This is a genomic window from Ideonella sp., assembly GCF_044358605.1.
In the GTDB taxonomy this organism is placed as follows: domain Bacteria; phylum Pseudomonadota; class Gammaproteobacteria; order Burkholderiales; family Burkholderiaceae_C; genus Ideonella.
This window is the reverse complement of record NZ_JBIKNQ010000006.1, coordinates 1-55,471: the sequence shown is the minus strand read 5'-3', so window position 1 is coordinate 55,471 and position 55,471 is coordinate 1. Positions and strand designations below refer to the sequence as shown.

Below are 55,471 nucleotides of genomic sequence, written 5' to 3'. Positions count from 1 at the left end.
CGAAGCTTGGGGGCGGGAGATGCTGGTGGCTTTGGGGGCCGACGCTGCGGCCTCATAGCCACAAGCGATAGGGCCAGAAGGCCTCGCCCGAGAGCACGCCCTGGCGCAGGGCCTCGGGGCTGAAACCGGTGATGCGCCGCGTGACCCGGCAGAAGTGCGCTTGGTCGGTGTAGCCCGCCGCTACCGCCAGTTCGGCCCAATTGACATCGCCCCTCAAGTGGGCCGCCGCCACATCAAAAAACGCTTGCTCTGAGCGGCCCATCACTTGCAGGTCACGCAGGGGCTGCCCGGCCCACTGCTTGATGCGCCGCTCCAACTGCCGCAGGCTGCGCCCGCTGTTGGAGGTGGCCGCACGCTGCGCCAGGTGGGCCACCCAGTCGCTCACGCGGTGCATGGCCGGCAATGCAGCAGGGCGGCAGGCCTGCCACAGGGGGTCCAAAGCGGCTTCGAGCGCCTGCAGGCGCGTCGCGTCATCCGGGGCCGCCAAAACCTGGCCGTGCAGCACGGCCCAGGCCGATGGCAAGGCTTGATGCGCATCCACAAATTGGTCGGTCAGGTCTGCGGGGGCCAGGCCCGTCAAAGCCTGCAGGGCCTCGGGCATCAGCACCACCGTCAAGCTGTGCACCGGGCCAGGGTTCCAACTGGTGCCCGGCCGCGTCTGCGGGCCACCCAGCACCCAGCGCGAGGGCAAATCCTGGGGCGTGGCGGCCTCGGGCGAACGGGGCGGCGTGTCGTCGCCCCCCAGCAAGGTGAGGGCCTCGCCCTCTATCCACCAGGTCAGGCTACACAGGGGCGAGGCCGGAAAGTGGTTCAGGCGCTGAGCGGGCTGCAGCGTGTGGCCCACCGTATTGCGAACCATATAAGCCCAGACACAAGAAGCCAAGGCCGGCGCAGGCCGCCACAACACGCCCGACGGCAACAAACCCGCAGGCGTGGCGAAAACAGAGTGGCAAGGCGAAGCCATGGCCGGGGAGTGTAGGGCGCGAAGCCGCACCACCGACCGTTTGTCGGAATCGTTCAATACCTGCTGGCCCCGCTGAGGCATGCTGACGCCCATGGACACCACACAACGCCCAGCCCTGGGGCCCCAGCCCGCCGCCCTGCCCCCCCGGCCCGCGCAGCCGCTGGGGCGGCTTCGACCTGCTGCTGGCCATGCGTCGCGACTACCTGGGCCTGATGGACCGCCTGCACCGCGAGCATGGCGACATCAGCCTGATGAAGATCGGTAACGAACAGGCCTATGACCTGATGTCCCCCGAGCTGGTGCGCGAGGCCCTGATCAACCAGGCCGAGCACCTGGTGCGCTGGCAGCGCGGTGTCGAAGTGCTTGCCGAGGGACTGGGCCAAAACGTGCTGACCACCGAAGGCGCGCTGTGGCAGCGCCAGCGCCGCATGCTGATGCCCGCCTTTACCCCCAAGCGCGTGGCGGGCTACGCGGCCCTGATGACCCAGGCCGGCCACCACAGCCTGGACGCCCTGGCCAGCGCCCCGGCCCGCGAGCACGCCATGGACGCGTTGTGGAACCGCATGACCATTGAGGTGATCTTGCGCACCCTGTTTGGTGAGGCCCGCCCCGGCGAAGCCGACACCGCCATGCAAGCCACTGAAGTACTGTCGGCCACCGCCTTCAAAGAAATGTTCTGGCCCATCACCCTGCCCGACTGGCTGCCCCTGCCGGGCAAAGCCGCCAAGCGTGCCGCGCTGCGCAGCCTGCGCCAGCTCATTAACGACCGCATTGAGGAGCGGCTGGCGCAACCCGCCCAAGCCGACGCCACACCCACCGACCTGCTGAGCCAACTGCTGGCCCTGCGCGACGAAGACGGCCAGGCCCTGTCACGCCAAGAAGTGTTTGACCAATGCATGGTGACCTTTCAGGCGGGGCATGAGACCTCGTCCACTGCCCTGCTGTGGTGGAGCGCCCTGATGGCCCGCCACCCTGAAGCCCAAGCCCAGGCCCGCACTGAAGTGCGCGCCCTGCTGGGCGCCTGGGGCCACCCAAGCGGCACCCGCGACCCCGTGGCCGACGACCTGCCCCAACTGCCCTGGCTGACCGCCACGCTGAAAGAAGCGATGCGGCTGTACCCGCCCGTGGCCGCCCTGATGACCCGCCGCACCACCGCGCCCATCACCCTGGGCGGCTGGGCCATCCCCCAAGGCGCCATGCTGCGCATCACCCCCTGGGTGCTGCACCGCGACCCGCGCAGCTTCCCCGAGCCCCAGGCCTTCCGCCCCGAGCGCTTCATGGCCCCCAATGAAGCCCCACCCAAAGGCGCTTACATCCCCTTAGGCCTAGGCCCCCGCGTCTGCCTGGGCCAGCACTTTGCGATGCTGGAGATGACCCTGCTGGCCGCCATGATGCTGCAGCGCTTTGAGCTGCGCTGGCCCGACGGCGCGGCCGAGCCGGTGCCGCAGATGCATGTGACGTTGCGGCCGAAGGGGGGGATGAGGGTGGGGGTGGTCAGCGCTTGAGGCGGCAAACCCCTTGCGAAAGGGACGAAGCGTGGGACGTAAACTTGATTCGACCAAAAGTCGTCATCATGACCATTCTTCATCTTGCCTATGCACCAATTTGACCCCCAACAAGCCCTGAGTCACGCTCAAAAGGCGGCGCAATGGGCCGGTGTGCGTTACTCGCGCGAAGTCACCCAATCACGAGCCATTCGTAACGACAGCCCCGACAGCAACGACACCCGCTGCGAAGAGGGTGCGATGTGCGAAGTCTTGGTGGACGGCCACTTTGGCTATGCCGCGACCGCTGACTTGCGCCCGGAAGGCTTGAAGCGCGCCTTTGACCAAGCCATTGCGACCACGCGCGCCATGGCCCCCTACAAAGTGCATGCCTTCACCGAGGCTCAGCGCGCCGCCGTGCAAGGCAGCTACATCAGCCCGGCGCAAAGCCGTCTCTCCCAAGTCCCCTTGGCTCAGGTCACGCAATGCCTGCAGCAGGCGTCGCGCGCCATGGCGGTGAGCGACAAGGTCGTCAGTCGCAGTGCCCATGCCACGCTGGTGCAGACCCAGATCGACTACTACGCCAGCAATGGCACGCAGACGAGTCAACAATTCGACATGGTGGACATCACCTTGGCTGCCACTGCTGCCGAGGGCGTGCAGTCGCAAACCCGAAGCTGGAGCCACACCGGCCAATTCGGTGGCGAGGTGTTCGATGCGGCGGTGTTTGCGCAGCAAGGCCAGCGTGTGGCCGAAGAGGCGCTGGCCTTGTTGGCTGCGCCCAACTGCCCGACCGGCACGATGGACTTGATCCTGATGCCCGACCAAATGATGTTGCAGATTCACGAGTCCATCGGCCACCCGCTGGAGTTGGATCGCATCTTGGGCGATGAGCGCAACTATGCCGGCTGGAGCTTTGTGCAGCCCAGCGACTTTGGGCAACTGCGTTATGGCTCTGAGCTGATGAATGTGACCTTCGACCCCACCACAGCACACGCCTTGGCCAGCTATGCTTTTGACGACGGCGGCAACCCTGCCAAGCGCGAATTCCTGATCGAAGGCGGCATCCTGCGCCGCGGCCTGGGGTCGGTCGAGTCTCAAGTCCGTTCCGGCCTGCCCGGTGTGGCCAACTTCCGCTCGGCAGCATGGAACCGCGCCCCCATCGACCGGATGGCCAATATCAACCTAGAGCCAGGCACCTCAGACCTGCAAGCCATGATCGCCTCGGTCGAGAACGGGATCCTGATGGCCACCAACCGCTCCTGGTCCATCGACGACTACCGCAACAAGTTCCAGTTCGGCTGTGAGTACGGCCGCATCATCCGCAACGGCCAGCTCGGTGAGGTGGTTCGCAACCCCAACTACCGAGGCATCACGGTCGATTTCTGGCGGCGCTTGGCCGCCGTGGGCCAGCACAGCGAAGTCTTCGGCACCCTGTTTTGTGGCAAGGGAGAACCCAGCCAAGTCATCCGCGTCGGACATGCGTCGCCGCCCTGCTTGTTCAGGGGCGTGGAAGTTTTCGGAGGCCAAGCATGAGCACGACGCACGATTTTCTGGACACCGTGCGTGGCCATTTCGACGCCCTCTGCGATCAGGTGCTGGGCCAGCTTCAAGGCGACGAGGCCGCGACGCTGAACCTCAGCGCCGAAGAGTCTTTGTTTGTGCGCATCAACAACAATCAAGTGCGCCAGGCCACCCAGGTCGAGCAGATGTCCTTGGCCCTTGAGCTCCAAGGGCAGGGGCGCAGCACCCAGGCCTCACGCACGCTGTCTGGCCATTGGCCCACCGACGCTGAGAACATGGCACATCTCTTGGCGCAGTGTCGTCAAGAGCTGCTGGTGCTGCCCGCTGACCCCCACCAGGTGCCCATCGACAACCACGGCAGCAGCGACGAAAGCTTCCGGGCCAATTTGTTGGCCGCGTCCGATGTGGTGGCCGCGATCTTGGCCCCCGCCCAAGGCTGCGACATGGCGGGTTTGTATGCCAGTGGCTCCATCGTGCGCGCCAACCGCAACTCAAAGGGCCAGCGGCACTGGTTTGCCACGCAAAACTTCTTCTTGGACTACTCGCTCTACAACGGTGCACGCGCCGTCAAGGGCAGCTATGCCGCCAGCCAGTGGGACGCCGAGCAATGGGCCGCCAACCTCGCGCACAGCCAAGGCCTGCTGGCCTTGATGGACAAGCCCTTGCAGAGCGTGGCCCCTGGCCAGTACCGCACCTACTTGGCGCCACGCGCCCTTAGCGATCTGGTCGGGATGATGGGCTGGCATGCCCTCAGTGCTTTGGCTTGGAAACAGGGGCTCAGCCCGTTCAAGAAATTGGCAGAGGGCGAGGTGCAACTCTCGCCCCTGCTGAACATCACCGAGAACTTCAACCTCGGCCTCACACCGCGCTTCAACGACCAAGGCGAAGTGTCGGCCCCACAACTGCCGCTGATTGCCCAGGGCCGACTGGCCTCGCTGCTCGTCAACGCCCGCACGGCCAAAGAGTTTGGCCTCCAGCCTAACGGCGCCAATGAGGGGGAATCGCCACGTGCCTTGGATGTCGCGCCCGGAACGCTGGCGGAAGCCGACGTCTTGAGTGCGCTGGGCACGGGCCTGTATGTGTCCAACCTGCATTACCTGAACTGGAGCGACCCGGTCTCTGCCCGCGTCACCGGCATGACGCGCTATGCCTGCTTCTGGGTCGAAAACGGCGCCATCGTCGGCCCCATCAAAGACATGCGCTGGGACGAAAGCTTGTTCGACGCGCTCGGCCCCAAGCTGATCGCGCTGACCAGCCACACCGCCATCGACCCCGCCGTAGACACCTATGACCAGCGGGCCTTGGGTGGCTCACGCACGCCTGGGGCGTTGATTGAGGGGTTCACGTTTACGCTGTGAGCGAGCCCTTGCGCCAGCGCTTGAGGCTTGGGCTGCCGCTGCTGGCCGCGATGGAGCTGCATCGCTTTGATCTGCGCTGGCCCGAAGGCGCGGCCGAGCCGGTGCCGGAATGCTCGTGTGCTTGAGACCGAAGGGGAAGGTGGGGTTGGGGCGTGTTGAAGGGCAGAGATGAACAGGGCTTTACGTGACGGATATGCAGCGGATGCTGCGACTCGTAGTGCCTAACTCGACGCACCAAAGTTGTTGCTGACCGCTAGAGCGGTTGAACTATGGAATGAGATCCGTTTGCTTGTCGCGAAGGGCCACGGTGCTAGATTCCATGAGGTGCTTCTTGGCGGGCTGGGAGACAGCTCACGACAGGGTTCGAAATCGCGAGATCGGGATGACCATCAAGCGATAATGCTCTCGCACACCAACTTCAACGATTCCAAGCGACCCCGTGGCTAGCTCCGAACAGCTCAAGGCTCTCATCAAGTCGCACATCAGTCGCGATGATGGACATTTCTTGTCTATCGCGATGCAGGTCGCCGCCCATGAGGCCAAGCTGGGTCACGGCAAACTGGCAGAGGAACTGCGCCAGATGATCGATGCTGCCAAGAGCCGCATCGGCCAGGACGCGACCGGCAAGCTCGTTGCCATTGGCAGTGTTACCAAGCCTCGCGTGGAACTAGCGAACCTGCTGACGTTGAGCCACCCAGCGAACCGGCTAGGGGACATGGTCCTCGACGAAGTGACTTCAAACCAGCTTCAGCGGGTGGTCAAGGAGCAGCGGCAACTGGCGCGGATCAAAGAGCATGGGCTCTCACCGCGCCGTAAGCTGTTGCTGGTGGGTCCGCCGGGTACAGGCAAGACCATGACCGCCTCAGCCCTGGCCGGCGAACTTGGTATCCCACTCTTCGTGGTTCAACTCGATTCCCTGATTACCAAGTTCATGGGCGAAACCGCCGCGAAACTGCGGCAGGTTTTCGACGCGATAACCGATATCCGAGGGGTTTACTTCTTCGACGAGTTTGACGCCATCGGGTCACAGCGGGGACAAACCAACGACGTGGGCGAGATTCGTCGTGTCCTGAATAGCTTCCTCCAGATGATCGAACACGATCAGTCGAACAGCTTGATCATCGCGGCAACCAACCACTCCGAAGTTCTCGACTACGCGCTGTTCAGGCGATTCGACGATGTGGTGGAATACCATCTACCTACGTCCGAACAGGCGCTGGCACTGATTCGCTCTCGTCTCGGCCAATTCGTTCCCAAGCCATTCAAGAAGGATGGTTTGGTTGAGCAAGCCGAGGGCTTGAGCTACGCAGAGATATGTCGCGCTGTAGACGCTTCCATCAAGGATGCGATCATGCATGACCAGACGAAAGTGCAACGAGCTGAGCTGGGGCGTGCATTAGAGGAACGCCGCCTCATCAATGCGAAGCTCGCAAAAAACAGGATGCACGCGCTAAACCATGCCGGATCAAATACCCGATAAGCAACCGCATTTCGTACTGCAAAACACGTCCGAGGCAAAGCCATTCACGGCCCACTCGCCAAAGGGTGGCAAGAAAGTGGCGCTGCCGCAGCTCGATCGAGCACAACATGGCGCAACCCTGCGCAGCCAACTGCTGGCTTTGCAGCCGTTGGCCGATGCGGCACGTCAACGCCAGGAGGAGATCGGCCTCGAATCCGGCCTCGGCCTCCAAATCCAGTTTCTATCTAGACCGGACGCCGACTTGGCGTTCGAGCGCCTGGCTGCGGAAGGCAAAGGCAAGGGCATTGAGTTGCTCAGCGTACAAGAGCGCGACAACAAGGCCGTGCTCGCCAACGTGTTCGTGCCCGACGGTCAGCTTCAGCACTTCGAACGCCTGGTCACGGAGTATCTCGAAGAGAAGACAGACCGCAACGGCAACGCCAGAGACAACAAGAAGCTACTGAACACCATCGGCAGCATCCGGGCGGCTGCCATCCAGGGCCTGTGGACTGACACGCCCGACTTGCTGCCCGCAAATCCTGAAGAGGCGTTCTGGTGGGAAGTTTGGGTGCGGCGCGGCAGGGATACTGGCGTGTCTGCCGTCGATGACTTCCGTCGTTTGGCAGCGATGTCGCATTGCCAAGTCAGTGACGCAGTGGTCGATTTCCCCGAGCGATCTGTGGTGGTCATGTACGGATCGCAGCAGCAGCTTTCCCAGTCTGTGATGGCGCTCAACTGCGTGGCCGAACTGCGGCGGGCCAAAGACACCGCAGAGTTCTTTGTTGGCATGGGCACCGCCGAGCAGCAACAGTGGAGTGCCGACCTGATGGCCCGACTTCAGCCGCCGGGTGCGGGGGACGAGGTCCCGCGCGTCTGCCTGCTCGACTCTGGCGTCAATCGCGGCCATCCGCTGCTACAGCCGTTTATTGATCCCGCGGACCTGCACACCGTCAATGCTGCTTGGGGAACGGACGACATCGCGAACCATGGCACCGGACTGGCGGGCTTGGTAGGCTACGGTGACCTGCATGCCGCGCTGGCATCGGCCGGCCCGATCGCTGTCTCTCATCGTATTGAGTCCGTCAAGCTGACGCCAAACCAAGGCTCAAACGTGGGTGACGACAAACACCACGCGCGCCTATTCCTGGACGGTGTCACCACACCTGAAGCGGGGTTCGGTCAAAGAAAGCGCGTCTTCTCATCCGCCGTGACGGCGTCCGACTACCGGGATTTCGGCCGCCCATCGGCATGGTCATCAACCGTCGATTCGCTGGCGTCCGACGACATTGGCGAGGGCGCCTTTCCTCGCCTCTTTGTGCTGTCGGCGGGGAACACGAATGACCCAGCACACTGGGCCCAGTACCCCAACAGCTTGTCACTCAACCTGATCCACGACCCCGGTCAGTCCTGGAACGCGTTGACGGTCGGCGCCTTCACCGAGAAGACCGCCATCACCGAGGCAGGAGCCCAGCACTTCAGCCCAGTCGCGGCGAGCGGAGCGCTGAGCCCGTTCACGTCAAGCTCGTTCGGATGGGATGAGCGCGCCTGGCCGCTTAAGCCCGATGTTGTGCTCGAAGGCGGTAACGCCGCCAACGACGGCGTGAACACTGACACCTTCGCCAGCCTCGAATTGCTCACCACGAACAATCGCCCTCTGACCCGGGTCTTCTGGACCACCAATGCCACTAGCGCCGCATCGGCACTGTGCTCGCGAATGGCGGCCCAGATCATGGCGGCCTACCCGGCGCTGCGGCCGGAGACGGTCCGCGCCTTGATCGTGAACTCGGCGGAGTGGACCGAGCCGATGCTGCAGATGTACCCGCCGAACGGCACCCGGCGCAACAAGCAGGAATACGCCAGGTTGATTCGCCACTGCGGCTGGGGTGTACCCAGCCTGGAGCGAGCACTGTGGAGCGTCGGCAACTCGTTGTCTTTGGTAGTGGAAGACGAGGTGCACCCGTACAAGAAGGAAGGGAGTGTCATCAAGTCGCGAGACATGAACTTCCACGCTCTGCCTTGGCCCAAAGAGCAATTGGAGGCACTGCAGAACACGCAGGTCGAGATGCGTGTGACGCTGTCGTACTTCGTCGAGCCCAATCCCTCTGCCCGTGGCAGTTCGTCCAAGTACCACTACCCATCGCACCGCCTGCGCTTTGCTGTCCGTCGGCCGCTAGAGACGGTCGAAGACTTTCAGGCGCGCATCAATGCCGCCGTGATCCGCGAAGAGGCCGGACGCGCTACGCCGTCGGCCGACTCCAACTGGGTCCTGGGCGACAACTTTCGACATCGCGGTTCACTGCACCAAGACATCTGGCGCGGCAACGCAGCCGACCTCGCTAGCCGGGGCTTCATATCGGTCTACCCTTCGAACGGATGGTGGCGCACTCGTCCCGCGCAAGATCGGTATGACCTGCCGGCCAAATACAGCCTGATCATTACCATTCGCGCGCCGGAAACGGTCGTGGACCTCTACACCCCAATCGCACAGCAGGTGACGGCACAGGTTGTCGTGCCAGTCGTTGTGAACGTCTAGACCAACTGCGAGAGCGCGTGGCCCGCACGCTAACGCGGTGACACCGCCAAACGGACCTTCATGCTCTTCCGTTTTCAGCCTAGAGCAGCCCCTCACTTTGCCTAGCTACCCCCTCCCACCCACTCCCCCCACCACTCAATGCACGCCCGCAGCTTAGGCAGCCGCTGCCGCTCGGGCCGCATCACCGCATAGACGGGCACGCGCTGGGGGTCGATCTGCTCGGGCAGCAGGTGCACCAGCGCGCCGCTGGCCAGGTGGGGGCGGGCTACGGGCTCGGCCAGGCGGGCCAGGCCCACGCCGTGCAGCACCAGGGCCAGGGTGGCGGCGCTGTTGTCGCTGCGGGTGCGGCCTTGCACGGGCCATTCGCCGCCGCCTGCGGCTTGGGCAATGGGCCAGCGGTTGAGGCTGGGGCTGACGCTGCTGGCGATGAGGTGGTGCTGGTGCAGATCGTCCAGGCTTTGGGGCGTGCCGTGACGCGCTAGATAAGCGGGGCTGGCGCACAGCAGGCGGCCGTAGCCGCCAATGGGGCGTGCCACCAGGCCGTCTTGCAGCACCTCGCCGGTGCGGATGGCGATGTCGATGCCGTCGCGGGCCATGTCGGCCAGGCGGTCGTCGGCGCTGATGTCCACCTTCAGGCCGGGGTAGCGCTCGTACAGGCCGGGCAGGCTGGGGGCCAGCACGGCCTCGGCCAGGGCGGGGCTCACGGCCACGCGCACCCAGCCGCTGGGGCCGGCCAAGCGCCCGCTCAAGTCGGCCTGTAGCACCTCGGCACTGCCCAAGATGCTGCGGGCATGCTGGGCCACCGTGTCGCCCTCGTCGGTGAGCGACAGGCCGTGGGTGCTGCGGTGCATCAGGCGCACGCCGCATTGGGCTTCCAGCCGCACCAGGGCGCGGCTGACTTGGCTGACAGGCCATTGGCGCTCGCGCGCCGCCGCCGAGAGCGAGCCCAAGGCCTGCACGCGCAGGAACAGGGCTAGGTCGTCGAGTTGCAGGTTCATGGCCTGATTGTGGGCGGCCACCGGCTTGTTTTGCAATATCTGCAAAACAGATTGGCTTTTGGATGGGTTTCGCGGGTTTGCTTACCTGCCTACAGTTCAAGCAACGCCCCAGCCCCTGCCGCTGTGGGCGCCAAACCGGAGACCCGCACCATGCACACCCCACCCGCCCTGGACGAGCACACCCGCCACCTGCTGCACGCCCAAGCTCGCACCGAGGCCCTGCGCCTGCGGCAGCAAGCCTTGAACGACGCGGGGGACGCGCTGTGGCATGCCGCCACACACGCCGCACAGCGCGCCGCAGCCCGGCTGCAAGCCCGCTTGCGCGCCCACACCAAGCTGCGCAGCCGCCTGAACTTGGGTTGAGGAGAGGCTCGCCATGCCGACCTTGCACTTGCAACTCTGCCCACCCCAGCCACCCGCCACGCTGCGCGCCTTGGGCCAAGCGCTGACGCAGATCAGCACCACGGTGCTGCACAAACGCAGCGCCGTCACAGCCCTGCATATTCAGCAAGCCGAGCCCAGCCACTGGGCGCTAGGCGGTGCGGCGCCTGAGGCGCCCATGGCGCTGCTGGAGATCCGCATCAGCCAGGGCAGCAACAGCGCTGAGGAGAATGCCGCGTTTGTGGCCCAGGCCTATGCCGCGCTGCAGGCCCACCTGGGCGCGCATACGCCGCTGGCCGAGGCCAGCTATGTGACGGTGCTGGAGGTGCCTGCTGAGAATTGGGGCTATGGCGGGCTGACCCAGGCACAACGACGAAAAACAGGCCCGCCTCAGACCGCTACAGGCACATAATGAAGCCTCCACCGACTAAGTCGCCATCGCGGCGTCAGACATGCCACTTTCAGTATTCGGGTTCATTGTTAAAGGTCCGGGCTACAAGGCCGACGCCCACAACGCGCAGCTGTCTTCGGGCCTGTTCACGACCTTCGTTGTTGGGGTTGCAGACTTTGCGGCGGCACAGTTGGCGGCCCAAGCGCTCGTCACCAATGGGGTGCAACTGATCGAGCTGTGTGGGGGCTTCACGGAGAGTGAGGCTGCGCAGATGCGCCAGCACATTGGGCCCAATGTGCCGATTGGGGTGGTGGTCTACAGCCCAGCGCAAGCCACAGCATTGGCAAACCTGTTTGCTTCATCTTGAAGAGCGGACAGGCTCTGTCTGCGGCCACAGTGGCAGCAGGGCGTGGGCACCGTGTGAAGACGTTTCCCTTCTTTCTCTTCAAGGTCTGATTCACCGCAGCCTCTTCCCATCGTCCACCCCACCCATGCCATGGCCTGGGTCGAGATCCCCGTGCAAGACCTGGCCTGCGCGGCGCAAGGCGCTCTGACCACGCATGGCCGTGCGGCCGACTCAACGTCGATCAACCTTCAGGGCCGCCACGGCCATCATCAAAGCGGGGTTGACGGACCCAGGGCACCAGGCGGCAGCGGTGGTCACCACATCCACCACCTGCGCCATGGGCTTGAACACCACGCTGTCTGGCGCAATGCGTTTGAGGGTGGCGGGCACCAAGGCGATGCCCTGCCCGCAGCCGACCGAAGCGACCTGTGTCGCGACGCTGCGCACCTCATGAAGAATGCGTGGTGAAAAGCCGCTGGCCTGGCACAGCGCGATGATGCGATCGAAGTACACCGGGCTGACGCGGCGGCTGAACATCACGAAGGCTTCTTCAGCCAAGTCGGCCAAGTCGATGCGCCGGCGCCGGGCCAAGCGGTGCTGCGCAGGCAGTGCCACTTGCAGCCGGTCTTGGGCCATGGTCTGGGTCTGGATGCCCTCGCCCAACTCGCCCTCTAGGCGCGCAAAGGCCAGGTCGACATCGCCAGCCAGCAGGGCGGGCACGGCGTCAGCACTGTCGATCTCGCGCACCGACAGCGTCAGCCTGGGGAACTGCTGGCGCAGGCGCTGCAGATAGGCGGGCAACACCTCCAGCATGGCCGATGAGATGGCGCCAATGGTCAGCATGCCGGTCTGGCCCGCCGTGGCCTCGCGCACGGCCAGCTCCATCTGCTCCATCTGCTGCACAAACTTGCGCACCGCCGGCACGATGGCCAGGCCCACCGGCGTCAATTGCGCTCCTCGGCGCGAACGCACGAACAGTTGCACCTTCAAGGCCTGCTCCAGCACTTGGATCTGCTCTGTCAAGGGCGGCTGCGACATGCCAAGCCGCTTGGCCGCGCGGCCAAAGTGCTGCTCCTCGGCAACGGCCAGAAACAGATAGAGATGTCGCATGAGGCGGAAATTGATCATGGCGTATCCATAGGTTTGGCGTATCAATAGCTTACTGAAATCGGAATTTACAGAATGTTGGCGGGCATCGACAGTGGTGACCTCAACCACAGCCCAAATCGCCGCGATAACGCCATGCCTGAATCCTTGCTTGCTCGCCTGGGCCGCCTAGACACCACCACCGTCTCAGACGCGCTCGACTTTCTCTCTCTGCCGGGTGCCACGGTGGGCTTGCGGCCTTTGTGGGCCTGCCCCCGCATCGTGGGCCGGGCCAGCACGGTTCAGTTAGGGCCTAAGCAGGGCAGCGCACCCACGGTGCATCTCATCTCGCCGGTGATTGCGGCCATTCATAGCGACGACCGCGTTCTGGTGATTGCTGGCGGCATCGACGGCATTTCCTGCTGGGGAGACATCTTGGCCAATGCGGCCAAGGTACGCGGAATTCGCGGCACGGTGATTGACGGCTTCAGCCGCGATATTGAGGCCAATGAGGAGATCGCCTATCCGGTCTACGGCCGTGGTGCCACGATGATCAGCGCCCGCAACCGCGTGGTGCAACGCGATGCCGGCTGCCCCATCCAGGTGGCGGGCGTGACGGTGTCAGAGGGCGACTACGTCATCGCCGACCAATGTGGCACGGTGTTTGTGGCTGCCTCGCGCATCGAAGAGGTCTTGGCTTTGGCCGAGCGGATCGCCCGTCGTCAGGAGGGCATGGTGCAAGCCGTGCGCGCTGGGCGCTCTGTCGAGGACGTGATGCACGACAAGGAGTTTGACGCCATCCAAACGGGAGCCGCACGATGAGCCCAGCCGACAAAGAACTGGTCGCCCTTTTTCAGGGCTTGGACACGCCGGGGGTGTCGGACGCCATGGACAAGCTGGGCATTCCGGGCCAGTGCTGGGGGCTTGCCCCGCTGGACAACTACCGGGGCACGGTGGTGGGCCCCGCCTTTACCGTGCGCTATGTGAGCTGCGGACAACCGGCGGGCACGGTCGGGGATTTCATCGACGAGGTGGCCGCAGGTGATGTGGTGGTGATCGACAACGGCGGCCGGACCGACTGCACCGTGTGGGGCGACATCATGACCCAGTACGCTGGCTTGCGCGGCATTGCGGCCACGGTGATTGACGGCGTCTGCCGCGATGTGGCCAAGGCCCTTGGGGACGGCTACCCGCTGTTCACTCGCGGCCGCTACATGCGCACCGGCAAAGACCGTGTGGAGGTGGCTGAAGTGAACGGGCCGGTGTCCATCGGCACAGCCCGGGTGGTCGCTCGCGACATCGTCGTGGCCGACGCCAGCGGCGTGGTGGTGGTGCCCAGAGCGCGTGCCCACGAGGTGGCAGACGTAGCCCACCGCATTGAAGCCGCCGAATCGCGCATCCGCGGCTTGATCGCCACGGGCATGACGCTGGCGGAGGCACGCGCCCAGACGGGCTACCACCAACTGCAAACGAGGGACGCATGAGCCAAGTCGACACCCACCAGCGCGCCCTCGCCTTGGGCACCTCCACCCTCTATGAGGCCTCGGGCCTGCCGTGTGCCATCGACCCCGCCATTCGCCCCATCTGGGTGGGCGCTGCGGTCGCTGGCCCGGCCTACCCGGTGCGCTGCTCGCCCGGAGACAACCTGGCCATTCACTTGGCGGTAGAGCGCGCGCCGCGCGGCAGTGTGCTCATCGTCACCACCGATGACTTTGTGGCAGGCTACTGGGGCGAGGTGATGACGGTGGCCGCCGAGGCCGCTGGCCTCACAGGCTTGGTGATAGACGGCGGCGTGCGGGATGTGGCGGCCATGACGCGCCGCAGGTTCCCGGTGTTCTCGCGGGGGATCTCGGTGCGCGGCACTATCAAAGCCAGCGCACCGGGGGTCGGACAAACGATCCGAATGACAGGTGTTGAAGTCGCTCTGGGCGATCTGGTGGTGGCCGATGACGACGGTGTGGTGGTGCTGCCCGCGGCCGAGGCAGCTCGGGTACTTGCGGCAGGCGAGGCCAGAGCGGCCAAAGAGGCGGAGTTCATGCGTCGCCTGGCTGCGGGTGCCAGCACGGTGGACTTGCTGGGCTTGTCCCATTGGCGGGAGCGCGCATGACAGACCTGCCCATGCGCTTGAATGCCCACTTGGCGGCCGCGCAGCCCTCGGCCACCTACCGCATGATTGACCGCGTGGCCGAGCGCAAGGCCGCAGGCGTGGCGGTCATCTCGCTCAGCGCGGGTGAGCCCGACTTCGACACGCCTGTGCATGTGCGTGAGGCCGCCATTGCGGCCATCCACGCAGGCCACACCCGCTATACCCAAGTGGCGGGGTTGCGGCCACTGCGTGAGGCCATCGCGGCCAAGTTTGCGCGAGAGAACGGCCTGCCCACGCGCTGGCAGGACACCATCGTCTGCAGTGGCGGCAAGCAAGTCATTTACAACGCGCTGGCGGCCACCCTGAACCCTGGGGACGAAGTGATCGTGCCCGCACCCTTCTGGGTCAGCTACCCCGAGATGGTTGCTTTGTGCGGCGCGCGAGCAGTGACCGTGCCCTGTACCGAGGCCTCTGGCTTCAAGCTGACGCCTGAGGCGCTGAGCAACGCGATCACGCCGCGCACACGGTGGCTGATCCTCAATTCACCGTCCAACCCCACAGGGGCGGTGTACTCGCGGGCCGAGCTGCAAGCGCTGGCCGAGGTGCTGCTCAGGCATCCGCATGTGCTGCTGTTGTCTGACGACATTTATGAGCATCTGACCTTTGACGGTGAGTGCTTTGTGACCATGGCCCAAGTTGAGCCACGGTTGGCCGAACGCACCCTGACGATGAACGGTGTGTCAAAGGCCTATGCGATGACCGGCTGGCGGATCGGTTACGCCACCGGCCCCCAGTGGCTGCTGCAAGCCATGGAGAAACTGCAAGGGCAGCAGACCTCAGGGGCGAGCAGCATTTCCCAGCACGCCGCGCTGGCCGCGCTCAAGGGCCCGCAGGGCTTCGTCAGCGAGGTTCGGCAGGTCTTCCAGCGGCGTCGCGACTTGGTGGTTGAGCGCCTGAACCGTGGCTTCGGCCTGCGCTGCGCACGACCCGCCGGCGCCTTCTACGCCTTTGCCTCGTGCGAGGGCTTGATCGGACGCAGCAGTGCTGGGGGCCGTCTCTTGCGCACCGACGAGGATGTGGCCCTGGCGCTGTTGGATGAGGCTCAGGTGGCGGTGATGCAAGGCAGCGCTTTCGGCCTAGGGCCGTACCTGCGCATCGCCTACGCTATTGACGATGCGTCGCTCGCCCGAGCCTGCGACGCGATCCAGACGTTTTGTGAGGGAAGCACACCATGACCGGATTCGACGGCCATCGCGTGATTCTGGCTTTGCCATGCCAAAGATGTTCATGCATGGCGAGCAGAACCAGCGCTTGAGCTACTTGCCACTGCTGCGCCGCGAAGGGGTTCAGGTGGAAGAGGTACCGCTGTGCGGCTGCATGAGCCGAAGCGCGGCAACTGACACGGCAGGTCAGCCCTACTGACACCACGGTGTCAGCAGAGGGTGGGCACCATGTGAAGACGTTTTCTTCTTCACGTTCAATTCACCGGAGCCCTTTCTCATGACCCACCCCACCCACGCCATTGCCTGGTTCGAGATCCCCGTGCAAGACCTGGCCCGCGCCCAGGCGTTTTATGAGGCCGTGACCGGCCACGCCATGCGGCGCGAGGCCATGGGCCCATCGCAAGGTGCGGTGTTTGCCTATGACTACCCGCAGGGCGTGGGAGGCGCTCTGATGTGTGGGCCCACGGCCCCGGCGCCGGCCAGCGGCGGCACGCTGGTGTACCTGGACGCCAGCCCCTCGCTGGACGCGGCCTTGGCCCGGGCCGTGTCCGCCGGGGGCCAGGTGGCGCTGCCGCGTCAAGCCTTGCCGCCGGGCATGGGCTTCTTTGCGCACATCACCGATCTGGATGGCAACCGCGTGGGCTTGCACGCACTAGACTGAGCATCAGGCCGTGAATAGTCGCTCGGCTATCCACGCCCCTCTTCCTTGCCCATGCGCCGCGCCGACCGCCTGTTCCAACTCGTCCAAATCATCCGCGGGCGGCGCCTGACCACGGCGGCGTTTTTGGCGCAGCGGCTGGAGGTGTCCGAGCGCACCATTTACCGCGATGTGGCCGACCTGCAAGCCCAAGGTGTGCCGCTGGAGGGCGAGGCGGGTGTGGGCTATCGGCTGGGTGCGGGGTTTGACTTGCCACCACTGTTGTTCACCGCTGAAGAGGCGATGGCCTTGGTGGCCTCGGTGCGGTTGGCCCAGCCTTGGTTGGACCCGGCCTTGGCCCGCGCGGCCGAGCTGGCCTTGGGGCGGGTGATGTCGGTGCTGCCCAGCAGCACGCGGGCCGCCGCCCAGGCCCTGCCGCTGTTTGCGCCGCCCGTGGCATCGGCCAGCCTGAACCCAACGCAACAGCAAGGCTTGCAGCAGTGGCGCGAGGCCACGCAAGCGCGCCAGCGGGTGAGCCTGCAGTACCGCGATGCTGAAGCCCAAGCCAGCCAGCGCAGCGTGCGGCCCTTGGGCTGCTTTTATTGGGGCGGGCGCTGGACGCTGGCGGCCTGGTGCGAGCTGCGCCAGGACTTTCGCAGCTTCAGGCTGGACAGGCTGGTGGCCGTGGAGGTGCAAGCCCTGCCGCAGGGCCGCTTTGCCGACGAGACCGGCCGCACCCTGGCCGACTACCTGCGCAGCCGGGCACCGGCGGAGGTGGTGGCGCAATGGCAGCAGCAGGCCTGACAAGGCCCGCGTTGGCCAGGCGCGCTGCCGTTCAGTAAGCCCAGAGCACAGGCTTGCCCAAGCGCACCCAGCCTTCGTAGTGGTGGCCAAAGGCCTTGTCGACTTGGTTGCGCTTGACCTTGAAGGTGGGGGTGATGAGGTCGTTGGCCACGGTCCAGGGCTCGGTCATCAGCACCACGCAGTCGAGTTGCTCGTGCGGGTCAAGGCGGGCATTGAGTGTCTTCAGGAAGGCCGCCATCGCGGTCTCCAATTCAGCGCGGCCCTCGGCTTGGGCGGCCTTGCGCGCGGCCTCGGGGTTGAGCATGGCCAAGGCCAGAGGCTGGCCCATATTGGCGCCCACCACGCAGCAGGCCTCCACCGCCCCTTGGGTCATGAGCTTGTCTTCAATGGGCGCCGGGGCGATGTACTTGCCCTTGCTGGACTTGAACAAGTCTTTGATACGGCCGGTGATGCTGAGGTTGCCCTCGGCATCAAATTGGCCTTGGTCGCCCGTCTTGAGCCAGCCGTCGTCGGTGAAGGTTTCGCGGGTTTGCTCTGGCGACTTGTAATAGCCCAGCATCACGCCGGGGTGGCGCATTTGGATCTCACCGCTGGCCATGTCGATGCGAGTCTCCACACCGGCATGGTTGGGGCCGACGGTGCCGGGGCGCGGCTGACCCGGGATGGTGCATTGGCTCAGGCCGCAGTTTTCCGTCATGCCGTAGACCTCCATCACCTCCAGGCCCAGCTTGGCATACCAGCGCAGCAGGTCAGGCGGCATGGGGGCCGCACCGCCAGCAGCGAATTCGCATTGATCCAAGCCCAGGGCCTTTTGGATCTTGCGGCGCACCAGCCAACCCACCAGGGGCAGGCCCAGGAGTTTGTCGAGCTTGGCCGGTGGCATCTTGGCGTGCACCCCCTGCTGGAACTTGACCCACAAGCGCGGCACCGAGAAGAAGGTGGTGGGGCGGGCGCGCTGCAGGTCGGCCGCGAAGGTCTCTAAGCTTTCGGCAAACCACACCCGCATGCCGGTGGCCAACTGGCCGTGCTCCACCAGCACGCGCTCGGCCACGTGTGAGAGCGGCAGGTAGCTGAGCATGCGGGTGTCTTGGCGCATGGGCACGCGCTTGAGGCCCGAGGCCACCGACCACGCAAAGGTGCCGAAGCTGTGCATCACGCCCTTGGGGGTGCCGGTGGTTCCCGAGGTGTACATCAGGGTGCACAGCTCATCCCCCGGGCGCACCGGGTTGCCACCCAGGGGCGCGGTGCTGGCGGAAATGTCTTCCCAGCGCAGGCCGGGCGCGCCTTCGGGGCTCAGGGGCATGCGCACGCAGGGCATGCCTTGCGGGATGCCCGAGCGCATGTCGGCAAAGCCGTCGAGCTTGCCCACGAACAGGGCGCGAGACTCGGAGTGCGCCAAGATCTGCGAAATGGTGTCGGCCGCCAAAGTGGGGTAGAGCGGCACCGAGACATAACCCGCCATCCAGATGGCCCAGTCGGCCATCAGCCACCAGGCAGTGTTCTTGGACAAGATGGCCACCTTGGCGCCGGGCTCAAAACCCTGGGCTTGCAGCCACGCGGCCATGCGGCGGGTTTCTTCAAGGGCTTCACGCCAGGTGAAGTCGCGCACCACACCGCCACCCACGGGTTGGCTGAAGGCAATGTGCTGGGGCGAGTGTTGCTCCCAGTGATACAGGCGCTCCAGGGCCAAATGGCTGGCAGGGACCTGGGTATCGGTGGCGGGGTTGAAGCTGCTCATGTTTGGCAAAGAAGTTAGGGGTCCAACGAATCTACGGCGCAGAGCCTACCGACTCACCGCAGGCACAGGCATCGGCGTCTACCCTTGGAGTTTGTCAGTTCCACACGCAGTCACGGCTTGGCTTCAACGCAAGAAGGCGTCGTAGCCGGTCTTGCAAATGAGGGCGCCCACCACCACGATGAACACCCCGCGCACAAAGCCCGCCCCGTGCTTGAGCGCCAGGCGCGTGCCCAGCAGGCTGCCTGCCACATTGGCCACAGCCAGCACGGCGGCCATGTGCCACCAGATGTGGCCCTTCCAGGCAAACAGGCCGATGGCAGCGGCATTGGTGGCCATGTTCAGCAGCTTGGCGCTGGCCGAGGCATGCAAAAAGTCGTAGCCCAGCAGGCGCACAAACAAGAAGACGAAAAAGCTGCCGGTGCCCGGGCCAAAGAAGCCGTCGTAAAAACCAATGCTCAGGCCCATGCCAGTGGCCAGCCAAGCTTCTTGGCGGCCTTCAAAGCGGGGCGCGTGCTCGCGGCCTAGCTCTTTCTTGGCCAGGGTGTAGATCAGAATCGCCAGCAGGATCAGGGGCAAGGCCTTGCGCAGGCCCTCGGCGCTGATGAGCGTGAGCACCCAGGCCCCGGCAAAGCTGCCCACCAGGGCGGCAGCCACCGCAGGCGCCAAAGCCCCCCAGCGCAGGCTGACGCGACGGGCATATTGGCTGGCCGCCCAGGCCGTGCCCCAGATGGCGGCACCCTTGTTGGTGCCCGAGAGCGTGGCGGGCGCCGCCGTGGGAAAGGTGGCAAACAGCGCGGGCAAGAGCACCAGCCCGCCGCCGCCCACAATGGCATCCACAAAGCCAGCCAGGGCGGAGGCCGCCGTGACGATGATCCACTCCAACATTGCTGCGTCCAGACGGTTTGCGCCAAAGCCGACGATGGTAGCACCCCAAAGACAAAGGGCACCAGCGGTGACTGGTGCCCTTGCTTTGCGTTGCGTCGTGACTGCCTTGACCCGGATGAGGGCCGCAGCCTGGCTCGATGAGTTCTGGTTATCGGCCCGACAGTTTGTCTCCTCGGACCCCCATCAACGCGGCACCCCGTGAGGGTGCATCGCTGAGAGTGAGCGCACTGTAAGGGGGCGCGGGCGCGCCTCACATCAGTGCTAACCCCGGGCGACGGGTGTTTGCAACATCCACTCGGCGGCCTTCTCGGCCAACATCAGCACCGGTGAATTGGTGTTTCCACTGGTGATCAGCGGCATCACGCTGGCGTCGGCAATGCGCAAGCCCGCCACGCCCCGGAAGCGCAACTGCGCATCGACCACCGCCGTGGGGTCGTCGTCGCGGCCCATCTTGCAGGTGCCCACCGGGTGAAAGATGGTGGTGCCGATGTCCCCGGCCAAACGCGCCAAGTCTTCGTCGCTTTGAAACTGCACGCCGGGCTTGATCTCTTGGGGCTGATAGCGGGCCAGCGCGCTTTGGTTGACGATGCGGCGGGTCAGGCGCAGCGAGTCCGCCGCCACTTGCCGGTCTTCAGGCGTGGAGAGGTAGTTGGGGCGGATGGCGGGCGCGGCTTTCGGGTCTGCCGAAGCAATATCCACCCGGCCGCGCGAGGTGGGGTTGAGGTTGCAGACGCTGGCCGTGAAGGCATTGAAGCGGTGCAGCGGCTCGCCAAAGGCGTCCAGCGACAGGGGTTGGACGTGGTACTGCACATTGGGGTGCGCCTGCTCGGGAGAGGAGCGGGTGAAGGCCCCCAACTGCGAGGGCGCCATGCTCAAGGGGCCGCTGCGCTTGAGGACGTACTCCAAGCCCATCATCGCCTTACCCCACAGCGAATGCGCCATGGTGTTCAGCGTCTTGACGCCACTGACCTGATAGACCGAGCGGATCTGCAGGTGATCTTGCAAGTTAGCACCCACTGACGGCAAATCTCTTTGCACGGCAATGCCGAGGCTTTGCAGGGTCTCAGCCGGGCCTAGGCCTGAACGCTGCAAGATGGCTGGCGTGCCGATGGCGCCGGCGGTCAGCACGATCTCGGTGGTGCAGCGGGCTTGCACGGGCTCGCCGCCCTGCTCGGGAATGATCTCCACGCCCACCGCCCGCAGCGCGCCTTGCGCGTCCGGCTCCAGCAGCAGGCGGTGAACGGTGGCGCCCAGCCAGATCTGCAAATTAGGGCGCGGAAAGGCCGGCCGCAAGAAGGCCCTGGCGCTGTTCCAGCGAAAGCCGCTGCGTTGGTTGACCTCGAAGTAGCCCACGCCTTCATTGCTGCCGCGGTTGAAGTCTTCGGTGGCGGGCACACCGGCCTGCTGGGCAGCCTGGGAAAAGGCGTCCAAGATCTCCCAAGACAAGCGCTGCTTTTCCACCCGCCACTCGCCGCCGGCACGCAGGCCCTTGGAGTCAAACCCGGGTGCTGCGTGGAAAGCGTTCTCGCCCTTCCAGTGGTCTTCGTGCCGCTTGAAGTAAGGCAGGCACTGGTCCCAGCGCCAATGCTCGGCCCCGGTGAGCGCGGCCCATTGGTCGTAATCCCGCGCTTGTCCGCGCATATAGATCATGCCGTTGATGCTAGAGCAGCCCCCCAGCACGCGCCCACGCGGGTAGCGCAGCGAGCGGCCATTGAGCCCCGCATCGGGCTCGGTCTTGTAGAGCCAGTCGGTGCGCGGGTTGCCAATGCAATAGAGATAGCCCACAGGGATGTTGATCCACACATAGTCATCGCGCCCACCGGCCTCGATCAGCAAGACCTCGCGCTCCGGGTCGGCCGACAGCCGATTGGCCAACAAGCAACCGGCCGTGCCGCCGCCAATGACGATGTGGTCGTAGGTTCTGGAACTCATGGATGCAAAACAGCTAGGGGGATGGGACAGTGTGCCGCATGACAAGGCACCACCGCACGACGCGCGCCCATGACACAGCCCGGGTGAACCCTTAAGGCTAGCCTGCCGGGCAGGTCGGTTCAATCTAGGGGGTACCTCTCACGAAACCCCGGCAGCGCCTGACCTCGCCGCCGAAAATTCGCACGCCCCAAGAAGCGATGCTACGCGCGCCAACGCAAGGTGACCAGCGAGCACGAACGGGCCAACACAGTCAAATTTCAAAGCAGCCACGGAGCGAGGAGAGACCATGAGCCAACGCCTATTCACCCAGCGTGTACGCCACCCCTGGGAGTTGGACCCAGATGCCGCCGAGACCGCGCCATTCAGTCCCATCAAGTGGGACTTGTATGCCAGCACTTGGGCTGACCCGAGCGCTATCGGGGTGCAGCAGGTCATCGTGGGTACAGACGGCAACGACCACCTCACTGGAACCGGTGCGGCGGATGTGATCGACGGTCTTCAGGGCGCCGACACGATGGCAGGCGGGGCCGGCGACGATGTCTACATCGTCGATAACGCCACAGATGTGGTTGTTGAGGCCACCGAAGAAGGCTTCGACACCGTGCTAGCCAGCGTCAGCATGGCATTGAGCGCACATGTTGAAGACCTGATCCTGACAGGGGAGGCTATCCGGGGCACCGGCAATGACCTCAGTAACGTGATCCGTGGCAACGCCAGCAACAACGTCTTGTATGGCTTGGGCGGATGGGATGGCCTGTACGGCGGGGGCGGCGACGACACTTTGCATGGCGGCGAAGACGTCGATACCCTTTATGGAGACGACGGTAACGACATTCTGTACGGCGAGGCCGAACAAGACGTCATGCATGGTGGCAGCGGCGATGATCGCTTGGAGGGCGGGAGCGGCAATGACTTGATGAGCGGTGACAGCGGCGCCGATACCCTCATTGGCGGCGACGGGGACGATTACTTGGAGGGTGAGGCTGGCATCGATCAGATGCTGGGGGACGCCGGTAACGACAGCTTTGGTTTCCAAGCAACAAGCGCCACGGGCACATCAGGATTGATCGACGGAGGGGCAGGCATAGACCATCTGACGGTTGACCTGCGGACCACTGAAGCCGCCCTCACTTGGCGCAACGATCCGAATCAGGCCTTCACATTCCTGGGGACCAACATTAGGAGCATTGAAAGCCTGGGGCTCCTTCTTGGCAGTGGCAATGATGTAGTGACCAATCTGCTGAGCACTGGCCATGATCGGCTAGATGGAGAGGGTGGCAACGACTACCTCGCCTCTGGCGCCGGCAATGATTCCCTTTCTGGTGGCCTTGGCAATGACACATTGCTAGGCGGAGTCGGCGACGATCAGTTCGACGGAGGACTGGGCTCAGACTTGGTCTCGGGTGAAGCGGGAAACGACCATTTTCAGTATGGCGCCTTGGATGCCACTCAAAGCGGCTCCGACACACTGAGCGGTGGCGAAGGTTTTGACACTTTGAGTGCGTTGTGGGCATACAGCACCAACAATATCACCCTCATCAATAGCGCCTGCCAGACGCTACGGGCCGAGGGCGTGACCTTATCTGGGTTTGAGCAGTTCTATCTGGTGACTGGAGCAGGCAACGACAAGATTTCCAACGCCGGATTCAGCGGCAATGACCGAGTCGACAGTGGCGCAGGCCAAGACACCATAGACGGTGGAGCAGGGGCTGATACGCTCTCCGGGGAAGCCGGCAACGACAGCCTGCTTGGCGGTGATGGAAACGACTTTCTGGATGGCGGCATCGGATCCGACACGCTCTTGGGTGGTGCGGGCAACGACGAGTTTGTTGATGGCAATTACGCAGCGCCAGACGCTAGCCCCGATGTCATCAACGGCGGCATCGGTATCGACACCCTTACGGCCGAATGGAGCAATGCCTCCACCAGCATCGTCTGGCGAAACGATCCAAATGTAGTCAAGATCGTCTTAGGCAACAGCGTGTCTGGCATTGAGCGTCTGTACCTGACACTGGGCGAGCACAACGACTCCATCACCAATCTGGTGGCCGGGGGCAGCAACTACATTGAGGGTCGTGGCGGTAACGATTACATAGAGCTCGGCGCTGGCGCAGACACACTGGCGGGAGGTACAGGTAACGACACCCTGATAGGTGGCCGCGGAGCAGACGAGTTGTCGGGGCAGGAAGGCCGCGACACGTTTGTCTTCAATGGCCTGGATGCTGCCGACCTGATTTGGGATTTCAACGGCGCAGATGACGTTCTGCGATTTGACATGGCAGGGCTTCCAGTGGGTGACCGCGACAGACTTGTGGAGGGCGCTTGCGTCATCAACGGCCCGGGCGGCTTCTCGAACAAAGCCGAGTTGGTGATTTGCACTCAGAGCATTCAGGGAGAGATCACGGCGGAAAGTGCAGCACTCGCCATTGGCAGTGCAACAAGCAACTACGCCTTGGGCCAAACCTGCCTGTTCACGGTCAGCAACGGCAGTGATTCTGCGGTGTACTACTTCAAGTCCACCGATCGCAATGCCGTCGTCAGCGCCACTGAGCTGAAGCTGCTGACCACGTTGTTGAGCGCACCCACCACAACCATTGACGATTACATCTTTGGCCCCTGAACCCAGGGGGCGCCCATCGGGCGCCCCTCAGGTCAATCCACCGGCTTGCCGACTTCCGGCGCAGCCCGCGCATCCTCAAACAAGCGATACCAATCCACCCGGCGAGTCAGCCACATCACGGCGGCGACGGCGGTGAAGAGACCCACCGAGCCGATGACCAGCGCGGTTTGTTCGCGTTGCAGCAGCACGTACATCAAGCCGTAAAGCAGAGCCATGGCGCTGGCGAAGAGCAGGCCGGCTTTGCGCTGGCCCAGCATGTGGGCGGTGTAAGTGCCCAGCAGGGCCACGCAGGCGGTGCTGGCGGCGGCGTAGGCGATCCAGAAGGCGAAGTGTTCGGAGAGGCTCAGCAAGAGCAAGAAGAACAGCGTCAAGGCCAAACCCACCAGCGCGTATTGCACCGGGTGGACGCGGCGCACGCGGCCCTTGCCCAGCACCTCGACCAGGGCCACGGCCACAAAGGTCAGCGCAATGAAGAGCAGGCCGTACTTGGTGGCGCGGTCGCTGAGCATGTAGGGGTTGACCGGGTCGATGAAGGAGACGGCCAGGGTGTCCACGCAGCCTTTGGGAGCAACGGCTTCCGCGGCGGCTTCCGCTGAATAACGCAGTTCATCCATTGACCTTTGCGAGGTGCTCACATCGCACAAAGGGGCGTCGTCCAACACTTGCTTGGGTGCGGCCGAGGCCAATGAGGAGACCTGCCACTGCGCCTCGAAGCCGGTGTCGCTGACGTCGCGTTGGGTCGGCAAGAAGCGGCCACCAAAGGAGGGATGCGGCCAGTCGGAGCTGAGCTTCCAGGTGGTGGCGTTGGCGGCGGGCACCACGGCCAAGCGGGCGGTGCCCACCAGCTCCAGCTCGATGCGGGCGGTGACAGCGGCCTTGTCGTCGGCCAAGGGCCAGGGCGCGGGCAGCGTCACATGAAAGCCTTGTTTGTATTCGGCATGTTGGGTGCCGGGCTGCACCGCCAACTCGGTGCCCTGAACCACGGCTTTGGCTTGGCGCACACCGCGCACATCGCCCAGCGCCAGCAGAAGCACGGCGGGCTGGCATTTCAGCCGCCCATCGGCGCGCTCGGCCACGGGGCGCATGGCCTGGGCGCTGGCCCAGTCGGCCTCCAGGGCAAAGCGGCCCACATAGCCGTTAACTTTGAACAAGCCTCGGTAGCGGGGCTCGCTGTTCAGGCTGCTGGTGATGCGCAAGTTGTCAGGGGTGGATTGCAGCAGGAACTCGCGCTTCTCGACCACCTTCTTTTTGCTTTTGCCCTCGCCCTCGGTGCTGTCCCATTCCTCGGCACATTGGCGCTGCAGCAGTGGGCCCAACACGGTTTGCGCCCCGGCGTGTGACTGTTGCACGCTGCGCTCGGCCTCTTGCTGGCGCTCGGCGCGCTCGTCCACCAAGAAGCCAATGCGCGCCAACACGATGGTCAGCCCCACCGCGAATGCGCCCACGGCAAGAACTTTGCCCAGTACAGGAAATTTCATGTGATGGCCTCATCAAGCCCTTGTTCAGAAGGCTTGCAGCATCACGCCCTTGGGTGAGGGCAGCATGGGCTGTGTGAAGCGTGGGTGAAGTGAAGCGGGCGTTCACCCAGGTTTGGCTCTTAGCGCGCACCTCGTTAGTCCTCTTGCTCGCCTGAGGATGGGTTGATAGATTGCCGCCATGCCTGCAGTGCGCCCCACCCCTGCCCTCGGCCCGCGCGAGTGGAGCACCGCCGAGGCGCGCCCAGTCGAGCGCTTGGACTACTGGGTGGGTGCTATCTGCGAGGCTTTTTTGGAGATGGACTGCCACTCGCGTGCAGCGGAGTGCTTTGATGGCACGCTGACCCACCTGCCTTTGCAGCAGTTGGCCCTGAATCAGGTGTGCGCCTCCACGCAAGAGGTCTACCGCACGCCGGCCAACATCGCTCGCAGCAGCGCCCAGCCCTTCTATTTGATTACCCAAACTGAACAGCCTTGGCAGGTGAAGCAGGGCGGGCAGCGGCTGCAACTGCGGCCCGGCGATGTGGTGTTGGTCGATGCCGCGCAGCCCTATGAGCTTCACTTCCCGAACTCGGTCAGCTGCCTGTCGATACAGATGCCACGCAGCTGGGTGGGGCAGTGGCTGCGGACCATCGACACCCCCGCCGCTCGGGTGGCGCACCGTGAGCAGGGCTGGGGGCATATGCTGTCGGCACTCTGCGTTCAACTGGGGCGCCAACCCGGCTTGGCGCTCCAAACTGCGCCAGATTGGTTGGAGGGGCACTTCGGTGCCATGCTGAGTGCGGCCCTGGAGCCAACCCTTCTGGAACCCCCGCTGAGGAGCTGCCGAGCGCTGCATCAGCGCGCCGTATCCAGCATGCGCGAGCGTCTAGACCAGCCGGGCTGGAGCGCCACCGATCTGGCCTCTGACTTAGGCGTCTCACTGCGCACCTTGCAGCGTGCCTTTACGGATGTGGGTGAAACAGTGGCTGGCAGTTGGCGTGCGATGCGCATCGGCCACGCGTGCGCGCTGCTGTCGCAGCCCAGGTTGGCAGGCTTAGCGATGTCGGAGATTGGTCGGCGCTGCGGCTACGTCGACGCGTCGCACTTCTCACGAGATTTCCAGCGCTGCATGGGCAAGACGCCGCTGCGTTGGGCGCGGGAGCGGGGCCACGTTGTCCTTGAGTGACAGCAAGGTGGCAGCGGCGCATCTCGCTCAAGCGGCGTGATTGGGCAATCTGTGTGGCGTGAATCGACCATTTTGCAGGCCCATCAGCGCCTAGATTGGGGACGTGCGGCGTCGGCCGCCATCATTGAAACCTACTCTAGGAGAACCCCATGTCTGATACCTACGTGCTGGTTCACGGCGCCTGGCACACCGGCGAGTTGATGGAACCCGTCGCACAGCACTTGCGCGCCAAAGGCCACACCGTTCATTGCCCAACCTTGGCCGGTAACCGCCCCGGCGATGACCGCAGCAGCATGGGGCTGGACGAGGCGGTCGCATCGCTCGTGGACTATCTCAATCAGAACGACCTCCAGGACGTGCGCCTGATGGGCCACAGCTACGGCGGCATGGTGATCAGCCACGCTGCCGATCAGGTGGGCCACCGCATTCGGCGTCTGGTGTACTGGAACGCTTTCGTGCCTCTGGATGGCGAGTCCCTCAACGACTTGGTGCCGCCGCACTACGTGGCGCTGTTCGAGAGCATTGCGGCCAGCAACAAAGGCGCCGTGATGCTGCCCTACCCGATCTGGCGCGAATGCTTCATCAACGACGCCGATGCGGCCTTGGCAGAAAGCACGTTCGGGCTGTTGAATCCGCACCCCAACAAGACCTTCACCGACAAGGCAAAGCTGTCGATGCCGTTGGCGGCGATGCCCATGGGCAAGAGCTACATCAACTGCCAGCAAGACACGGCTTTGCCGCACAGCCTACCGTGGCACCCGCGCTTGTCTGAAAAGCTAGGCCTGTTTCGGCTGGTCGAATGTGCAGGCAGCCATGAGCTGTGCTTCACGGACCCGCAGCGCTTGGCAGATGCTATCGAGCAGGCCGGCAGGGATTGATCGGGCCTCACAGGCCAATGCTGGAAGGCAGGCGAATACTCAAGCGCAAGCCCGGCTCGGCGTTCTGGGCCGACCACGTGCCGCCATGCAGGGCCACCACTTGACCAACGATGGCCAGGCCCAGGCCACTGCCTTTGCGGCCATCGCTGGGATTGGCGGTGGCAAAGAAGCGCTGGCCCAGTTGCGGCAGCGCAAAGTCGGGCACGCCCGGGCCATGGTCGCGCAGGCTCCAGCACACTTGGCGGCCCTCGCGGCGCACGGCCAACTCCAGACTGCGCGGCTCGCCCTGTGCGCCGTGCTGGCAGGCGTTGACCAGGGCGTTGGAGAGGGCCAGGCCTAAGGCTTCGGCGTCGCCCATCACGGGCGCATGCTCGCGGGCCAGCCAGTGCACACTCAAGCCGCATTGGCTCAGGCGCGCAGCGTGCTCGGCCAACACGCGGTCGGTGATGGCCACCAGGTCGATAGGGTCGCGGTGGGCTGGGGCGCGCAGGGTTTCGAGTTTGGACAGGGCCAAGAGCTTGTCCACCAGCTCGCGCATGCGCTCCACCTGCCCCTCAATCTGTGCGGTAAATCGTTGACGGTCGCTCGGCGGTAGATCGTCTTGCAGCAACTCAGCCGCGCCCTGAATGGCCGTGAGCGGGCTTTTGAGCTCGTGGGTCAGGGCGCGCACATCGTGTTCCAGCCGGTCGCGCCCTTCCAGGCGTTGGCGCATGCGGTCCATGGCTTGGGCCAGTTCGCCCAACTCGCCGGGCAGCTCGGGCGGACGGGGTGCGGCGGCCAGGTCGCCCTCTGGCTGGCCCACGGCCAAGGCATAGCGGCGCAGGCGGCGCACCGAGGCCACGGTCCAGAAGGTCACGCCCAGGCCCACCAGCAACGACAAGCCCATCAGCCAAACCCCCGCCCAAAATATTTTGCGCTCGGCGCGGTCGATAAAGGGCGCGACGGTGGCCAGCGGTTTGCCCACCGTCACCACCCCAAGCAAGCGTCCGTCTTGCTGCACCGGGGCGGCGACAAACATCACCGAGGTCCGGTCATCGGTTTGCACCTCGCGGGTGGCGCGGGCGCCGTACTCGCCGCGCAAGGTGCGGGCCACGTCGCGCCAGCGTGAATAGTCCTCCCCCACGGCGGGCTTGGGGCCAGAGTCAAACACTACCCGGCCCGCAGCGTCGGTCACATAGACCCGAAAGTCGAGCGTGCGTTTGTTCAGGCCCCAGATCTTGGCGTCAATGGGGCGGCTGGCATAGCTGTGCACTTGCTGGGCAAAGGCCGTGCCCTCCAAGGTGCCGCCGGGCGGCAAGGCGGCCAAGTCGTCGGTGACGGTTTCGGCCAGCAGGTTGGCGGTGTCGATGAGGATGTCTTCCATCACCTCGCGCACGCTGGGTTTGACCTCGGCTAAGAAGACGCGCAGCACAAAGAAGGCCGCCAAGCCCGTGATCAGCAAAAAGCCGCCCAAGAGGCGCAGGCCGATGCGCATGGCGTGGCCTTAGCCGCCGTGGGCTGGCGGCAGCTCCAGCGCATAACCCAGGCCACGGTGGGTGGCGATGGGCTCCAGGTCGGGCCGACACTCGCGCAGCTTGGCGCGCAAGGTCTTGACGTGGGTGTCCACGGTGCGGTCTGTGGCCTCGCTTTGCAGGCCCCAGACTTGGTCGAGCAGCCACTCGCGGCTGCGGATGCGGCCGGGTGCACTCAGCAGCGTGGCCAGCAAGCGGAACTCCATACGCGTCAGGGCCAAGGTGTGGCCGCCAAAGCGAATGCGCTGGCCGTCTTCGTCCAGCTCAAACAGCGCGGCGGCTGCGGGCGCGGGCACAGTGGCCAAGCTAGAGCGGCGCAGCAAGGCGCGCAAGCGGGCCACCAGCTCGCGCGGGCTGAAGGGTTTGGTCAGGTAGTCGTCGGCCCCGGTTTCCAGCGCAATCACGCGGTCCATCTCCTCGGCCCGTGCGGTCAGCATCAGCACAGGCAGCGCGCGCAGGCGGGGGTCGGCGGCGGCACGCCACTGGCGGCACAGGTCCATGCCGTTACCGTCGGGCAGGCCCACATCCAGCACGGCCACGTCCGGGCGCTGCTGCTGGGCCTGCTGGTGGGCCTCGCGCACCAGCAGGTGGTGCTGCACCTCAAAGCCTTCGCGGCGCAGCGCAAAGACCACGGTCTCGGCAATGGCCGGGTCGTCTTCGAGCAGCAAAACCTGGGGCATGGGTTCAGCGGGCCAGGTGCGAACCCAAGACGGGGAAGAGCTTGAGCAGGCCATCTTGCAGCAGCTCCACCGCCATGGCCGCCAAGATCAAGCCCATCAGCCGGGTCATCACATTGATGCCGGTTTGGCCCAGCACTTTGGCAATGCGGCCTGCGGCTGAGAAAGCCAAAAACGTGGCCACACCAATCACCACGCCATAGCCCACCAGGGCCGCATGCTCCCAGAAGCTGCGAGTCTTCTCGGCATAGATGACCATGGTGGAGATGGTGGCCGGGCCGGTGAGCAAGGGGATGGTTAGCGGCACCACCGCAATCGACGAGCCCGAATCCGCTTTGGCCTGGCCTTCATCCACATCTTTGGCCCGGCTCTCGGCGGGCTGGGCGTTCAGCATGTTCAAGGCCGAGATCAGCAGCAGCAGGCCCCCGCCGACCTGAAAGCTGGCAATGGAGATGCCAAAGAACTCAATGATCTTCAGCCCCGCCACGCTGCTGATGGCAATGACCAAGAAGGCCGCAAAAGAGCTGATGCGGATGGTGCGCTGTCGCTCCTCTCGGCTCAGGTGCTGAGTGAAGTGAATGAAGAAGGGCACCACGCCAATCGGGTTGACGATGGCGAGCAGGGCAATCAGAGGCTTAATGAACTCCATGGCCGCGCATTCTGGCTGCTGCGCTGCCGATTGGCGAGCCAGGGCCTGGTAACAACTAACGCAAGGGACGCGACCCGCCCAAAAGCTGGGCCGCATAGCGCAAGCCAGCCGCCGCGCGCGGGCCGTACCAACTCAGCAGCTCGCCATCCACCAAGCGCACACGCGCCTGCGGGCACAGCGCTTGAGCCTGGGCCAGGTGTTGCTCGGTGAACTGATAGGGCTCGCTGGAGAGCCAAACCTCGTCCACAGCGGCCAGCCAGGGCTCATCACCCTGCAACACGGGGTAGCGCCCTGCGCCGTGCGGCCCACCCTCGACGTCGGGCCAGGTGTGGCCGCCCGCCTGGGCCAACAGGCGGCTGATGTAGGTGTCGCGGGCCACCGTCATCCAAGGCTCGCGCCAGATCAGGTACAGCACGTTGGGTGGCTGCGCAGGGGTCGCTGCGCGCACCTCGGCCAAGGCGCTCTCCAGCTCAAGCTTCAAGGCCTGCACACGCGGCAGCACCGGCGCCAAAGCCCCGAAGTGCTGGGCCATTTGCGCCAGTAAATCCAGGTTGTCTTCAGGGCCACAGGGATGGGTGACCACGATGTGGGGGACGAACTCGCGCAGGGCCTCGACCGTCTCCAGACGGTTTTCATCGACATTGACCAGCACATGCGTGGGGGCCAGGCGCCGCAGTTTGGCCAGGTTCACATCTTTGGTGCCGCCGACTTTGGGGACCGCACTCACCTCGGCGGCCGGGTGGATGCAAAAACCCGTGCGCGCCACCACCCAGGGGCCAAGCCCTAAGGCAAAAAGCAACTCGGTGAGGCTGGGGACCAGGCTAGCGATGCGTGTCTGCATAGGCCGGATGCTATCCCCACATAAAAACGACACTTTGTTGCTTTGCACTTTACTTCCAAAGAGAAATTGGTTTCATAATGGGTCGGGGTCGGAAACGTCCCCAAGTTGCTGTGTATGGACGCGGCGCCTTCGCTTGATGGTTCACGCTGGGTTGAAGCTCCACATGGTCTTTTTGTTCTAAAGGAGCTTCCCCGATGGGAAACAAACTCTATGTCGGCAACCTCGCTTACAGCGTGCGCGACGACTCTCTGCATCAAGCTTTCTCTGAATTCGGTACCGTCACGTCCGCCAAGGTCATGATGGATCGCGACACCGGCCGCTCTAAGGGCTTCGGTTTCGTCGAAATGGGTTCGGACGCTGAAGCACAAACCGCGATCAACGGCATGAACGGCCAGGCCCTCGAAGGCCGCGCTATTGTCGTGAACGAAGCCCGTCCTCGCGAAGAGCGTCCGGGTGGCTTCGGTGGCGGCGGTGGTCGCAGCGGTGGCGGCGGCGGCTACGGTGGTGGCGCTGGCGGCGGCGGTGGCCGTAGCCCCTACGGTGGCGGCGGCGGCGGCGGTGCTGGCGGCGGTGGCCGCAGCCCCTACGGCGGCGGTGGCCGCAGTGGTGGCGGCGGCGGTGGTGGCGGCTACGGCGGTGGCCGCGGCGGTTACTGATCAGCCGCTCTGTAGCCCCTAAGGCTACAGGCTCAGATCAAAAGCGCAGTCGGGCAACCGCTGCGCTTTTTGCATTTCTGGGGGGCGTCTCAGCGGACCGTCATTCCATTTCCAAATCATTCGTGTCTAGGCGCGACGCCGAAGACAGTGCTGGTGCACGGCGAGGCGGAGCAACAAGGACACGGATGATTTAGAAATGGAATCAGGTTTCGCCGCGTCGCTTTTTGCGGCCCCGCCCGGCAAACAGCGCATCAAACACCGGGTTGGGCAGCAGGCGCATCAGCTTGGCCACCACGCCCATTTGCCAGGGGATGACGCGGTAGCTGCTGCCCGCGGTGATCGCCTCAAAGGCTTTTTGGGCAAAGTCCTCGGGCTGCATCAAGAACGGCATGGGATAGGTATTGGACGCCGTCAGCGGCGTGGCGATGTAGCCCGGCACCAGGGTCACCACCTTCACGCCAAACGGGCGGCACTCGCCGCGCAGGCTCTCGCAGTAAGCCACCACGGCTGATTTGCTGGCGCAATAGGCGCCGTGACCCGGCAAGCCTCGGATGGAGGCCACGCTGGCCACGCCCACCAGGCGGCCGCTGCGGCGCTCGCGCATGGGCGCCACAAACGGATGGAAGGTCGCGGCCAAACCCAGGTTGTTGGTGGCGAAGGTGTCGCGCATCACGTCCAGGTCTTCGCGGATGGCGGTATCCATGCCCACGCTGATGCCGGCATTGGCAATGACGGCGTCGGGCACGCCGCACTCGGCCAAACAGCGCTGCCCAGCCGCCACGATGCTGTTGACGTCTTGCACATCAGCGGCCGTGACCCAGCATTGATCGGGGGTTAAACCCTGAGCAAGTGCCCACTCACGCAACACTTCAACGCGGCGAGCCACCAAGGCCAAGCGCCAGCCCGACCGCGCAAACTGCAGCGCCAAGGCCTGGCCAATGCCGCTGGAGGCCCCGGTGATGAAGACCAAAGGGCGGGGCGAAACCGCAGGGGCGTTGTTCATCAAGGCTTTCGGGGGGCAGTGGCCAAGCGGGGCTGCAGGCGGGCTTGGACCCGCCCGTGCAGCAGCAACTGGCCCTGAGTTTGGTCAAAGTCCAGCGCGTCGGCCAGGAACTCACTCTGGCCTTGGCGCACGCGCACGGGCTTGTCGGCCACCATGCGGCGCTCTTTGAGATAGGCGATCAGGCGATCCCCTTCGATCTGCACCACGTCGCCCTCAGCGCCGGTGCTGACCACCTTGGCGCCGCCCTCCAGCCGCACCTGCGAGCCGTCGCCCAGCGCTACGGCTCGCTGGGCGGTGGCATGGGTGACGCGGCCGTCTTCGCCGGTGGCAATGAGATGCACGATGTCGATCTCGATCTCGTCGGTGTCCGGGTAGTGGCGCAGTTTTTCGCCCATCAGGCGGTCAGTGGGGCGCCCTTGGGCATCGAAGCGCTCAATGCTGAAGGTGGCCATGGTGTAGTCGGGTTCATGGCGCAACACTTTTTCGGCCGCCGGGCCGATGGGCTTGGGTGCGTTCTTGACCAGCCACCAGGTGCCCAGCGCCAGCAGGGCCATCAACATCAAGGGCAGATAGGTCGCCAGCAGGCCCTTGAGCCGGGTTGGCCAGTGCACCACGCGGCGGCGCTGCCCTGGCCCTGCCGCCGGCGGCTCGCTGAGCGAGGCGGGCACCTCCGGCAGGTCGGGCAGATGCAGGGGGTGGTTCATGCAGCCGGCCGCTCAGCGGCCATCCAAGGTCTGCAGATGGCCGCGCAGCAGCCGCTCATAGCGGCCCGCCGCCACCAGCAGCAAGTCGCAGAACTCACGCGCCGCGCCCTCCCCACCGCGCAAGGCGCTGACGTGGTCGGCCACGGCCGTGACCTCTGGGTGGGCATTGGCCGGGGCGGCCGCAAAGCCGGCCCGGCACAGCAGCGGCAGGTCGGGCCAGTCGTCACCGATGGCGGCCACATCGGCCCAGTCAATGCCTTGAGCGTCGAGCAGGGGTTGGGCCGCTGCCAGCTTGTCGCTGACGCCAAACAGCGCATGGGTCAGGCCCAGGTCCGCCACGCGGCGGCGCACGGCGGGGGAGTCGCGCCCGGTGATCACCACCGGCAAGATGCCGCCCTGCGCCAGCAACTTCAAACCATGGCCATCCAGCGCGTGAAAGGCTTTGAAGCTCTCGCCGGTTTCGCCAATGTAGAGCCGCCCATCCGTCAACACGCCATCCACATCAAAAATGGCCAGCTTGACGCCCAGGCCTTGGCCCTGGGCCTTGAGCAACAACTCGGGTTCAAACCGCAGAGCGGGGGTGGTGATCTCGTGCATCGCAGTCTCTTAAATCACCTTGGCCTGCATCAGGTCGTTGGTGTTGATGGCGCCGCACAGGCGGTCCGCCTCGTCCACCACCAGCAAGCTGGTGATGCGGTGTTGCTCCATCACGGTGGCGGCTTCGGCGGCCAGTGCGTCGGCGCGCACCGTCTTGGGCCGGGCGAACATGACCTCGCTGGCCTTCAGCGCCCGGAGGTCGGCGCCGGTTTCGATCAAGCGGCGCAAGTCGCCGTCGGTGAAGATGCCCAGAATGCGGTCGCCGCCCTCGACGGCCTCCACCACGGCCGTGGCGCCCAAGCCCTTTTGAGACATCTCGTGAACCATGTCCAAAAACGCGGCGTCGGCGCGCACGCGCGGCACTTGTTCGCCCGCGCGCATCAGGTCGCGCACATGCATCAGCAGCTTGCGGCCCAGCGCCCCACCGGGGTGAGAGCGTGCGAAGTCTTCTTCTCTGAAGCCGCGCGCATCCAGCAAGGCCACCGCCAGCGCGTCGCCCAGCGCCATTTGCGCCGTGGTGCTGGCCGTGGGGGCCAAGTTCAGGGGGCAGGCCTCTTGCTGCACCGTGCACAGCAGCACATGGTCGGCATGGGTGGCCAAGGTGGACTGCGGACGCCCGGTCAGCGCCACCAAGACCACATCTAAGCGGCGCAAGCCCGACAAGATAGCGTTGATCTCGTCGCTCTCTCCGGAGTTGGAGATGGCCAGCACCACGTCCCCCGACGCCACCATGCCCAGGTCGCCATGGCTGGCCTCACCGGGGTGGACAAAGAAGGCCGGTGTACCCGTCGAGGCCAAAGTGGCCGCGATCTTGCGGCCCACATGGCCGCTTTTGCCCATGCCCATCACCACCACCCGGCCGCGAATGTTCAGGATGGCCTGCACCGCCTGCACAAAATCCTGGCCCAGCAGGTCGCGCACACCCAGCAAGGCTTGCGCCTCGATATCAATGGTGCTGCGCGCCAGTTGCAAGGCGCGATCGGCTTCTTGTGCGGTGAGTGGTTTCACAGGCAGGAGTCTGATTGAGAATAGGGGGATTCTAGAAGGCAGCAAGAAAAGGACATTTGGATTGGCCTCGACGCTTGAATTGGTGCTGCTCTACCTGATTGCCGCCGTGGCCGGCGTGGTCGCCTGCCGCCTGATGCGCCTGCCGCCCATGCTGGGTTATCTGGTGGTGGGCGTGTTGATCGGCCCCAATGCCCTGGCTCTGGCCAAGGACTCCGCCGGGGTGAAGTACCTGGCCGAGTTCGGTGTGGTCTTTCTGATGTTCGTCATTGGGCTGGAGTTCAACCTGCCCAAGCTGCGCAGCATGCGCACCCTGGTGTTTGGCCTGGGGCTGAGCCAGGTGATGCTGACCATGCTGGGCGCACTGCTGGGCAACACGGCCTTGATCTGGCTCTTCAGTTATGCCACCCGCCCTTGGGAGCTGGGCTGGCAAGGTGCGGTGGTGCTGGGCAGTGCCATGGCCATGTCCTCCACCGCCATCGTTGTCAAGATGATGTCTGAGCGGCTGGAGCTGGAAAGCCAGCATGGCAAGCGCGTGATCGGCGTGCTGCTGTTTCAAGACTTGGCCGTGGTGCCACTGTTGGTGCTGATCCCCGCGCTCAACTCCTCGCCCGAGGACATGATGAGCTCCATGGCGCTGGCCCTGCTCAAGGCCACCCTGCTGCTGACGGTGTTGCTGGTAGGAGGCCAGCGTGTCATGCGCTGGTGGCTGACGCTGGTGGCCCGTCGCAAGAGCGAAGAGCTGTTCGTCTTGAACGTGTTGCTGGTGACGCTGGGCCTGTCCTATCTCACCGAACATGCCGGGCTGTCGCTGGCGCTGGGCGCCTTTGTGGCGGGCATGCTGATTGCCGAAACCGAGTTCAAGCATCAGGTGGAAACCGACATCCGCCCCTTCCATGACGTGCTGCTGGGCCTGTTCTTCATCACCATCGGCATGAAGCTGGACTGGCGCCCGGTGCTGGATGAATGGTTCTTGGTGCTGCTGCTCACCACGGTGCCCGTGGTGGCCAAGGCCGTGCTGGTGACGGGCTTGGCCTGGGCCTTCAAAGCCCCCACGGGCGTGGCCATCCGCACCGGCCTGTACCTGGCCCAAGCCGGTGAGTTCGGCTTTGTGCTGCTGACGCTGGGGGCCGAGCACCAACTGATTGCACCGCAGTGGATGAGCCCGGTGCTGGCCTCCATGGTGCTGTCCATGCTGGCTACGCCCTTCATCATCATGCACGCCGACCGCATCGTGGTGCGTTTGGCGGCCAGCGATTGGATGCTGCAGTCGGTGGCCTTGACCACCATCGCCAAAAAGGCCATGCGCACCGAAGCGCATGTGATCATCTGCGGCTACGGCCGCAGCGGCCAAAACCTGGCGCGCTTGCTCGAGAAGGAAGCCATTCCCTACATGGCGCTGGACCTGGACCCGGACCGCGTGCGCCAAGCCGCTGCCGCCGGGCAAAGCGTGGTGTTTGGGGATGCAGCCCGCCTGCAAAGTCTGATGGCGGCCGGCCTGGCCCGCGCCAGCGCAGTGGTCATCAGCTATCACGACACGCCCTCGGCGCTGAAGATCTTGCAGCAGGTGCGCGAGCACGCGCCGCAGGTGCCGGTGGTGGTGCGCACCATCGACGACACCGACCTTGAGAAACTGCGCGCCGCTGGCGCCACCGAGGTGGTGCCCGAAGCTGTGGAGGGCTCGCTGATGCTGGCCAGCCATGCGCTGGCCTTGGTGGGCGTGCCCATGCGGCGGGTGATCCGCCTCACCCGCGACGCGCGAGACGCCCGATACAGCCTGCTGCGCGGCTACTTCCACGGCGCCGACGACGACACCTCTGAAGAGCTTGAGCAAGCGCGGCTGCACAGCGTGCCCCTGCCGCTGGCCGCCGCTTGCGTGGGGCGGACCGTGGCGGACCAAGCCCTGCATGTGCTGGGTGTGAACGTGGTGTCAGTGCGCCGCACCGACGGGCGAGTGATCGACCCGCAAGACGAGCTGGTGCTGGCCGGTGGCGACACCTTGGTGCTGGCCGGCAAGCCCGAGCAACTGGCGCTGGCCGAAAAGAAGCTGCTGACGGGTTGAGCAGGTGCAGGGCTGCCGGGGCCTCGCCCTCAGGCCATCGGCAAACCACGCTCCAGATTGGCCTGCATCCGGGCCACCATCACCGCGCCCAGGCTGCGCATGACCTCCATGGCCAAAGCGGTCTGACGCAGGGTCATTTCATCAAAGCGGTGGCGGGGCAGCGCCCAGGCGGTGCAGGGCGACATGGCCTCGACTTGGGCCATGCGCGGTGAATCACCGAACATCGCCGCCTCACCCACGACGGAACCAGGGCGCAGAATCGCCACCGGGCGCCGGCCCGATTGCGGCGGTGCCGGCACATAGACCTGCAGCGTGCCTTGCTCTAGGAAGTAAACCGTGCGCTCCATGTCGCGGTACTTCACCAGCACCTCGCCCGAGCGCAAGCTCACCTCGTTGAAATACTCGCCAAACAACTGCCATTGCCGCGCGTCCAAACGCGGCCTGAAGCTGTCTTCCGCGTTGAGCGATTGCACCGCTTGAATCACCTGGTCGAATGCCATTTTGGCTCCCTCACAAACCCCATGCTCGACCTGCGGCACGCAAAGATGTGCATGCCCAGGGCGAACGTTGGGGGCAATTATGAGCAGCGCGTCCCCCGCGCCGCAAGCACCTCACTGGGGGGTCGGCGCGGCGTGAGGTGCTGACGCACCGGGCAAGGCGCGAGAGTTTGCCTATTTGCCGATGCAAAAGCGCGTGAAGATTTCACCCAGGAGATCGTCGGCACTGAAGCGGCCGGTGATCTCCTGCAGGGCTTGGTGGGCCAGGCGCAGCTCTTCTGCGAACAAGTCCAGCGCTGCATCGGCCTGCGCCGCATGCTCTGCCGCCAAGCCCAGGTGTTCCCCAGCGCGGGCCAGCGCATTCACATGGCGGCTGCGGGCAATGAACACGCCTTCAGGTGCAGCCTGCCAGCCCGCGCGCTCCAGCAACATCTGCCGCAAGGCCTCCAGGCCTTGGCCCGTGCGGGCCGACAGGGTCAGCACCGTGCCGCCTTGGCTGTGTGCCTGCGCCACATGGGCCGCGTCTTGGGGGGCGTCGGCCTTGTTGTAGACCTGGATCAAGCGGCTAGGGTCGACCTGCGAGAGTCTCTGCGCGATGCGAGCTTCAGCAGCTTGGTAGTCGGGCTGCTGCAAGCGCGTTAAATCGTGCAAAAACAACACGGCATCGGCACTGGCGATGGACTCCCAGCTGCGCGCCACACCAATGCGCTCAACTTCGTCGCTGGCTTCATCGTCGTCCCGCAAGCCGGCCGTGTCCGTCACATGGACGGGCACGCCTTGGATCTGAATGGTCTCGCTGACCCGGTCGCGTGTGGTGCCTGCAATGGGGGTGACGATGGCCAGCTCCGCCCCCGCCAGCGCATTGAGCAGCGAGCTCTTGCCCACATTGGGCTGCCCGGCCAACACCACCCGCAGGCCTTCGCGCAGCAGAGCCCCTTGGCGGGCTTGGCCTTGCACGGTGTGCAACTGCTGCACGATGCGCTGCAGCTTGCCGCGTGCATCGGCCTTTTCCAGAAAGTCGATTTCCTCTTCGGGGAAATCCAGCGTCGCTTCGACCAGCATGCGCAGGTTGACGATGCGCTCGGCCAGGGCGTCGATCTGTTTGGAGAACGCGCCGCCTAAAGAGCGGCTGGCCGAACGGGCGGCGGCCTCGGTGCTGGCGTCGATCAGGTCGGCCACGGCCTCGGCTTGGGCCAAGTCCAGCTTGTCGTTCAGATAGGCGCGCAGCGTGAATTCGCCGGGCTCGGCCAGCCGCAGGCCCATCGCCGCACCGGCCTCTAGGCAGCGCGCCAACAGCAGTTGCAGCACCACCGGGCCGCCGTGGGCTTGTAGCTCCAACACGGCCTCGCCGGTGTAGCTGTGCGGCGCCGGAAAGTACAAAGCGAGACCATGGTCGATGGCCTCGCCCTCCGCCGTCTTGAAGGCCCCATAGCGCGCTTGGCGGGGCGCCAAGGGCGCGCCAATCAGCGCATCGATGAGCGGCTGAAGGTCGCGGCCAGAGGCTCGCACAATGCCCACGGCACCGCGTCCGGGTGCCGTGGCGATGGCGACGATAGGGTCTTGATGGCGGCTGAGTGACACAGCCGCGATTGTCCGCTATCGCGTGGCGCTCAGAGCGTGGCCACCGGCTGGGCCGCCATGGCCGCCGCTGCCACCTTGGCCATGTGGGTGTAGAGCGCGTTGAGCAGCGGGTTGCTCTCTTTGGCGGCGCGGTCTTGGTAGAAGGCCAGCGACTTCTCGCGGTTGCCCGACCACTGGAAGGACACCCACAACGCGGCCTTGGCGTCTTCCGCCTTGCCACCCAGGGCCAGCGATTCGGCAAAGGGCGTCCAGGTGGAAGTGCGGCGGGGGTCCAGCACCAGCGCGGCTTGCAACACGTTTTGCGCTTCACCAGCCTGCCCGGCCTTCACCAAGGCAAAGCCGAGGTTGCCAGCGATCTCCACATCACGGGGGTTCTCTTTTTGCGCCTGGCGCAGCTGGGCCACGGCGCCCGCAAAGTCTTCCTTCTTCAAGGACTCCAGCGCAGCCGTGTTGAGCTGGCGGGCCACGGCCTTGTTGCCCAGGTCTGGCTTGGGCAGGGCATCAATGCGGCTGGCGATCTTGCGCACGGCGTCCACATCTGTGGCTTTGGCGGCGGCTAAGCTCTGCGCCACACAGACGTTCAGCGTCTCGCATTCGGCACTCACGGCAGGCGCGGCGGCGGCCACGGGAGCTGTCGCAGCCGGGGCCACCAGTGCTTCAGTCGGCACTGGAGCGGAAGGCGCTTGAGCCGGGGCTTCGGCGATGATTTCTTCCTTCGGCTCAGGGGCTGGGGCGGGCGCCTTCGCCACCTGGGTGTGCGAGTTCAAGGTCTGCATTGCCACGGCAATGGCCTGGTCAGCGTTGCGCAGCGCCGCCTGGAAGCCCGAAGCGTCGATAGACCGGCCATTGAGCTTGAGCAGGCCGTCGGCATACTCAAAGCTGGCGCGCAGGCCGTCGCCATGCTCGACGGCCGCGCCCATGGCCACAGCCATCTTGCGCTGCTCGTCCGTCAGGGCTTGTCCGCCCACATCCAAGCGGCCGTTGGACTTGAGCTGAGCTTCCAAAGAGGGCTTGCCGCCCTTGGCAGCCTGCACATCCACCAGCAACTCGCCGTCGATCTTGCCTTCCTTGGCCTTGCCCTTGAGCGTGGGAATGCCCATGGTGAACCCCTTGGTCAGCACGGTGTTCAGGGCTTCGCCCAGGCGCTTGCTTTCATCGGCGGTCATGGCGTCCAGGCCGCAGCTCGCGTCAAACAAGGTGCTGATGGTTTCAATGCTCTTGGTGTCCAGGCCCTTCACGGCCATCTCCAAAGCCATGTCGGACAGCACCTGCCCCTTAGCCTCGATCTTCTTGATGGACGGCGTGAAGGTGAAGTCCAGGCGGTCACCCTTTTCCGAGGCCTTGGAGGTCAGCTCAAAGCCTTCCATGGTGCCGGCGCTGGTGCTGACATGGGCCATCGCAAAGCGGGCGCTGCCGGTGCCCAGAAAGCGGTTGTCCAGATCTACATCCAAGACGATGTCCTTGACTTCAACAGCCTCGCCGCTGCTGCGCACCACGGCACGCTCCATCTTCCAGCCAAAGCCCAGCGACTTGTCCTTCACGCGCAAGAAGCCCGTGGATGGTGTGATCTGCACCGATTCGCGCGACTTGCGCATCGAGACTTCGGGCAACTTCATGTCGGTGTAGACCGCGCCGGTCATGCCCACCGAGCCTGCGCCGGTCAAGGCATTGGCGGAGCCAAAGAGTTCCTTGAAAGCATCGGCCGTGTCGCCTTGGGGCGTGGCTTGCCAGTCAAACCTAGCCGCGCCCGTCGGCATGGGCAGGTGGGCCAGGTTGTAGGCAATCTTGACGCTCAACTTGTCGTCCTCGCCCACATCGGCTGCACAGCCCGGCGTGAAGCTGACCTCCGCCTCGCCTTTGGAGGTGAGCAGCCCGCGCTCATGCTTGAGCTGGGTGATCTTCCAGGCCGTACCCGGTTTTTGGGGGGCGGTGTGCAGCGTTTTCAAGGCGTCTTCGGCCTTCATGCCCGCCCACACGCCGCTGCCCACCCAGGCAGCCCCAGCCACCATGGCCACACCGCCCAGAGCGGCCAAAGACTTTGACACTCCCATGCTGCTACTCCCATTCAAGACAAACGACCCAGATGCAACTGCTTACGTCCGGTCAGGCAGAAAGATGAGGGGTGCCAACTCGAAATGTGAAAAAAATGACACCCCAGGTGGCCGCAATGCTCAGGCTGAGGCTCAGGCTCACGCCGCACCTCAGGCAGCAAGGGATACGCGGCATTTGGCGCGGAGGGAGGGTGGCGGTGCGTGGCTTCAAGGCCTGACGCCCGCTCACCCTCCTGGCGGGCAGGTCACCTCAGTGGGAGGCGCCAAGCCGACCAATTCCCCGCATAGAAGGGGAGGGCCTTCACAGGCCCAGGGTCATGATTTCGTCCTACAGAGTCCGCACTTGAGGCCTGGACACCTAGCAAAAACCCCCAGGGCTTTGCGAGCCACTGGGGGTTTTGGGGGAGGGGCAGGAAGCTGCCGTCAGTTCACGCCCATCTGCCGGTTGATCACCCACTGCTGGGCAATCGACAGCAGGTTGTTCACCAACCAGTAGAGCACCAGGCCCGCTGGGAAGAAGAAGAACATGAAGCTGAACATCAAGGGCATCAGCCACATCATCTTGGCCTGCAGCGGGTCTGCCGGTGCGGGCTGCAGCCAGACTTGCAACAAGCTGGAGAGCGTCATCAAGATGGGCAGGATGAAGTACGGGTCCTTGGCCGAGAGGTCCACGATCCAGCCCACCCAGGGTGCGCCGCGCATCTCCACGGTGGACAGCAGCACCCAGTACAGCGCAATGAAGAAAGGCATCTGCACAAAGATAGGCAGGCAGCCGCCAATGGGGTTGACCTTTTCTTCGCGGTAGATGCGCATCATCTCTTGCTGCATCTCTTGCGGCTTGTCCTTCATGCGCTCACGCAGCTCCATGATGCGCGGGTTGACCGCCTTCATCTTGGCCATGGACTTATAGGCATTGGCATTGAGCCAATAGAAAGCAATCTTCAGCAGCACCACCAGGGCCACGATGGACCAACCCCAGTTGCCCAGCACGCTATGCAGCCAGTGCAAGACGGCAAACATGGGCTTGGCCAGGATGGTGAACCAGCCGTAGTCCTTCACCAGCTCCAGGCCGGGGGCCAAGGCGGCGAGCTTCTTTTCCTCTTGCGGGCCCACAAACAGGGTGGACTCGTGGGCCTTGGTCGCCCCGGGCGCAATGGCACCCAGGTCTTGCAGCATGGCCACTTCATACAAGTTGGGCACGCTGGGGTGCTTGCGGCTGGCGAACTCGCGTGGCGAGCCAGGGGCCACCAACCAGGCGGAGGTGAAGTAGTGCTGGACCATCGCCACCCAACCGTCGTTGGAACTGGTGTTGTGGCCGGGCTTGTCGTTCGGAGCGCGCTTCTCGATGTCCTTGAACTCGACCTTTTCGAACTTCTTCTCGTCGGTATAGACGGCTGGGCCGGTGAAGGTGAAATAGAACGCCGACTCACCCGCAGGGGCGTTGCCGTCGCGCTGCAGTTGCAGATACAGACGCGGCTGCACCGGCGCGGCGCTGACGTTCACCACTTCATGCTTGACGGCCACGGTGTATTGGCCACGCTTGAAGGTGTAAGTCTTGACCAGCTTCACGCCGCCCACTTCGGGCGACTCAAAGCGCACCACCACCTCGTTGGCGCCATCTTTCAGAGTGCGCTCGCCAGGCTGGGCCGTCATCACCGTGAAGTGGTTAGGCAGCGCCGGGCCACCGGCCACGGTCGAGATCAAGCCCGTTTGCGCCAAGTAGGTACGCTCGGCGCTGGTGTCCATCAGCAACGTGTTGCGCGTTGGGTCCACGCTGTCGGGGTAGCCCAGCAGCTCGGCGCGGCGCATGTCGCCGCCCTTGCCATCCAGGGTCACCTTCAGCACATCGGTGCTCACCACAATCTGCTCAGCCGGCTGGCCGGAAGGTGACGTAGGCGGGGTTGCGGCCGTGGCGCCGCCTGCAGCGGCCGCAGCCCCCGCAGCACTTGCCGCCGCCGGGCCAGCGGCCGTCGTGGCCACCGGTGCACCGAAGAGGGTGGGCTGGCCGGTGTGCCGGTTCCACCCATCCCACAACATGAGAAGTGACATCGTGAACACCACCCACAAAAGGGTGCGGCGCATATCGGTCATGGCTTAGGCCTGGAAAAAGAAGTCAAGGAATCTGCGCTGGCTTGCGCCTCGGCCGCCGCGGGGCGGCTGGCTTGGGCCAGCAAATGGGAGAAGAGACGGGGGCGCGCGAGCGGCACGTCGTCGCGCCCGCCATCGCACCAGGGGTGGCAGCGCAGCAAGCGTGCCGTCATCAAATAGCTACCGGCCAAGGCGCCGTGTTGCTCCAGCGCTTGCAAGGCATAGCGCGAGCAGGTGGGCTCAAAGCGGCAGGCGCTGCCCAGCCAGGGGCTGAGAAAAAAGCGATACCCACGCACCGGCAGCGCGACCAGCCGACGAGGCCAGTCACGCCACGCAAAGTCGTGAGTGTCAGGACGCGGCGACATCTGGAACACCTGCCCCAGCCGCCTTGCCCTTGCCCCGCCCGCCAAAAGGCTTGCGGCCTGAGCTGGGTGGCAGCGGCGAATGCGCAGCGCGGTGGAACAACGTGGCGAGTTCCTCGCGCGCAAGCGCGCGCAGCGCGGCCGAAGCAGCGCTGGGGAACTGTTGCCGATCAAACGGCGCCCGCAAACGAACCACCCACAAACCTGCGGGCAGTTCAGAGGCATGCAAAGCCATGGCCGCCTTCACCTGGCGCTTGATGAGCGTGCGTGTGACCGCGCGCTTGGCGTGCCGCTTGGGCACCACCAAGCCCAACCATTGACCTGCATCATCCACAGCAGGGGTGCTGACGGGCAGCTCACCTATGGATAACTCGGTGGACAAGGGTGGGAAAACCGGTGGATCAGCCGCCTCCGCCTTCACTGGGCCAGCCAGCGAGGGCACGCCAGCCACGTAGTGAACAGCGAAGTGAGTGCTCTTTGACCGCTGATGCGCGGACAGCACACGTTCGAAATCGGCCGGACGCACGATGCGGCCGATCATGACGCGAAGGTCAGACCTGCGACAGCTTCTTGCGGCCCTTGGCGCGGCGCGCGGCGATCACAGCACGGCCACCACGGGTCTTCATGCGGACGAGGAAGCCGTGCGTACGGGCGCGGCGGACCTTGGAAGGCTGATAGGTGCGCTTCATGGATCTATACCTTGAAAGAAAATAGGGAACAGGTGTGGCCAACAACAGGCCCACCCCACCCGAGCACAGCGACGAAGGCCCTGACCCTTGCACACGCACACAGCCCAAAAGCCTGTACACCTGCAATGCCGAACCCCTGCCAGGGCTCAAACGTCAAAGCTAAGCCCTCCCGCGCTCCGGGAAACCCACTATTAAAGCAAATTCTGGACGGCCGGTCAAACCTCTGTGACCTGAGGGCTACTTTAGCAACCATTGTTAAACCGACTTGACCTGCGGCCAAAAACTGTGGATAACCTCGTCCTGGGAGGCGCAAACCGCGCATAGAATCCGCCCGCTCTAAAAGAACTTGTCCACAATGAGCCTAGACCTCTGGCAGCGTGCTTGCGACCGACTCGCAGCCGAACTGCCTGAACAGCAATTCCTGACCTGGATCCGCCCACTGCCCCCTGCCGACATCTCTGATGCCGGCGCCGAGGGCTTGGTGGCGTGCGTGCGCGTGCCCAATCGATTCAAGCTCGACTGGATCCGCTCGCAGTACAGCCCCCGCATTGAAGCGGTGCTGGGTGAACTCGCCGGTAAGCCGGTGCGCCTAGAGCTGGCCCTGGCCCCGCGTGAGGCCCCTGTGGCCACGGGCGTGCGCCCGCTGCCCAGCCGCCCGCACAGCGCCGCCCGCGTGCTGGCTAATGCCATGGCCGTGGCCAGCCAGCAGGCCGTGCCGGTGCCCAGCCAAGGCAGCATCGGCGGTGCCGACGAGCCCCCGGCCCATGACGCCACCGAGCCCGCCCGCACCGGCACCCTGCCGCAGGCCCCGGTGACCAACCGCCACCGGCTCAACCCGGTGCTGACCTTTGACACCCTGGTGGCCGGCCGCGCCAACCAAATGGCCCGCACAGCAGCCCTGCATGTGGCCGGTGCGCCCGGCGCCATGTACAACCCGCTGTTCATTTACGGCGGCGTGGGCCTGGGCAAAACCCACTTGGTGCATGCCGTGGGCAACCAGCTCCTCAAAGACAACCCCAACGCCCGCGTGCTTTATCTGCACGCCGAGCAGTTCATCTCCGACGTCGTCAAGAACTACCAGCGCAAAACCTTTGACGAGCTGAAGGCCAAGTACCACCAGCTCGACCTGCTGCTGATCGACGACGTGCAGTTCTTTGCCGGCAAAGAGCGCACCCAAGAAGAGTTCTTCAACGCCTTTGAAGCCCTGCTGGCCAAGAAGGCGCACATCATCATGACCAGTGACACCTACCCCAAGGGGCTGGTGGACATTGATGAGCGCCTGACCAGCCGGTTTGACAGCGGCCTGACCGTGGCCATCGAGCCGCCCGAGCTGGAAATGCGGGTGGCCATCTTGCTGAGCAAGGCCAAGGCCGAGGGCACGCCACTGCCTGAAGACGTGGCGTTTTTTGTGGCCAAGAACGTGCGCGCCAATGTGCGCGAACTCGAAGGCGCCCTGCGCAAAGTGCTGGCCTACGCCAAGTTCAGCCACAAAGAGATCACCATCCACCTGGCCCGCGAGGCGCTCAAAGACCTGCTGTCCATCCAAAACCGGCAGATCTCGGTGGAGAACATCCAAAAAACGGTGGCCGACTTCTACAAGATCAAAGTCGCCGACATGTACAGCAAAAAGCGCCCGGCCAGCATTGCCCGGCCGCGCCAGATTGCCATGTACCTGGCCAAGGAGCTCACCCAAAAAAGCCTGCCCGAGATTGGCGAGCTCTTTGGCGGCCGCGACCACACCACTGTGCTGCACGCCGTGCGCAAGATCGGTGGCGAGCGCCAGAAGAACACCGAGCTGAACCAGCAGCTGCATGTGCTGGAGCAGACCCTCAAAGGGTAAATGGCGCACCCGGATTTTTGGAACAAAAATCCACCCGCCGAGCGGGTTGGCGCAGCCGCCTTGGGGCGGCCCGGCGTCGGCTGCGCTGGAAACTTGGCGCACCCGGATTTTTGGAACCGGAATCCACCCGCGTAAATCCTTGAAAAACAAGCGAAAATGCGTTTTCGCTCTTACTCGCGATTGAGGATCACATGATCGTTCTGAAAGCCGCACAACAAGACCTGCTCGGCGCCCTGCAAGCGGTGGCCGGCATCGTGGAGAGGCGCCACACGCTGCCCATCCTCGCCAATGTCCTGATGCGCAAAACCGGCGAGAACATCGAGCTCACGACCTCTGACCTGGAGATCCAGGTGCGCACCAATGCCACGCTGGGTGGCGACGCGGGTACCTTCAGCACCACGGTGGGTGCGCGCAAGCTCATCGACATCCTCAAGACCTTGCCCGCCGACCAGGTGGTGAGCCTGACGGCCAATGCCTCCAAGCTCACTTTGCAAGGCGGCAAGAGCCGCTTCACGCTGCAGACGCTGCCGCCCGAGGACTACCCCCTGGTGAATGAGGCGGTTGATTTCGGCCCCGCCTTCAGCGTGCCGCAAAAAACGCTCAAGAGCCTGATCGACCAAGTCCACATCGCCATGGCGGTGCACGACATTCGCTACTACCTCAACGGCATCTTGTTTGTGGCCGAGGGCAAGACCCTGACCCTGGTGGCCACCGACGGCAGCCGCCTGGCCCTGGCGCAAGCCGAGCTGGAAGCCGACATCCCCAAGCAAGAGGTGATCTTGCCCCGCAAGACGGTGCTGGAGCTGATGCGCTTGCTCAAAGACGGCAAGAGCGGCGCCGACGACCAGATCGAGATGCGCTTTGCCGGCAACCAGGCCAAGTTCATCTTCAGTGGCATGGAGTTTGTGACCAAGCTGGTCGAGGGCAAGTACCCCGACTACAACCGCGTCATCCCCAAGAACCACCAGAACATCATCACCCTGGGCCGCCAGACCCTGCTGTCCAGCCTGCAGCGCGCCGCCATCTTGACGAGCGAAAAGTTCAAGGGCGTGCGCGTGAACGTGGACCCAGGCGTCTTGCGCATTGCCTCCAGCAATGCCGAGCAAGAAGAAGCCAAAGAAGAGATTGAGATCGACTACGACGGCCCGGCCATCGAGATCGGTTTCAACGTCACCTACCTGATGGATGCCCTGGCCAACATCAGCCAAGAGATGGTGAGGCTGGAGCTGCACGACGGCGCCTCCGCCGCCCTCATCACCGTGCCCGAGCAACCGGGCTTCAAGTATGTGGTGATGCCGATGCGCATTTAACGCGCTCCACTAAGTTGACCAACAGCGGGCCCAGTTGCCCGCTTCGCTGTTTCAAAAGGGCCGCTTTTTGCACCCGCCCAAGCGCCCTAACGCCGAGATAGACCCCCATGAGTGACTCCCAGAACCCCTCGCAAAACCCTGCTGGCCAACCCGGCGACGATGGCGTAACCCGCCGCGAGGTGCCCTCTGCTGAAGGCCAAGCGGCCTCCACCGGCAACGAGGCCAGCGCGGCCTATGGCGAAGGCAGCATTCAGATCCTGGAAGGCCTGGAGGCCGTGCGCAAGCGCCCCGGCATGTACATCGGCGACACATCCGATGGCACCGGCCTGCACCACCTCGTTTTCGAAGTGGTGGACAACTCCATCGACGAAGCTCTGGCCGGCCATTGCGACGACATCGTCGTCACCATCCACACCGACAACTCCATCAGCGTCACCGACAACGGCCGCGGCATCCCCACCGGGGTGAAGATGGACGACAAGCACGAGCCCAAGCGCAGTGCCGCTGAAATTGCCCTGACCGAGCTGCACGCTGGCGGCAAGTTCAACCAGAACAGCTACAAGGTCTCGGGCGGCCTGCACGGCGTGGGCGTGTCTTGCGTGAACGGGCTCTCCAAATGGCTGCGCCTGGTGGTGCGGCGCGACGGCAAGGTCCACCAGATCGACTTCAAGCAAGGCGTGCCGCAAGACCGCGTGCTCGAAGAGCGCGACGGCGCCATGACCAGCCCCATGCGCATCACCGGCGACACCGAGAAGCGCGGCACCGAAGTGCACTTCTTGCCCGACACCGAGATCTTCAAAGAGAACAACGAGTTCCACTACGACATCCTGGCCAAGCGACTGCGCGAACTCTCCTTCTTGAACAACGGCGTCAAGATCCGCCTGATCGACGAGCGCAACAACAAAGAAGACAACTTCGCCTACGCCGGTGGCGTCAAAGGCTTTGTGGAGTTTGTGAACAAGGGCAAAAAAGTCCTGCACCCCAACATCTTCCATGCCGTGGGCGACAAAGTCTCTGAGCAAGGCACCAATGTGGGCGTGGAAGTGGCCATGCAGTGGAACGACTCCTTCAGCGAGAACGTGCTCTGCTTCACCAACAACATCCCCCAGCGTGACGGCGGCACCCACCTGACCGGCCTGCGCGCCGCGATGACCCGCGTCATCAACAAATACATCGAAGACAACGAGCTGGCCAAGAAGGCCAAGGTCGACGTCAGCGGCGACGACATGCGCGAAGGCCTGGCCTGCGTGGTCAGCGTCAAAGTGCCTGAGCCCAAGTTCAGCAGCCAGACCAAAGACAAGCTCGTCAGCTCTGAAGTGCGCGCCCCGGTGGAAGACATCGTCAGCCGCCTGCTGACCGACTGGCTGCTGGAGAACCCCAACGACGCCAAGATCATCTGCAGCAAGATTGTGGATGCCGCCCGCGCCCGCGAGGCCGCCCGCAAAGCCCGCGAGATGACCCGCCGCAAAGGCGTGCTCGACGGCATGGGCCTGCCCGGCAAGCTGGCCGATTGCCAAGAAAAAGACCCAGCGCTCTGCGAAATCTACATCGTGGAGGGTGACTCCGCCGGTGGCTCTGCCAAGCAGGGCCGCGACCGTAAGTTCCAGGCCATCCTGCCGCTGCGCGGCAAGATCCTGAACGTCGAGAAAGCCCGCTACGAAAAGCTTTTGACCAGCAATGAAATTCTCACGCTGATCACTGCGCTGGGCACGGGCATTGGCAAAGGCATGGGGGGTGACGACTTCAACCCCGACAAACTGCGTTACCACCGCATCATCATCATGACCGACGCGGACGTGGACGGCGCCCACATCCGCACCCTGCTGCTGACCTTCTTCTACCGCCAAATGCCGGACTTGGTCGAGCGCGGCCACATCTACATTGCCCAGCCGCCGCTCTATAAGGTTAAGCAAGGCAAGCACGAGCAGTACCTCAAAGACGGCAACGAGCTGGACGCCTACCTGATGCGCGTGGCCCTGGACGGTGCCGCCATTGAGCCGGGCGAAGGCCGCCCCGTGCTGCAAGGCGAAGCCCTGAACGAGCTGGCCCGCGCCTATGTCACCGCCACCAGCGTCATCAACCGCCTGAGCAACTGGATGGACGTGGAAGCCCTGCGCGCCATCTCCGACGGCCTGACCCTCAACCTGGACGATGCCGCCCACGCCGCCACCAGCGCCAGCGCGCTGAAGGCCGCGCTGCTGCAGATTGGCAGCACTGCCGACGTGGACGCCGTGTTTGACGAGCGCACCGACAAGCAGCTGCTGCGCATCAGCCGCCGCCACCACGGCAACATCAAGAGCAGCGTCATCACCCCCGACTTTGTGCACGGCGGCGACTACGAAGCCCTGGCCACCGCAGGCCGCACCTTCAAGGGCCTGCTGAGCAACGACGCTGTGGTCAAACGCGGCGAAGGCGAGAAGCAAAAAGAAAACGCCTGCGGCAACGACTTCCGCGCCGCCATGGCCTGGCTTATGACCCAAGCCGAAAACGCCGTGGGCCGCCAGCGCTATAAAGGCCTGGGCGAGATGAACCCCAGCCAGCTCTGGGAAACCACCATGGACCCCACCGTGCGCCGCCTGCTGCGCGTGCAGATCGAAGACGCCATCGAAGCCGACAAGGTCTTCACCATGCTGATGGGCGACGAGGTGGAACCACGGCGCGACTTCATTGAGACGAATGCGTTGAGGGCGGCGAATATCGACGCTTGACGAATTCGCTGGCTGCAGCTTGAATCCAGGCCATGGCCTTACCGCAATTCGTTCTAGACCGCCGACCCGAGCTGGCACTGCTGTGCCAGCGCCACGGCGCGCGCCGACTCGAATTGTTTGGCTCGGCCACACGCGCTGATTTCTCGCCTGAGCGCAGCGACCTGGATTTCATCGTCACCTTTGGTGACCTGCCCACAGATCGCGTCGCCGACGCCTTCTTCACCCTGAAAGACGGCCTGGAATCCATGTTCCAGCGCCCCGTCGATTTGCTCACCGAACACGCACTGCGCAACCCTTACTTGCGCCAGCGGGTCGATGCGGAGCGGGTGACGGTCTATGGTGCCTGAGCAGGCCAAGTTTCTCTGGGACGCGAGCCAAGCAGCGCAGGCTGCCCAGCGATTCATTGCAGGCAAATCGTTTGACGATTACGTTCACGATGATCTGCTGCGTTCTGCTGTGGAACGGCAATTAGAGATCCTTGGTGAAGCACTGAACCAGTTCAGAAAGCTGGCGCCCAGCCTAGCCAACACAGTGCCTGATCTGCCAAGAGCCGTGGCTCTGCGCAACATCCTGATTCACGCCTATGCGGATGTTGACCCCACGATCGTCTGGTCAGTCGTCACCACCCAACTCGGTGGTCTTCAAGCACGGATTGAGCAACTGCTTGAGCAAGCGGGGCCTACCGCCCCCCAGTGACGCTCGCCTTTGAGCACACCCAAGCGGCAGCAAGTCGATGATGTCCCAGCCTCTCTCCACATTGACACGCCAGTCGGTCCTGGCGGCACTGGATTTGTTTGAGCACCTCGGTAGAGAGCGATTTCTCGAACAATTCGGTTTTGGAGAAGCCCGCGGCTACTTCGTTCGGCATCCGGTTAGCGGTGTGCTATGCGACTCTAAAGCCATCGTGGGCGTGGCTTATGGACTCCAGCATCCGGCCCACGGTAGGCTTCGGGCCGAAGACTTTTCAGGAGGCGCGGCAACTGTCGTCAGACTCCTTCGCCACCTCAATTTCGAGGTTGTTGGGCCTAGCTCTGACATCCATGTGGACACGAACAGAGATCGCAGACTTTGGACCACCGAAGAAGTGGAGATCCTTGTCAGCGAGTACTTGCAGATGTTGACCTTGGAGTTGACCGGTCAGGCCTATAACAAGTCCGCCCGTCGCAAGGCGTTGATGCCATTGCTGAATGGACGTTCAGAAGGCGCCATCGAATTCAAGCATCGCAACGTCAGCGCCATCATGATGCGTATGGGTTTACCCCGGATTCGCGGGTATTTGCCGGCAGAGAACACCGAGGCAGACATGCTGACAGATGCCGTTGCTCGCCTACTCGATGTTTCACCGGACCTCGAACGTGCTGCTGAAGCGGCCGTCAATCTGCCTGCCGTTGCCAACGCCCCTGACGACTTCACAGGCATCTTGGCACCTGCTCCCATGCGCAGGCTGCGTGCCCATGAGCCCCGTCCGGGCTACCTCAGGCGCCCCGTTAAGCGTGACTACTTGGAACGTGAAACCCGGAACCACACCTTGGGCTTAGCTGGAGAAAAGTTCATCGTCGATTACGAACGCTGGCGGCTATTGAAGCTTGGTTTGGGCCAACTCGCAGATCAAGTCCAGCATGCCTCTGTAACTGAGGGGGATGGTCTAGGCTATGACGTGCTGTCCTTTACCCCCCAAGGCGAAAAGCAATTCTTGGAGGTAAAGACCACCACCTTCAGTGAGGAAACTCCCTTTTTCGTGACGAAGAACGAACTGGAGTTTGCCCGCAGCCAGCCCGAGCGATTCAAGCTTTGTCGCATCTTTGACTTCCGTGTGGGTCCTCGATTCTTTGAACTATCCGGCCCCGTCGAAAACCACTTTCATCTCGATCCGGCCACCTACAAGGCAACACTTGGATAGCAATGCCGTCAATGATGCAATGCCCCTTTTGTAGCTTGCCTCCACAGAGAATCTTGGCAAGCAATTCAGTTGGCTTGGTCACGCGCGATGCTTATCCTGTGTCGCCTGGACACACATTGATCATTCCGAGACGCCATATAGCCTCATTTTTTGAGTTAAATGCAAATGAGTGCCAAGGGTTGCTGGCCCTGCTGGACCAAGCCCATGACGAGCTTGATGTAAGCCACGCGCCACAGAGTTACAACATCGGCGTCAATGACGGCCCTGTAGCCGGTCAAACCGTGCCACATCTGCACATCCACCTGATTCCACGCTACAGCGGGGATCAACCCGATCCGCGCGGCGGTGTTCGCTGGATCATTCCGGAAAAGGCGAAGTACTGGTCATGACCGTTTTGAGCAGTATTGAGGTCCGCCGACTCTTCGATGACCTGAGACGTGCTCCTAGCACTGCGGGTCGATACGCCCCTCACAAACCACTGCTGCTCTTGCTAGCGCTGGCGCGCTTGCAGCACGGCCGCACTGGGCAGTTCGGATTTGTCGAAGTGGAAGAGTCACTGCGTCAGTTGCTGACTGAGTTTGGGCCATCCAATGCACGCAACACACGCCACTTGCCCTACTGGCACCTGCAATCTGACAGTGGTGGTCACTTGTGGCAACTGCATCTGCCTGCAGAACTGTCCCAGCATCCAAGAGCCAAGGCACCTAGCCTGACTCTCCTTCGCGGCGCTGAAGTGACCGGTGGATTGCACCCGGACGTAGAGCAAGCTTTGCATAGCAATCCCGCATTGCTGGTGGAGATGGCTCGATTGCTGCTGGACAACACCTTCCCTGACAGCCTGCATGAGGACATCGCCAGCGTCTTAGGCCTGGACCTGACACCGCCAGGACAGTTCGCCAAAGAAGAGCCGCCAAGCTATGACTCAACAGCCAGGCGACGGCGCGACAAGGCCTTTCGAGACCAGGTGCTGCGAGCCTATGAATACCGCTGCTGCGTCTGTGGCTTCGACTTGAGACTCGGCCATTTACCGGTGGGTCTTGAGGCTGCACACATTCAATGGCACAACGTAGGTGGGCCCGACATCACAACCAACGGGCTTTCGCTCTGTTCGCTGCACCACAAGCTGTTTGACCTGGGTGCCTTCACCCTGGCTCCTGATTCACTCAAGGTGGTCTTCAGCGAGCACGCACTGGCAGGCTCACGCGGCCTCAGCGGTGAGCTGCAACATCACGGCAAGGATTTGCTGCGACCCGTCGTCGCCGAAGCACTTCCTGCACCCGTGTTCTTGCACTGGAACTGGACCAATGTGTTCAAGAAGGACGCGCGTCGTTTTGCTTAGACCCCCCTGAACACAACATTGGACGAACTACTGTTGCCCACCATGCCCACACCACCCGACACCCTCGCCCACCTCAGCCAACGTCTGGCCGACTTTGCCCAAGAGAGGGACTGGGCGCAGTTTCATTCGCCCAAGAACTTGGCCTCGGCCTTGTCGGTGGAGGCGGGGGAGTTGCTGGAACCGTTTCAGTGGCTGACGGAGGCGCAAAGCCGTGCGCTGAGCCCAGCGCAATTGGCGGCGGTGACGGATGAAATGGCGGATGTGCTGCTGTACTTGGTGCAACTGGCCAACACCCTGCAGGTGGACTTACCCGCTGCGGCGCATGCCAAGATCACCCGCAATGCGCAGCGCTATCCGGTGGACAAGGCCAAGGGCCGCAGCACCAAGCATGATGCGCTGTAACCCCTATTGAGGTGATGGCTTGTGATCATCTACCAAGCTGACAAGCGCGAGTTCTTGCGCCACGCGCTGTACGACGATATTGAGCAGGTGCTGCTGCAGCAAATGCGCCAGGTGGCGGGCCAAGGCGCAGCGCAGCCGCAAATGGCGGCTTGGAAGCACTCGCTGATGGAAATGGCCAAGGTGCTGCACGACGACGACATCCCCGACGACGTGGGTGTAGCCATTGAGTACCAACTGCCGCAAAGCGCCAAGCGAATTGACTTCTTGATCACGGGGCAAGACGCACAGCGCCAGCCCAAGGTGGTGATCGTGGAGTTGAAGCAATGGTCCAAGGCACGGGTGAGTGACAAGGACGGCTTGGTCTGGGCCCACCGTGGTGGCCGCAGTGGCGAAACAGAGGGCCTGCACCCCAGCTACCAGGCGTGGTCTTATGCGGCCTATCTGGAGGACTTCAACACAGCGGTGCAAGAGGGGCCGATTGGCCTGCAGCCTTGTGCCTACCTGCACAACTACGCCCGCGACGGGCAGATTGACCACCCGAGCTACGCCGCCCACCTGGCCCGCGCGCCGCTGTTCTTGGCCCAAGAGAAGGCCAAGCTGCAGCGCTTCATCCGCGAGCATGTGCGTTATGGCGACCAGCGCCACACGCTCTATGCCATTGAAAACGGGCGCATCAAGCCCTCTAAGGTGTTGGCAGATGCGGTGGGCGCCCTGCTGCAAGGCAAGCCCGAGTTTGTGCTGCTGGACGACCAAAAGGTGGTCTATGAGACCTGCTTGCACGTGGCCCAACGGGCCGAACAGCGCAAGCAGGTGGTGATCGTGCGTGGCGGGCCAGGCACGGGCAAATCGGTGGTGGCGCTCAACCTGATGGGCAGCCTGCTGCAACGCGAGCTGCATGTGAGCTATGTGTCAAGCCCCGGGAGATCATTCACACGTTTTGTGAAGAGCTTGGGGTGTGAGGCGTGCCATTTTTTCAGGGCCTCGATGGGGGTCTGGTGGTTGAGGGCGCGTTGAGGAATTCGATGGTTG

Annotated in this window: 53 protein-coding genes and 1 pseudogene (1 of these 54 cut by a window edge); 32 read left to right on the top strand and 22 right to left on the bottom strand. The window is 64.1% G+C overall.

The features are described 5' to 3' along the window. A protein-coding gene (locus tag ACIQ3Q_RS03645) for a hypothetical protein (RefSeq protein WP_396267616.1) crosses the window boundary here: on the top strand, positions 1-58 show its 3' end. The gene continues 257 nt to the left of window position 1, outside the view; the window shows 58 of its 315 coding nt (coding positions 258-315); its start codon lies beyond the left edge, outside the window; its stop codon occupies positions 56-58. Here the strand turns inward: ACIQ3Q_RS03645 and ACIQ3Q_RS03640 are convergent. Further along, positions 53-964, bottom strand: coding sequence for a helix-turn-helix domain-containing protein (locus ACIQ3Q_RS03640; RefSeq protein WP_396267615.1), 912 nt, complete (start codon positions 962-964; stop codon positions 53-55). The genes ACIQ3Q_RS03645 and ACIQ3Q_RS03640 overlap by 6 nt on opposite strands. A 152-nt stretch (positions 965-1,116) precedes the next feature. Here ACIQ3Q_RS03640 and ACIQ3Q_RS03635 point away from each other — a divergent pair. The 6 genes and pseudogenes from ACIQ3Q_RS03635 to ACIQ3Q_RS03610 form a co-directional block, all read left to right on the top strand. Continuing rightward, a pseudogene (locus ACIQ3Q_RS03635) lies at positions 1,117-2,469 on the top strand (cytochrome P450); the annotation flags it as partial. A gap of 90 nt (positions 2,470-2,559) precedes the next feature. After that, the gene (locus ACIQ3Q_RS03630) at positions 2,560-3,984 is read left to right on the top strand and encodes a TldD/PmbA family protein (RefSeq protein WP_396267614.1); all 1,425 of its coding nucleotides are present in this window, start codon (positions 2,560-2,562) and stop codon (positions 3,982-3,984) included. Further along, positions 3,981-5,330, top strand: a complete 1,350-nt coding sequence (locus ACIQ3Q_RS03625; RefSeq protein WP_396267612.1) for a TldD/PmbA family protein — start codon at positions 3,981-3,983, stop codon at positions 5,328-5,330. Before ACIQ3Q_RS03630 ends, ACIQ3Q_RS03625 begins: the two co-directional genes overlap by 4 nt. Further along, positions 5,327-5,455: a hypothetical protein gene (locus tag ACIQ3Q_RS03620; protein ID WP_396267611.1), complete on the top strand. Its 129-nt coding sequence runs from the start codon at positions 5,327-5,329 to the stop codon at positions 5,453-5,455. The genes ACIQ3Q_RS03625 and ACIQ3Q_RS03620 overlap by 4 nt, the downstream gene beginning before the upstream one ends. A 314-nt stretch (positions 5,456-5,769) precedes the next feature. Further along, positions 5,770-6,810 carry an AAA family ATPase gene (locus tag ACIQ3Q_RS03615; RefSeq protein WP_396267610.1) on the top strand — a complete coding sequence of 347 codons (1,041 nt, stop codon included), beginning with the start codon at positions 5,770-5,772 and terminating at the stop codon, positions 6,808-6,810. Next, on the top strand, positions 6,788-9,322 hold the full coding sequence (locus ACIQ3Q_RS03610) for a S8 family peptidase (protein WP_396267609.1): 2,535 nt from the start codon (positions 6,788-6,790) through the stop codon (positions 9,320-9,322). Before ACIQ3Q_RS03615 ends, ACIQ3Q_RS03610 begins: the two co-directional genes overlap by 23 nt. A gap of 101 nt (positions 9,323-9,423) precedes the next feature. Here the strand turns inward: ACIQ3Q_RS03610 and ACIQ3Q_RS03605 are convergent, their stop codons facing one another. Then, complete coding sequence (locus tag ACIQ3Q_RS03605) at positions 9,424-10,320, bottom strand: LysR family transcriptional regulator (RefSeq protein ID WP_396267608.1); 897 nt, start codon at positions 10,318-10,320, stop codon at positions 9,424-9,426. Positions 10,321-10,470: 150 nt separating this feature from the next. Between ACIQ3Q_RS03605 and ACIQ3Q_RS03600 the strand changes: the two genes are divergently transcribed. From ACIQ3Q_RS03600 to ACIQ3Q_RS03590, 3 genes are read left to right on the top strand one after another with little or no spacing between them, the layout of a single operon-like run. Next, a complete protein-coding gene (locus tag ACIQ3Q_RS03600; protein WP_396267607.1) occupies positions 10,471-10,683 on the top strand; it encodes a hypothetical protein in 213 nt (70 codons plus the stop codon). 13 nt (positions 10,684-10,696) lie between these two features. Next, positions 10,697-11,113: a 4-oxalocrotonate tautomerase family protein gene (locus ACIQ3Q_RS03595; protein ID WP_396267606.1), complete on the top strand. Its 417-nt coding sequence runs from the start codon at positions 10,697-10,699 to the stop codon at positions 11,111-11,113. 40 nt (positions 11,114-11,153) lie between these two features. Further along, complete coding sequence (locus ACIQ3Q_RS03590) at positions 11,154-11,459, top strand: DUF6506 family protein (RefSeq protein WP_396267605.1); 306 nt, start codon at positions 11,154-11,156, stop codon at positions 11,457-11,459. Between the two features lie 210 nt (positions 11,460-11,669). On the opposite strand, the gene ACIQ3Q_RS03585 is transcribed toward ACIQ3Q_RS03590, so the two are convergent. Continuing rightward, entirely contained in the window at positions 11,670-12,566 is an 897-nt protein-coding gene (locus ACIQ3Q_RS03585) for a LysR family transcriptional regulator (protein ID WP_396267604.1), read from the bottom strand. A 114-nt stretch (positions 12,567-12,680) separates the two neighbouring features. On the opposite strand from ACIQ3Q_RS03585, the gene ACIQ3Q_RS03580 reads away from it, so the two are divergent. The 7 genes from ACIQ3Q_RS03580 to ACIQ3Q_RS03550 all read left to right on the top strand — a co-directional run bounded on the left by ACIQ3Q_RS03580 (position 12,681) and on the right by ACIQ3Q_RS03550 (position 17,274). Beyond that, on the top strand, positions 12,681-13,346 hold the full coding sequence (locus tag ACIQ3Q_RS03580; protein WP_396267603.1) for an RraA family protein: 666 nt from the start codon (positions 12,681-12,683) through the stop codon (positions 13,344-13,346). Next, positions 13,343-14,008, top strand: coding sequence for an RraA family protein (locus ACIQ3Q_RS03575; protein WP_396267602.1), 666 nt, complete (start codon positions 13,343-13,345; stop codon positions 14,006-14,008). Before ACIQ3Q_RS03580 ends, ACIQ3Q_RS03575 begins: the two co-directional genes overlap by 4 nt. Further along, a complete protein-coding gene (locus ACIQ3Q_RS03570) occupies positions 14,005-14,631 on the top strand; it encodes an RraA family protein (RefSeq protein ID WP_396267601.1) in 627 nt (208 codons plus the stop codon). The genes ACIQ3Q_RS03575 and ACIQ3Q_RS03570 overlap by 4 nt, the downstream gene beginning before the upstream one ends. After that, on the top strand, positions 14,628-15,845 hold the full coding sequence (locus ACIQ3Q_RS03565) for a pyridoxal phosphate-dependent aminotransferase (protein ID WP_396267600.1): 1,218 nt from the start codon (positions 14,628-14,630) through the stop codon (positions 15,843-15,845). Before ACIQ3Q_RS03570 ends, ACIQ3Q_RS03565 begins: the two co-directional genes overlap by 4 nt. A gap of 37 nt (positions 15,846-15,882) precedes the next feature. After that, positions 15,883-16,032: a hypothetical protein gene (locus tag ACIQ3Q_RS03560; protein ID WP_396267599.1), complete on the top strand. Its 150-nt coding sequence runs from the start codon at positions 15,883-15,885 to the stop codon at positions 16,030-16,032. Between the two features lie 78 nt (positions 16,033-16,110). Then, positions 16,111-16,494 carry a VOC family protein gene (locus ACIQ3Q_RS03555; protein WP_396267598.1) on the top strand — a complete coding sequence of 128 codons (384 nt, stop codon included), beginning with the start codon at positions 16,111-16,113 and terminating at the stop codon, positions 16,492-16,494. Positions 16,495-16,545: 51 nt separating this feature from the next. Further along, the gene (locus tag ACIQ3Q_RS03550) at positions 16,546-17,274 is read left to right on the top strand and encodes a helix-turn-helix transcriptional regulator (RefSeq protein WP_396267671.1); all 729 of its coding nucleotides are present in this window, start codon (positions 16,546-16,548) and stop codon (positions 17,272-17,274) included. A 31-nt stretch (positions 17,275-17,305) separates the two neighbouring features. On the opposite strand, the gene ACIQ3Q_RS03545 is transcribed toward ACIQ3Q_RS03550, so the two are convergent. The 3 genes from ACIQ3Q_RS03545 to ACIQ3Q_RS03535 all read right to left on the bottom strand — a co-directional run bounded on the left by ACIQ3Q_RS03545 (position 17,306) and on the right by ACIQ3Q_RS03535 (position 21,829). Continuing rightward, positions 17,306-19,012: an AMP-binding protein gene (locus ACIQ3Q_RS03545; protein WP_396267597.1), complete on the bottom strand. Its 1,707-nt coding sequence runs from the start codon at positions 19,010-19,012 to the stop codon at positions 17,306-17,308. A gap of 123 nt (positions 19,013-19,135) precedes the next feature. Further along, the gene (locus tag ACIQ3Q_RS03540; protein WP_396267670.1) at positions 19,136-19,894 is read right to left on the bottom strand and encodes a sulfite exporter TauE/SafE family protein; all 759 of its coding nucleotides are present in this window, start codon (positions 19,892-19,894) and stop codon (positions 19,136-19,138) included. 264 nt (positions 19,895-20,158) lie between these two features. Beyond that, positions 20,159-21,829: a GMC family oxidoreductase gene (locus tag ACIQ3Q_RS03535; protein WP_396267596.1), complete on the bottom strand. Its 1,671-nt coding sequence runs from the start codon at positions 21,827-21,829 to the stop codon at positions 20,159-20,161. 286 nt (positions 21,830-22,115) lie between these two features. On the opposite strand from ACIQ3Q_RS03535, the gene ACIQ3Q_RS03530 reads away from it, so the two are divergent. Continuing rightward, positions 22,116-24,449, top strand: a complete 2,334-nt coding sequence (locus ACIQ3Q_RS03530) for a calcium-binding protein (RefSeq protein WP_396267595.1) — start codon at positions 22,116-22,118, stop codon at positions 24,447-24,449. 32 nt (positions 24,450-24,481) lie between these two features. Here ACIQ3Q_RS03530 and creD read toward each other — a convergent pair whose 3' ends face one another. Then, positions 24,482-25,927 carry a cell envelope integrity protein CreD gene (gene creD / locus ACIQ3Q_RS03525; protein WP_396267594.1) on the bottom strand — a complete coding sequence of 482 codons (1,446 nt, stop codon included), beginning with the start codon at positions 25,925-25,927 and terminating at the stop codon, positions 24,482-24,484. A gap of 178 nt (positions 25,928-26,105) precedes the next feature. Between creD and ACIQ3Q_RS03520 the strand changes: the two genes are divergently transcribed. Further along, complete coding sequence (locus ACIQ3Q_RS03520) at positions 26,106-27,092, top strand: helix-turn-helix domain-containing protein (protein WP_396267593.1); 987 nt, start codon at positions 26,106-26,108, stop codon at positions 27,090-27,092. 149 nt (positions 27,093-27,241) lie between these two features. After that, positions 27,242-27,970 (top strand): alpha/beta fold hydrolase, encoded by a 729-nt coding sequence (locus ACIQ3Q_RS03515; RefSeq protein WP_396267592.1) that lies wholly within the window; start codon positions 27,242-27,244, stop codon positions 27,968-27,970. Between the two features lie 7 nt (positions 27,971-27,977). On the opposite strand, the gene creC is transcribed toward ACIQ3Q_RS03515, so the two are convergent. The 4 genes from creC to ACIQ3Q_RS03495 are packed head-to-tail and all read right to left on the bottom strand — an operon-like array spanning position 27,978 to position 31,648. Further along, positions 27,978-29,444 (bottom strand): two-component system sensor histidine kinase CreC, encoded by a 1,467-nt coding sequence (creC, locus tag ACIQ3Q_RS03510; protein ID WP_396267591.1) that lies wholly within the window; start codon positions 29,442-29,444, stop codon positions 27,978-27,980. 9 nt (positions 29,445-29,453) lie between these two features. Then, positions 29,454-30,161 (bottom strand): two-component system response regulator CreB, encoded by a 708-nt coding sequence (gene creB, locus ACIQ3Q_RS03505; RefSeq protein ID WP_396267590.1) that lies wholly within the window; start codon positions 30,159-30,161, stop codon positions 29,454-29,456. Between the two features lie 4 nt (positions 30,162-30,165). Then, positions 30,166-30,807, bottom strand: a complete 642-nt coding sequence (locus ACIQ3Q_RS03500; RefSeq protein ID WP_396267589.1) for a MarC family protein — start codon at positions 30,805-30,807, stop codon at positions 30,166-30,168. Between the two features lie 55 nt (positions 30,808-30,862). Continuing rightward, positions 30,863-31,648: a helical backbone metal receptor gene (locus tag ACIQ3Q_RS03495; RefSeq protein ID WP_396267588.1), complete on the bottom strand. Its 786-nt coding sequence runs from the start codon at positions 31,646-31,648 to the stop codon at positions 30,863-30,865. A gap of 194 nt (positions 31,649-31,842) precedes the next feature. Here ACIQ3Q_RS03495 and ACIQ3Q_RS03490 point away from each other — a divergent pair, with 194 nt between their 5' ends. Next, positions 31,843-32,304: an RNA recognition motif domain-containing protein gene (locus ACIQ3Q_RS03490; RefSeq protein WP_396267587.1), complete on the top strand. Its 462-nt coding sequence runs from the start codon at positions 31,843-31,845 to the stop codon at positions 32,302-32,304. Between the two features lie 202 nt (positions 32,305-32,506). Here ACIQ3Q_RS03490 and ACIQ3Q_RS03485 read toward each other — a convergent pair whose 3' ends face one another. From ACIQ3Q_RS03485 to ACIQ3Q_RS03470, 4 genes are read right to left on the bottom strand one after another with little or no spacing between them, the layout of a single operon-like run. After that, complete coding sequence (locus tag ACIQ3Q_RS03485) at positions 32,507-33,307, bottom strand: SDR family oxidoreductase (RefSeq protein WP_396267586.1); 801 nt, start codon at positions 33,305-33,307, stop codon at positions 32,507-32,509. Next, on the bottom strand, positions 33,307-34,011 hold the full coding sequence (gene lptC / locus ACIQ3Q_RS03480) for an LPS export ABC transporter periplasmic protein LptC (protein WP_396267585.1): 705 nt from the start codon (positions 34,009-34,011) through the stop codon (positions 33,307-33,309). The genes ACIQ3Q_RS03485 and lptC overlap by 1 nt, the downstream gene beginning before the upstream one ends. Positions 34,012-34,023: 12 nt before the next feature. After that, on the bottom strand, positions 34,024-34,608 hold the full coding sequence (locus ACIQ3Q_RS03475; RefSeq protein ID WP_396267584.1) for a KdsC family phosphatase: 585 nt from the start codon (positions 34,606-34,608) through the stop codon (positions 34,024-34,026). Between the two features lie 9 nt (positions 34,609-34,617). Then, positions 34,618-35,616: an SIS domain-containing protein gene (locus tag ACIQ3Q_RS03470; RefSeq protein WP_396267583.1), complete on the bottom strand. Its 999-nt coding sequence runs from the start codon at positions 35,614-35,616 to the stop codon at positions 34,618-34,620. Between the two features lie 61 nt (positions 35,617-35,677). On the opposite strand from ACIQ3Q_RS03470, the gene ACIQ3Q_RS03465 reads away from it, so the two are divergent. Beyond that, entirely contained in the window at positions 35,678-37,675 is a 1,998-nt protein-coding gene (locus tag ACIQ3Q_RS03465; protein ID WP_396267582.1) for a monovalent cation:proton antiporter-2 (CPA2) family protein, read from the top strand. 29 nt (positions 37,676-37,704) lie between these two features. Here the strand turns inward: ACIQ3Q_RS03465 and ACIQ3Q_RS03460 are convergent, their stop codons facing one another. From ACIQ3Q_RS03460 to rpmH, 7 genes are all read right to left on the bottom strand, one after another. After that, entirely contained in the window at positions 37,705-38,175 is a 471-nt protein-coding gene (locus tag ACIQ3Q_RS03460) for a Crp/Fnr family transcriptional regulator (protein WP_396267581.1), read from the bottom strand. Between the two features lie 171 nt (positions 38,176-38,346). Further along, positions 38,347-39,753 (bottom strand): tRNA uridine-5-carboxymethylaminomethyl(34) synthesis GTPase MnmE, encoded by a 1,407-nt coding sequence (gene mnmE / locus ACIQ3Q_RS03455; protein WP_396267580.1) that lies wholly within the window; start codon positions 39,751-39,753, stop codon positions 38,347-38,349. A gap of 29 nt (positions 39,754-39,782) precedes the next feature. Then, positions 39,783-41,804 (bottom strand): DUF945 family protein, encoded by a 2,022-nt coding sequence (locus ACIQ3Q_RS03450; RefSeq protein WP_396267579.1) that lies wholly within the window; start codon positions 41,802-41,804, stop codon positions 39,783-39,785. Positions 41,805-42,227: 423 nt separating this feature from the next. Further along, positions 42,228-43,895, bottom strand: a complete 1,668-nt coding sequence (gene yidC, locus ACIQ3Q_RS03445; RefSeq protein WP_396267578.1) for a membrane protein insertase YidC — start codon at positions 43,893-43,895, stop codon at positions 42,228-42,230. Continuing rightward, positions 43,892-44,257: a membrane protein insertion efficiency factor YidD gene (yidD, locus tag ACIQ3Q_RS03440; RefSeq protein WP_396267577.1), complete on the bottom strand. Its 366-nt coding sequence runs from the start codon at positions 44,255-44,257 to the stop codon at positions 43,892-43,894. The genes yidC and yidD overlap by 4 nt, the downstream gene beginning before the upstream one ends. Continuing rightward, a complete protein-coding gene (locus ACIQ3Q_RS03435; protein ID WP_396267576.1) occupies positions 44,241-44,795 on the bottom strand; it encodes a ribonuclease P protein component in 555 nt (184 codons plus the stop codon). Before ACIQ3Q_RS03435 ends, yidD begins: the two co-directional genes overlap by 17 nt. Positions 44,796-44,805: 10 nt before the next feature. Then, positions 44,806-44,943, bottom strand: coding sequence for a 50S ribosomal protein L34 (rpmH, locus tag ACIQ3Q_RS03430; RefSeq protein WP_210805824.1), 138 nt, complete (start codon positions 44,941-44,943; stop codon positions 44,806-44,808). A 355-nt stretch (positions 44,944-45,298) separates the two neighbouring features. Between rpmH and dnaA the strand changes: the two genes are divergently transcribed. From dnaA to ACIQ3Q_RS03380, 10 genes are all read left to right on the top strand, one after another. Further along, the gene (gene dnaA, locus ACIQ3Q_RS03425) at positions 45,299-46,783 is read left to right on the top strand and encodes a chromosomal replication initiator protein DnaA (protein WP_396267575.1); all 1,485 of its coding nucleotides are present in this window, start codon (positions 45,299-45,301) and stop codon (positions 46,781-46,783) included. Between the two features lie 191 nt (positions 46,784-46,974). After that, positions 46,975-48,093 (top strand): DNA polymerase III subunit beta, encoded by a 1,119-nt coding sequence (gene dnaN, locus ACIQ3Q_RS03420; RefSeq protein WP_396267574.1) that lies wholly within the window; start codon positions 46,975-46,977, stop codon positions 48,091-48,093. Between the two features lie 107 nt (positions 48,094-48,200). Further along, positions 48,201-50,801, top strand: a complete 2,601-nt coding sequence (gene gyrB, locus ACIQ3Q_RS03415) for a DNA topoisomerase (ATP-hydrolyzing) subunit B (protein WP_396267573.1) — start codon at positions 48,201-48,203, stop codon at positions 50,799-50,801. A 32-nt stretch (positions 50,802-50,833) separates the two neighbouring features. Further along, complete coding sequence (locus tag ACIQ3Q_RS03410; RefSeq protein ID WP_396267572.1) at positions 50,834-51,148, top strand: nucleotidyltransferase family protein; 315 nt, start codon at positions 50,834-50,836, stop codon at positions 51,146-51,148. After that, positions 51,138-51,497: a DUF86 domain-containing protein gene (locus ACIQ3Q_RS03405; RefSeq protein WP_396267571.1), complete on the top strand. Its 360-nt coding sequence runs from the start codon at positions 51,138-51,140 to the stop codon at positions 51,495-51,497. Before ACIQ3Q_RS03410 ends, ACIQ3Q_RS03405 begins: the two co-directional genes overlap by 11 nt. Positions 51,498-51,537: 40 nt before the next feature. Further along, positions 51,538-52,701, top strand: a complete 1,164-nt coding sequence (locus tag ACIQ3Q_RS03400; RefSeq protein ID WP_396267570.1) for a DUF3883 domain-containing protein — start codon at positions 51,538-51,540, stop codon at positions 52,699-52,701. A gap of 2 nt (positions 52,702-52,703) precedes the next feature. Next, positions 52,704-53,090: an HIT family protein gene (locus ACIQ3Q_RS03395; RefSeq protein WP_396267569.1), complete on the top strand. Its 387-nt coding sequence runs from the start codon at positions 52,704-52,706 to the stop codon at positions 53,088-53,090. Then, positions 53,087-54,040 carry a phosphorothioated DNA-binding restriction endonuclease gene (locus ACIQ3Q_RS03390; RefSeq protein ID WP_396267568.1) on the top strand — a complete coding sequence of 318 codons (954 nt, stop codon included), beginning with the start codon at positions 53,087-53,089 and terminating at the stop codon, positions 54,038-54,040. The genes ACIQ3Q_RS03395 and ACIQ3Q_RS03390 overlap by 4 nt, the downstream gene beginning before the upstream one ends. Before the next feature lie 42 nt (positions 54,041-54,082). After that, a complete protein-coding gene (locus ACIQ3Q_RS03385) occupies positions 54,083-54,442 on the top strand; it encodes a nucleotide pyrophosphohydrolase (RefSeq protein ID WP_396267567.1) in 360 nt (119 codons plus the stop codon). A gap of 21 nt (positions 54,443-54,463) precedes the next feature. Continuing rightward, the gene (locus ACIQ3Q_RS03380; protein ID WP_396267566.1) at positions 54,464-55,456 is read left to right on the top strand and encodes a DNA/RNA helicase domain-containing protein; all 993 of its coding nucleotides are present in this window, start codon (positions 54,464-54,466) and stop codon (positions 55,454-55,456) included. Positions 55,457-55,471 lie beyond the last annotated feature (15 nt).

Bases quoted from the DNA above. Each gene is read 5' to 3' on its own strand.
- ACIQ3Q_RS03640 (WP_396267615.1), bottom strand. From the start codon at position 964: ATGGCTTCGCCTTGCCACTCTGTTTTCGCCACGCCTGCGGGTTTGTTG.
- ACIQ3Q_RS03630 (WP_396267614.1), top strand. From the start codon at position 2,560: ATGCACCAATTTGACCCCCAACAAGCCCTGAGTCACGCTCAAAAGGCG.
- ACIQ3Q_RS03625 (WP_396267612.1), top strand. From the start codon at position 3,981: ATGAGCACGACGCACGATTTTCTGGACACCGTGCGTGGCCATTTCGAC.
- ACIQ3Q_RS03610 (WP_396267609.1), top strand. From the start codon at position 6,788: ATGCCGGATCAAATACCCGATAAGCAACCGCATTTCGTACTGCAAAAC.
- ACIQ3Q_RS03605 (WP_396267608.1), bottom strand. From the start codon at position 10,320: ATGAACCTGCAACTCGACGACCTAGCCCTGTTCCTGCGCGTGCAGGCC.
- ACIQ3Q_RS03600 (WP_396267607.1), top strand. From the start codon at position 10,471: ATGCACACCCCACCCGCCCTGGACGAGCACACCCGCCACCTGCTGCAC.
- ACIQ3Q_RS03595 (WP_396267606.1), top strand. From the start codon at position 10,697: ATGCCGACCTTGCACTTGCAACTCTGCCCACCCCAGCCACCCGCCACG.
- ACIQ3Q_RS03590 (WP_396267605.1), top strand. From the start codon at position 11,154: ATGCCACTTTCAGTATTCGGGTTCATTGTTAAAGGTCCGGGCTACAAG.
- ACIQ3Q_RS03585 (WP_396267604.1), bottom strand. From the start codon at position 12,566: ATGATCAATTTCCGCCTCATGCGACATCTCTATCTGTTTCTGGCCGTT.
- ACIQ3Q_RS03580 (WP_396267603.1), top strand. From the start codon at position 12,681: ATGCCTGAATCCTTGCTTGCTCGCCTGGGCCGCCTAGACACCACCACC.
- ACIQ3Q_RS03575 (WP_396267602.1), top strand. From the start codon at position 13,343: ATGAGCCCAGCCGACAAAGAACTGGTCGCCCTTTTTCAGGGCTTGGAC.
- ACIQ3Q_RS03570 (WP_396267601.1), top strand. From the start codon at position 14,005: ATGAGCCAAGTCGACACCCACCAGCGCGCCCTCGCCTTGGGCACCTCC.
- ACIQ3Q_RS03565 (WP_396267600.1), top strand. From the start codon at position 14,628: ATGACAGACCTGCCCATGCGCTTGAATGCCCACTTGGCGGCCGCGCAG.
- ACIQ3Q_RS03560 (WP_396267599.1), top strand. From the start codon at position 15,883: ATGCCAAAGATGTTCATGCATGGCGAGCAGAACCAGCGCTTGAGCTAC.
- ACIQ3Q_RS03555 (WP_396267598.1), top strand. From the start codon at position 16,111: ATGACCCACCCCACCCACGCCATTGCCTGGTTCGAGATCCCCGTGCAA.
- ACIQ3Q_RS03550 (WP_396267671.1), top strand. From the start codon at position 16,546: ATGCGCCGCGCCGACCGCCTGTTCCAACTCGTCCAAATCATCCGCGGG.
- ACIQ3Q_RS03545 (WP_396267597.1), bottom strand. From the start codon at position 19,012: ATGAGCAGCTTCAACCCCGCCACCGATACCCAGGTCCCTGCCAGCCAT.
- ACIQ3Q_RS03535 (WP_396267596.1), bottom strand. From the start codon at position 21,829: ATGAGTTCCAGAACCTACGACCACATCGTCATTGGCGGCGGCACGGCC.
- ACIQ3Q_RS03530 (WP_396267595.1), top strand. From the start codon at position 22,116: ATGAGCCAACGCCTATTCACCCAGCGTGTACGCCACCCCTGGGAGTTG.
- creD (WP_396267594.1), bottom strand. From the start codon at position 25,927: ATGAAATTTCCTGTACTGGGCAAAGTTCTTGCCGTGGGCGCATTCGCG.
- ACIQ3Q_RS03520 (WP_396267593.1), top strand. From the start codon at position 26,106: ATGCCTGCAGTGCGCCCCACCCCTGCCCTCGGCCCGCGCGAGTGGAGC.
- ACIQ3Q_RS03515 (WP_396267592.1), top strand. From the start codon at position 27,242: ATGTCTGATACCTACGTGCTGGTTCACGGCGCCTGGCACACCGGCGAG.
- creC (WP_396267591.1), bottom strand. From the start codon at position 29,444: ATGCGCATCGGCCTGCGCCTCTTGGGCGGCTTTTTGCTGATCACGGGC.
- creB (WP_396267590.1), bottom strand. From the start codon at position 30,161: ATGCCCCAGGTTTTGCTGCTCGAAGACGACCCGGCCATTGCCGAGACC.
- ACIQ3Q_RS03500 (WP_396267589.1), bottom strand. From the start codon at position 30,807: ATGGAGTTCATTAAGCCTCTGATTGCCCTGCTCGCCATCGTCAACCCG.
- ACIQ3Q_RS03495 (WP_396267588.1), bottom strand. From the start codon at position 31,648: ATGCAGACACGCATCGCTAGCCTGGTCCCCAGCCTCACCGAGTTGCTT.
- ACIQ3Q_RS03490 (WP_396267587.1), top strand. From the start codon at position 31,843: ATGGGAAACAAACTCTATGTCGGCAACCTCGCTTACAGCGTGCGCGAC.
- ACIQ3Q_RS03485 (WP_396267586.1), bottom strand. From the start codon at position 33,307: ATGAACAACGCCCCTGCGGTTTCGCCCCGCCCTTTGGTCTTCATCACC.
- lptC (WP_396267585.1), bottom strand. From the start codon at position 34,011: ATGAACCACCCCCTGCATCTGCCCGACCTGCCGGAGGTGCCCGCCTCG.
- ACIQ3Q_RS03475 (WP_396267584.1), bottom strand. From the start codon at position 34,608: ATGCACGAGATCACCACCCCCGCTCTGCGGTTTGAACCCGAGTTGTTG.
- ACIQ3Q_RS03460 (WP_396267581.1), bottom strand. From the start codon at position 38,175: ATGGCATTCGACCAGGTGATTCAAGCGGTGCAATCGCTCAACGCGGAA.
- ACIQ3Q_RS03450 (WP_396267579.1), bottom strand. From the start codon at position 41,804: ATGGGAGTGTCAAAGTCTTTGGCCGCTCTGGGCGGTGTGGCCATGGTG.
- yidC (WP_396267578.1), bottom strand. From the start codon at position 43,895: ATGACCGATATGCGCCGCACCCTTTTGTGGGTGGTGTTCACGATGTCA.
- yidD (WP_396267577.1), bottom strand. From the start codon at position 44,257: ATGTCGCCGCGTCCTGACACTCACGACTTTGCGTGGCGTGACTGGCCT.
- ACIQ3Q_RS03435 (WP_396267576.1), bottom strand. From the start codon at position 44,795: ATGATCGGCCGCATCGTGCGTCCGGCCGATTTCGAACGTGTGCTGTCC.
- rpmH (WP_210805824.1), bottom strand. From the start codon at position 44,943: ATGAAGCGCACCTATCAGCCTTCCAAGGTCCGCCGCGCCCGTACGCAC.
- dnaA (WP_396267575.1), top strand. From the start codon at position 45,299: ATGAGCCTAGACCTCTGGCAGCGTGCTTGCGACCGACTCGCAGCCGAA.
- dnaN (WP_396267574.1), top strand. From the start codon at position 46,975: ATGATCGTTCTGAAAGCCGCACAACAAGACCTGCTCGGCGCCCTGCAA.
- gyrB (WP_396267573.1), top strand. From the start codon at position 48,201: ATGAGTGACTCCCAGAACCCCTCGCAAAACCCTGCTGGCCAACCCGGC.
- ACIQ3Q_RS03410 (WP_396267572.1), top strand. From the start codon at position 50,834: ATGGCCTTACCGCAATTCGTTCTAGACCGCCGACCCGAGCTGGCACTG.
- ACIQ3Q_RS03405 (WP_396267571.1), top strand. From the start codon at position 51,138: ATGGTGCCTGAGCAGGCCAAGTTTCTCTGGGACGCGAGCCAAGCAGCG.
- ACIQ3Q_RS03400 (WP_396267570.1), top strand. From the start codon at position 51,538: ATGTCCCAGCCTCTCTCCACATTGACACGCCAGTCGGTCCTGGCGGCA.
- ACIQ3Q_RS03395 (WP_396267569.1), top strand. From the start codon at position 52,704: ATGCCGTCAATGATGCAATGCCCCTTTTGTAGCTTGCCTCCACAGAGA.
- ACIQ3Q_RS03390 (WP_396267568.1), top strand. From the start codon at position 53,087: ATGACCGTTTTGAGCAGTATTGAGGTCCGCCGACTCTTCGATGACCTG.
- ACIQ3Q_RS03385 (WP_396267567.1), top strand. From the start codon at position 54,083: ATGCCCACACCACCCGACACCCTCGCCCACCTCAGCCAACGTCTGGCC.